Annotated in this window: 52 protein-coding genes and 1 tRNA gene (1 of these 53 running past the window's edge); 37 read left to right on the top strand and 16 right to left on the bottom strand. The window is 68.7% G+C overall.

What is annotated here, in order from left to right; all coding sequences use genetic code 11:
* The 4 genes in view from VHC63_16990 to VHC63_16975 are tightly spaced (at most 19 nt apart) and all read right to left on the bottom strand, a layout consistent with a single transcriptional unit that may run on beyond the window.
* Positions 1–603, bottom strand: partial view of a fumarate reductase/succinate dehydrogenase flavoprotein subunit gene (locus VHC63_16990; protein HVV38307.1) — the beginning only. The gene continues 1,347 nt to the left of window position 1, outside the view; only the first 603 of its 1,950 coding nucleotides appear in the window; it begins with the start codon at positions 601–603; its stop codon lies off the left edge, out of view.
* 2 nt (positions 604–605) lie between these two features.
* The gene (locus VHC63_16985; GenBank protein ID HVV38306.1) at positions 606–1,307 is read right to left on the bottom strand and encodes a succinate dehydrogenase cytochrome b subunit; all 702 of its coding nucleotides are present in this window, start codon (positions 1,305–1,307) and stop codon (positions 606–608) included.
* Entirely contained in the window at positions 1,304–3,439 is a 2,136-nt protein-coding gene (locus tag VHC63_16980; protein ID HVV38305.1) for a glycoside hydrolase family 2 TIM barrel-domain containing protein, read from the bottom strand. Before VHC63_16980 ends, VHC63_16985 begins: the two co-directional genes overlap by 4 nt.
* Positions 3,440–3,458: 19 nt before the next feature.
* Positions 3,459–4,217 (bottom strand): hypothetical protein, encoded by a 759-nt coding sequence (locus tag VHC63_16975; protein HVV38304.1) that lies wholly within the window; start codon positions 4,215–4,217, stop codon positions 3,459–3,461.
* Positions 4,218–4,310: 93 nt separating this feature from the next.
* Here VHC63_16975 and VHC63_16970 point away from each other — a divergent pair, with 93 nt between their 5' ends.
* Genes VHC63_16970 through VHC63_16960 form a run of 3 tightly spaced genes read left to right on the top strand, consistent with a single transcriptional unit; the run spans position 4,311 to position 8,975 of the window.
* The gene (locus VHC63_16970; protein ID HVV38303.1) at positions 4,311–5,705 is read left to right on the top strand and encodes a sigma 54-interacting transcriptional regulator; all 1,395 of its coding nucleotides are present in this window, start codon (positions 4,311–4,313) and stop codon (positions 5,703–5,705) included.
* A gap of 3 nt (positions 5,706–5,708) precedes the next feature.
* On the top strand, positions 5,709–7,730 hold the full coding sequence (locus VHC63_16965) for a VWA domain-containing protein (GenBank protein HVV38302.1): 2,022 nt from the start codon (positions 5,709–5,711) through the stop codon (positions 7,728–7,730).
* On the top strand, positions 7,731–8,975 hold the full coding sequence (locus VHC63_16960; GenBank protein HVV38301.1) for a divalent metal cation transporter: 1,245 nt from the start codon (positions 7,731–7,733) through the stop codon (positions 8,973–8,975).
* Here the strand turns inward: VHC63_16960 and VHC63_16955 are convergent.
* A complete protein-coding gene (locus VHC63_16955; protein ID HVV38300.1) occupies positions 8,972–11,329 on the bottom strand; it encodes a phosphatidylglycerol lysyltransferase domain-containing protein in 2,358 nt (785 codons plus the stop codon). The two genes, VHC63_16960 and VHC63_16955, sit on opposite strands and share 4 nt — an antisense overlap.
* The gene (locus VHC63_16950) at positions 11,326–13,014 is read right to left on the bottom strand and encodes a M14 family metallopeptidase (protein ID HVV38299.1); all 1,689 of its coding nucleotides are present in this window, start codon (positions 13,012–13,014) and stop codon (positions 11,326–11,328) included. Before VHC63_16950 ends, VHC63_16955 begins: the two co-directional genes overlap by 4 nt.
* A gap of 121 nt (positions 13,015–13,135) precedes the next feature.
* Between VHC63_16950 and VHC63_16945 the strand changes: the two genes are divergently transcribed.
* On the top strand, positions 13,136–13,420 hold the full coding sequence (locus VHC63_16945; GenBank protein ID HVV38298.1) for a WhiB family transcriptional regulator: 285 nt from the start codon (positions 13,136–13,138) through the stop codon (positions 13,418–13,420).
* Positions 13,421–13,450: 30 nt separating this feature from the next.
* On the opposite strand, the gene VHC63_16940 is transcribed toward VHC63_16945, so the two are convergent.
* Both VHC63_16940 and VHC63_16935 read right to left on the bottom strand, forming a co-directional pair.
* Positions 13,451–14,227 (bottom strand): hypothetical protein, encoded by a 777-nt coding sequence (locus VHC63_16940; protein HVV38297.1) that lies wholly within the window; start codon positions 14,225–14,227, stop codon positions 13,451–13,453.
* 13 nt (positions 14,228–14,240) lie between these two features.
* Positions 14,241–14,447 carry a hypothetical protein gene (locus VHC63_16935; protein ID HVV38296.1) on the bottom strand — a complete coding sequence of 69 codons (207 nt, stop codon included), beginning with the start codon at positions 14,445–14,447 and terminating at the stop codon, positions 14,241–14,243.
* A gap of 86 nt (positions 14,448–14,533) precedes the next feature.
* On the opposite strand from VHC63_16935, the gene tatA reads away from it, so the two are divergent.
* Positions 14,534–14,743: a twin-arginine translocase TatA/TatE family subunit gene (tatA, locus tag VHC63_16930; GenBank protein ID HVV38295.1), complete on the top strand. Its 210-nt coding sequence runs from the start codon at positions 14,534–14,536 to the stop codon at positions 14,741–14,743.
* A 68-nt stretch (positions 14,744–14,811) separates the two neighbouring features.
* Here the strand turns inward: tatA and VHC63_16925 are convergent, their stop codons facing one another.
* Positions 14,812–15,063: a WhiB family transcriptional regulator gene (locus tag VHC63_16925; protein HVV38294.1), complete on the bottom strand. Its 252-nt coding sequence runs from the start codon at positions 15,061–15,063 to the stop codon at positions 14,812–14,814.
* Positions 15,064–15,150: 87 nt separating this feature from the next.
* On the opposite strand from VHC63_16925, the gene VHC63_16920 reads away from it, so the two are divergent.
* The 19 genes from VHC63_16920 to VHC63_16830 all read left to right on the top strand — a co-directional run bounded on the left by VHC63_16920 (position 15,151) and on the right by VHC63_16830 (position 36,599).
* On the top strand, positions 15,151–16,371 hold the full coding sequence (locus tag VHC63_16920; GenBank protein HVV38293.1) for a trypsin-like peptidase domain-containing protein: 1,221 nt from the start codon (positions 15,151–15,153) through the stop codon (positions 16,369–16,371).
* 13 nt (positions 16,372–16,384) lie between these two features.
* Positions 16,385–16,660: a hypothetical protein gene (locus VHC63_16915; protein ID HVV38292.1), complete on the top strand. Its 276-nt coding sequence runs from the start codon at positions 16,385–16,387 to the stop codon at positions 16,658–16,660.
* A gap of 98 nt (positions 16,661–16,758) precedes the next feature.
* Complete coding sequence (locus VHC63_16910; protein ID HVV38291.1) at positions 16,759–17,457, top strand: response regulator transcription factor; 699 nt, start codon at positions 16,759–16,761, stop codon at positions 17,455–17,457.
* A 71-nt stretch (positions 17,458–17,528) separates the two neighbouring features.
* On the top strand, positions 17,529–17,900 hold the full coding sequence (locus tag VHC63_16905) for a hypothetical protein (protein HVV38290.1): 372 nt from the start codon (positions 17,529–17,531) through the stop codon (positions 17,898–17,900).
* The gene (pstC, locus tag VHC63_16900) at positions 17,901–18,917 is read left to right on the top strand and encodes a phosphate ABC transporter permease subunit PstC (GenBank protein ID HVV38289.1); all 1,017 of its coding nucleotides are present in this window, start codon (positions 17,901–17,903) and stop codon (positions 18,915–18,917) included. It abuts the gene before it with no gap.
* Entirely contained in the window at positions 18,914–20,152 is a 1,239-nt protein-coding gene (gene pstA, locus VHC63_16895) for a phosphate ABC transporter permease PstA (GenBank protein ID HVV38288.1), read from the top strand. Before pstC ends, pstA begins: the two co-directional genes overlap by 4 nt.
* A complete protein-coding gene (locus tag VHC63_16890; protein ID HVV38287.1) occupies positions 20,149–21,795 on the top strand; it encodes a phosphate ABC transporter substrate-binding protein PstS in 1,647 nt (548 codons plus the stop codon). Before pstA ends, VHC63_16890 begins: the two co-directional genes overlap by 4 nt.
* On the top strand, positions 21,792–24,416 hold the full coding sequence (locus VHC63_16885; protein HVV38286.1) for a hypothetical protein: 2,625 nt from the start codon (positions 21,792–21,794) through the stop codon (positions 24,414–24,416). Before VHC63_16890 ends, VHC63_16885 begins: the two co-directional genes overlap by 4 nt.
* Positions 24,417–24,427: 11 nt before the next feature.
* Positions 24,428–25,132, top strand: a complete 705-nt coding sequence (locus tag VHC63_16880) for a hypothetical protein (protein HVV38285.1) — start codon at positions 24,428–24,430, stop codon at positions 25,130–25,132.
* Between the two features lie 2 nt (positions 25,133–25,134).
* The gene (locus VHC63_16875; protein HVV38284.1) at positions 25,135–26,010 is read left to right on the top strand and encodes a hypothetical protein; all 876 of its coding nucleotides are present in this window, start codon (positions 25,135–25,137) and stop codon (positions 26,008–26,010) included.
* Positions 26,010–27,008 (top strand): hypothetical protein, encoded by a 999-nt coding sequence (locus VHC63_16870; GenBank protein HVV38283.1) that lies wholly within the window; start codon positions 26,010–26,012, stop codon positions 27,006–27,008. The genes VHC63_16875 and VHC63_16870 overlap by 1 nt, the downstream gene beginning before the upstream one ends.
* Complete coding sequence (locus VHC63_16865) at positions 27,005–28,375, top strand: hypothetical protein (protein ID HVV38282.1); 1,371 nt, start codon at positions 27,005–27,007, stop codon at positions 28,373–28,375. The genes VHC63_16870 and VHC63_16865 overlap by 4 nt, the downstream gene beginning before the upstream one ends.
* A complete protein-coding gene (locus VHC63_16860; protein ID HVV38281.1) occupies positions 28,372–29,319 on the top strand; it encodes a class E sortase in 948 nt (315 codons plus the stop codon). The genes VHC63_16865 and VHC63_16860 overlap by 4 nt, the downstream gene beginning before the upstream one ends.
* Before the next feature lie 14 nt (positions 29,320–29,333).
* Positions 29,334–30,590, top strand: a complete 1,257-nt coding sequence (locus tag VHC63_16855; GenBank protein ID HVV38280.1) for a phosphate ABC transporter ATP-binding protein — start codon at positions 29,334–29,336, stop codon at positions 30,588–30,590.
* Between the two features lie 188 nt (positions 30,591–30,778).
* The gene (locus VHC63_16850) at positions 30,779–31,978 is read left to right on the top strand and encodes a hypothetical protein (protein ID HVV38279.1); all 1,200 of its coding nucleotides are present in this window, start codon (positions 30,779–30,781) and stop codon (positions 31,976–31,978) included.
* 138 nt (positions 31,979–32,116) lie between these two features.
* Entirely contained in the window at positions 32,117–34,030 is a 1,914-nt protein-coding gene (locus VHC63_16845; protein HVV38278.1) for a fibronectin type III domain-containing protein, read from the top strand.
* Between the two features lie 100 nt (positions 34,031–34,130).
* The gene (locus tag VHC63_16840) at positions 34,131–35,174 is read left to right on the top strand and encodes a DUF916 domain-containing protein (GenBank protein ID HVV38277.1); all 1,044 of its coding nucleotides are present in this window, start codon (positions 34,131–34,133) and stop codon (positions 35,172–35,174) included.
* A complete protein-coding gene (locus VHC63_16835; GenBank protein ID HVV38276.1) occupies positions 35,171–36,139 on the top strand; it encodes a hypothetical protein in 969 nt (322 codons plus the stop codon). The genes VHC63_16840 and VHC63_16835 overlap by 4 nt, the downstream gene beginning before the upstream one ends.
* Before the next feature lie 223 nt (positions 36,140–36,362).
* On the top strand, positions 36,363–36,599 hold the full coding sequence (locus VHC63_16830; GenBank protein ID HVV38275.1) for a hypothetical protein: 237 nt from the start codon (positions 36,363–36,365) through the stop codon (positions 36,597–36,599).
* On the opposite strand, the gene VHC63_16825 is transcribed toward VHC63_16830, so the two are convergent.
* Positions 36,600–37,769 carry a zinc-dependent metalloprotease gene (locus tag VHC63_16825; protein ID HVV38274.1) on the bottom strand — a complete coding sequence of 390 codons (1,170 nt, stop codon included), beginning with the start codon at positions 37,767–37,769 and terminating at the stop codon, positions 36,600–36,602.
* An 18-nt stretch (positions 37,770–37,787) separates the two neighbouring features.
* On the opposite strand from VHC63_16825, the gene VHC63_16820 reads away from it, so the two are divergent.
* Positions 37,788–38,726, top strand: a complete 939-nt coding sequence (locus VHC63_16820) for an NAD-dependent epimerase/dehydratase family protein (protein ID HVV38273.1) — start codon at positions 37,788–37,790, stop codon at positions 38,724–38,726.
* 56 nt (positions 38,727–38,782) lie between these two features.
* On the opposite strand, the gene VHC63_16815 is transcribed toward VHC63_16820, so the two are convergent.
* Positions 38,783–39,988: a trypsin-like peptidase domain-containing protein gene (locus tag VHC63_16815; GenBank protein ID HVV38272.1), complete on the bottom strand. Its 1,206-nt coding sequence runs from the start codon at positions 39,986–39,988 to the stop codon at positions 38,783–38,785.
* A 65-nt stretch (positions 39,989–40,053) separates the two neighbouring features.
* On the opposite strand from VHC63_16815, the gene VHC63_16810 reads away from it, so the two are divergent.
* Together VHC63_16810 and VHC63_16805 are read left to right on the top strand one after the other, a co-directional pair.
* Positions 40,054–40,248 carry a hypothetical protein gene (locus VHC63_16810; GenBank protein ID HVV38271.1) on the top strand — a complete coding sequence of 65 codons (195 nt, stop codon included), beginning with the start codon at positions 40,054–40,056 and terminating at the stop codon, positions 40,246–40,248.
* A complete protein-coding gene (locus VHC63_16805; protein ID HVV38270.1) occupies positions 40,241–41,251 on the top strand; it encodes a rod shape-determining protein in 1,011 nt (336 codons plus the stop codon). The genes VHC63_16810 and VHC63_16805 overlap by 8 nt, the downstream gene beginning before the upstream one ends.
* Before the next feature lie 63 nt (positions 41,252–41,314).
* Here VHC63_16805 and VHC63_16800 read toward each other — a convergent pair whose 3' ends face one another.
* The gene (locus tag VHC63_16800; GenBank protein HVV38269.1) at positions 41,315–41,941 is read right to left on the bottom strand and encodes a HEAT repeat domain-containing protein; all 627 of its coding nucleotides are present in this window, start codon (positions 41,939–41,941) and stop codon (positions 41,315–41,317) included.
* 15 nt (positions 41,942–41,956) lie between these two features.
* On the opposite strand from VHC63_16800, the gene VHC63_16795 reads away from it, so the two are divergent.
* Positions 41,957–42,592: a class E sortase gene (locus VHC63_16795; protein HVV38268.1), complete on the top strand. Its 636-nt coding sequence runs from the start codon at positions 41,957–41,959 to the stop codon at positions 42,590–42,592.
* Positions 42,593–42,595: 3 nt separating this feature from the next.
* Here VHC63_16795 and VHC63_16790 read toward each other — a convergent pair whose 3' ends face one another.
* The gene (locus VHC63_16790) at positions 42,596–43,432 is read right to left on the bottom strand and encodes a hypothetical protein (GenBank protein HVV38267.1); all 837 of its coding nucleotides are present in this window, start codon (positions 43,430–43,432) and stop codon (positions 42,596–42,598) included.
* A gap of 105 nt (positions 43,433–43,537) precedes the next feature.
* Between VHC63_16790 and VHC63_16785 the strand changes: the two genes are divergently transcribed.
* From VHC63_16785 to VHC63_16760, 6 genes are all read left to right on the top strand, one after another.
* Positions 43,538–44,626, top strand: coding sequence for a S16 family serine protease (locus VHC63_16785; protein HVV38266.1), 1,089 nt, complete (start codon positions 43,538–43,540; stop codon positions 44,624–44,626).
* 105 nt (positions 44,627–44,731) lie between these two features.
* Complete coding sequence (locus tag VHC63_16780; GenBank protein ID HVV38265.1) at positions 44,732–47,308, top strand: ATP-binding protein; 2,577 nt, start codon at positions 44,732–44,734, stop codon at positions 47,306–47,308.
* A 62-nt stretch (positions 47,309–47,370) separates the two neighbouring features.
* Positions 47,371–48,477: a hypothetical protein gene (locus VHC63_16775; GenBank protein ID HVV38264.1), complete on the top strand. Its 1,107-nt coding sequence runs from the start codon at positions 47,371–47,373 to the stop codon at positions 48,475–48,477.
* Between the two features lie 31 nt (positions 48,478–48,508).
* A complete protein-coding gene (locus tag VHC63_16770) occupies positions 48,509–50,254 on the top strand; it encodes a DivIVA domain-containing protein (GenBank protein HVV38263.1) in 1,746 nt (581 codons plus the stop codon).
* 108 nt (positions 50,255–50,362) lie between these two features.
* Positions 50,363–53,260: a UPF0182 family protein gene (locus VHC63_16765; protein HVV38262.1), complete on the top strand. Its 2,898-nt coding sequence runs from the start codon at positions 50,363–50,365 to the stop codon at positions 53,258–53,260.
* A gap of 30 nt (positions 53,261–53,290) precedes the next feature.
* Entirely contained in the window at positions 53,291–53,662 is a 372-nt protein-coding gene (locus VHC63_16760) for a hypothetical protein (protein HVV38261.1), read from the top strand.
* On the opposite strand, the gene VHC63_16755 is transcribed toward VHC63_16760, so the two are convergent.
* On the bottom strand, positions 53,645–54,109 hold the full coding sequence (locus tag VHC63_16755) for a hypothetical protein (GenBank protein HVV38260.1): 465 nt from the start codon (positions 54,107–54,109) through the stop codon (positions 53,645–53,647). The genes VHC63_16760 and VHC63_16755 overlap by 18 nt on opposite strands.
* A gap of 67 nt (positions 54,110–54,176) precedes the next feature.
* On the opposite strand from VHC63_16755, the gene VHC63_16750 reads away from it, so the two are divergent.
* A complete protein-coding gene (locus VHC63_16750) occupies positions 54,177–55,745 on the top strand; it encodes an alkaline phosphatase family protein (GenBank protein HVV38259.1) in 1,569 nt (522 codons plus the stop codon).
* Here the strand turns inward: VHC63_16750 and VHC63_16745 are convergent.
* Complete coding sequence (locus VHC63_16745; protein HVV38258.1) at positions 55,680–56,633, bottom strand: hypothetical protein; 954 nt, start codon at positions 56,631–56,633, stop codon at positions 55,680–55,682. The genes VHC63_16750 and VHC63_16745 overlap by 66 nt on opposite strands.
* Positions 56,634–56,697: 64 nt before the next feature.
* On the opposite strand from VHC63_16745, the gene VHC63_16740 reads away from it, so the two are divergent.
* Positions 56,698–56,774, top strand: a tRNA-Met gene (locus VHC63_16740).
* Positions 56,775–56,846: 72 nt separating this feature from the next.
* Here the strand turns inward: VHC63_16740 and VHC63_16735 are convergent.
* Complete coding sequence (locus VHC63_16735; GenBank protein HVV38257.1) at positions 56,847–57,041, bottom strand: hypothetical protein; 195 nt, start codon at positions 57,039–57,041, stop codon at positions 56,847–56,849.
* Positions 57,042–57,115: 74 nt separating this feature from the next.
* Here VHC63_16735 and VHC63_16730 point away from each other — a divergent pair, with 74 nt between their 5' ends.
* Complete coding sequence (locus VHC63_16730) at positions 57,116–57,583, top strand: HNH endonuclease (protein ID HVV38256.1); 468 nt, start codon at positions 57,116–57,118, stop codon at positions 57,581–57,583.
* The last annotated feature ends 88 nt before the right edge of the window (positions 57,584–57,671 follow it).

Below are 57,671 nucleotides of genomic sequence, written 5' to 3'. Positions count from 1 at the left end.
GTGACGCGTGTGCATCTCGACCGTGCCGGCGTGGATCTGGCGCTCGAGCGCCTGGTAGGCGCCGATGAGCAACTGCTGGCCCGTCTGGCCACGGGCGTAGAACGTGCGGCTCACCTGCGCACCGCCGAACGAGCGGGTGTCGAGCAGGCCGCCGTACTCGCGGGCGAAGGGCACGCCTTGAGCGACGCACTGGTCGATGATCTCGACGCTGAGCTGGGCGAGGCGGTACACGTTGCGCTCGCGGGCGCGGAAGTCGCCGCCCTTCACGGTGTCATAGAAGAGGCGGTAGATCGAGTCGCCGTCGTTGCGGTAGTTCTTCGCCGCGTTGATGCCGCCCTGGGCGGCGATGGAGTGCGCCCGCCGCGGGCTGTCCTGGTAGCAGAACGCCTTGACGTTGTAACCCATCTCGCCGAGCGACGCCGCCGCCGCGCCACCGGCGAGGCCGGTGCCCACGATGATGACGGTGTGCTTGCGGCGGTTCGCCGGGTTGACCAGCTTGAGGTCGAACTTACGCGTGTCCCACGCGTCTTCGATCGGGCCGTCGGGGACCTTGTTGTCGGTGATGTCGGAGCCGACGGTCCAGCGACCTTCACTTGTCGTCATGGTCACGGACGGCCTCCGAACATGATCGTCCAGGGCATCGCCAGGAAGCCGAGGCACACGACGACCGCGATCGTCGCGCTCAGGCGGCGCAGCATCGCCTCGCGGGCGCCGCTGCCGCGACCGAAGGTCTGGAACATCGACCACACACCGTGGAACAGATGCAGGCACAACGCACCCATGGCGAAGGTGTAGACGAGCGTCACGATCGGGTGCTGGAAGCCCGACACCGAGTTGGCGTACACGTGGCCTTCCTTGAAGGTGCCGGCGTGGGCCACACCGATGGTCATGTCGAGGATGTGGAAGACGATGAACGCCAGCAGGATGATCCCGCCCCAACGCATCGTGCGCGACGCATAGCTCGCTTGGATGCTGTCCGTGTGGGCGTACGGCATCGGCCGCGCCCGCTTGGACTGCACCGTCGTCATGTACGCCGCCCAGATATGGATGCTCACCGCCGCTAGGAGGACGACGCGCAAACCCCACAGCGCGAAGTGGCCGGGAATGACGGGTGCACCCACGACGCGCAGGAAATGGGCGTACTCGTCGAAGTGCTTCTGCCCGAAGAAGAACTTCAGGTTGCCGATCATGTGGGCGATCACGAAGCCGACGAGGATGATCCCCGAGGTGGCCATCGCGTACTTCTTGCCGATCGACGTTCGCAGGACCAGTGGCTTGGTCGCCGGTGCAATTGTCGTGTCAGTCACGGTTCCATCCTCGCGCCTGTTCCCCCTTGGTTAACAATCTGTGCAACGTACTGATTGGTCACGTCGATTCCGGGACCCGTGGTGGATAAGTCAATGGTGATGGGCCCTATCGCGTCCGGCGATGCGGCCGTGATGGTGCCGACGCGGGCGCACGAGTCGGGTGCGATGTCGCCCACCCACGCCTGGCGGTGGACCGAGCCGTCGGGGAAGTTGACCGTGGCGGTGGTGCGCGCCGAGGCGACGGTGTCGCGGCGATCCGAGATCACGTGCACGTCGAGCACGATCGGCTCGCCGGGCTCGTAGAACGCCGCGGGGCGCTCGGCGACGACGATGACCGGCGCGCACGCGGCGGCCAGCGCGTAGTAGCCGAGCTTGGGCTTGCGTTCGTGGTCGAGCACCGACCACGTGACGGCGGGGTGGGCGTCGGCCCAGAAGAACGCGGCGAAGCCGCCGGTCGGCCGGTATTTCAATCGCCGCAGCGTCTCGACGTGGTGCTTCAGGATCGTGGCCTGGTACCGCTGCGTGGCGGCGCGCCAGTCGTCGTAGTTGGCGTAGTTGGCCGGCGGCACATAGCGCTCGAACGGTTCGAGCTGCAGGCAGTGCGCGTGCGCCAGGCGCGTCCAGTCGAGGTCGGGCCAGCGCTCGGCCTCCATGAAGTCGTCGCTGTCGGGGATGGCCTGGCTCCCGAACTCGCTGACGAATTGCGCCAGACGCGGCACGCGGCGCAGCCAGCCGGGGAACTCGCGTTCGGTGCCGTGATACCAGCCGAAGTAGACGTGCGTGTCGGTGCCCGTGTTGCCTACATGGGGCAAGACCCCGGAGTGCGCGATCACCGGGCGCGTCTTGTCGGCGCGTTCGAGAGCGCGCTTGACGGTGTTGTCGAGGATCGTCTTGTTCCACGTGGGGAGTTGCTGGCCCACGACGTAGCCGCGCACCGACGGCGTGAACGGTTCGTTGTGCCCGCACCACAACGCGATCGAGGGGTGGTGGCCGAGCAGGTCGACCATGGCGCGGGCTTGGCGCGCCGCCTGCTTGCGGACGCCGCGGGCGTAGCCCCACTGCAACGGCATGTCCTGCCACACCAGCAGGCCCGCCCGGTCGGCGGCGTCGTAGAGCTCAGGACGCGCCACGTGCGCGTGGACGCGCACGAGGTCGAGGTTGGTCTGCTTGGCGAGCTCGACGTCGCGCACGACATCGTCGGGCGACGCGTCGGCAAGGCGGCCCTTTGTCGGGCCCAGGTTGACGCCCTTGACGAACAGCCGCTCTCCGTTGACCGTCCAGCGAAAGTCGCGCATCGACACCGAGCGCAGGCCGGTCGTGACCTGGCGGGTGTCGCTGGCGACGAGATCGTGCGTGCCGTCGTCGGCGACGACGAACACCGACACCTCGACCTGCGCCAGGTTGGCGTCGCCCAGTGCGTGGGGCCACCACAGCGTCGGGTCGTCGACGTCGACGCGCCAGGTGATCGAGTTGCTTTCCGCCGCGATGGCGTGCTCCGCCTCGTGGTCGACCGTGCGGCCGCCGTGGGTGACGACGGTACGCACGTTGATCGTGAGCGCCTCGGTCGTGTCGAGGTCGGCCGCCAATTCGAGGCTGGCGCGCTGCGCGTCGGCGCGTGGGCACAAGACCCGCAGGGTCGTGATGCGCACCGGCCCGGTGTGGGCCAACCGCACCGGTTGCCAGATGCCCCCCGGGCTGTCGTCGGGATCGAGGCAGTCCCAGTGCTGGAACACGCCCGTGATGTTGCGCTTCTGGTTCAGGTCGTCGGGGCGCGAGCAGGCGACCTCGAGCGCCAGGGTGTGCTCGTGGCCCGCTCGCAACGCCTCGGTGATCTCGAACGCGTGCGGGACGAAGTAGCCCTCGGTGTCGCCCAGGTAGTTGCCGTCGAGCCAGACGTCGGACGTGTAGAAGATCCCGTCGCACACGAGCCACGAGCGCGCCCCCTCGTCGGTCGCTTCGAAGTTGACGCGGTACAGCAGCGGCCCGTCGGTGTCGGCGAACGCCGGCGTGCTGCGCCACTGCGAGCGCGGCGCGATCGGCTGCCACTGGGTGTCGTCGAAGTCGACCTCGGGGTAGCGGCGGCGTAACTCGTCGTCGGCGATCGCCGCCCGCCAGCCCTCGGTGAGTTCCACGAATCGGCGACGCTAGCGATTACGCGACGGTGAGGTCACCGCTGAACTGCGCCTGCACCGCCAACGCGCCGCTCGCCGCCTTCGTCACGTCGAGGATCCACGTGCCGTTGCCGAGCGTGACGCGGGTGGCGCGCCACGTGTCGCCGCGCTGGGTCGTCACCGTGAAGGTGCCGGTGGCCTCGGCGGCACCGCGGTGTCCCTCGTAGCGGCGCACGGGGCCGACGGTGACCGACGTGCCACCCGTCGGCTTGAACGCCGCGTCGGTGTGGAGCAGGAACGACACCGACGGCACGGGCTCGGCCAGTCCGCCGTTGCCGACCGCCACCGACGAGTTGAACATGCAATCGCCGGCCGTCAGCGCCCGGGCGCCGCCGTCGATTGCGAAGGTGGCGCCGGCGGGTGTCAGCACGACGGGAACCTCGCCCACGTCGAGGCCGCAGGTGCCGGTGACGGGCAGCGGCCGTCCGCCCGACCACACGATCGTCTCCTCGTCACCGTCGATGTCGGCGCCGGTGATGGTGAAACCGCCCCGCCCGGCGTCGGGCACGGTGAGGGTGAACGGCGTCGGGATCGGGTCGGTGAGGGCGTCGGGGGCGCGGAACGCCGTCAGGGTGCCGGTGAACTGCGCGGTGCCGCGATAGGTGTGCGCACCGGCGGCGGTAGTCGTCGATGTGGTGGTTGGCGCCCCCGCATGGCCCGCGGCGGCGTGATTGCACCCGCTGAACAGCACCAACGACGCGGCCGCCAGAACCACCGCTCGTCCGGGCACAAGACGCATTGGTTCGAGCGTAAGCGAGCAAGGAAACAGGGCGGGTGGGAGGGCGTAAGCGAGCAAGGAAACGGGGTGGGTGGGAGGGCGTAGGGTGGGGGAATGAGTCGCCCGACAACCCTTGGTGAACTCCGCGCTTCTGGTTGGGAATCCGTGCCGATCAAGGAAGAGGTACGGCGCAACGCCGTCGCCCGCTTGAAGGCGGGCCAGCCGTTGGTCGAAGGAGTTCTCGGTTACGAAGACACGGTGCTACCGCAGGTCGCCAACGCGATCCTGGCGGGCCACGACATGGTCCTGCTCGGCGAACGCGGCCAGGCCAAGACCCGCATCATCCGCTCGCTGATCGAACTCCTCGACGAGTGGATGCCGATCGTCGCCGGCAGCGAGATCAACGACGATCCGTACAACCCCGTGTCGAAGCACGCCACCGAGTTGGTGGTGCACAAGGGCGACGAGACGCCGATCGAGTGGGTGCACCGCAGCACCCGCTACGGCGAGAAGCTGGCGACGCCCGATACCTCCGTCGCCGACCTCATCGGTGAGGTCGACCCGATCAAGGTGGCGGAAGGCCGCTATCTCTCGGACGAGCTGACCATTCACTACGGCCTCATCCCGCGCACCAACCGCGGCATCTTCGCCATCAACGAGCTGCCCGACCTCGCCGAACGTATCCAGGTCGGCCTGCTCAACGTGCTCGAAGAGCGCGACGTTCAGGTGCGCGGCTACAAGATCCGCCTCCCGCTCGACGTGATGCTCGTGGCCACGGCCAACCCCGACGACTACACCAACCGCGGCCGCATCATCACGCCGCTCAAGGACCGCTTCGGCGCCCAGGTGCGCACGCACTACCCGCTCGAGATCGACACCGAGATCGACGTGGTCAAGCAGGAGGCGGAGATCCCCGACGTCGGGGTGCGCATCGAAGTCCCCGACTTCATGAACGAGATCATCGCCACGCTCACGCACCTGGCCCGCGCCTCCAGTCAGATCAACCAGCGCTCGGGCGTGTCGGTGCGCCTCACCGTGGCCAACGCCGAGACGATCGTGGCCAACGCCTTGCGCCGCGCCCTGATCCTGGGCGAGCCGGTGGCGGTGCCGCGTGTGAGCGACCTCGACGCGCTGGCGTCGTCGACGAGCGGCAAGATCGAGATCGAGTCGCTCGACGACGGTCGCGACGAGCAGGTCGTCGAGAAGCTCATCAAGTCCGCCGTGCTGACGGTGTTCAAGGAGCGCTGCCCGATCGAGCAGTTCCGCGAGGTGCCGGCGTCCTTCGACGGCGGCACGGTTGTCCACGCCGGCGACGACGTGCCGGCCTCGAGCTACGCGGATGTGGTCAAGTCGATCCCCGCGCTGGCCGCCCCGGCCCGCGAGCTGGCCGGGTCGGAGGATCCGCCGGCGATCGCGTCGGCCATCGAGTTCATCCTCGAAGGCCTGCACCTCAGCAAGCGCCTGAACAAGGACGCCGCCGGCGGCCGTATCGCCTACCGGGCGCGCTGAGTCGTGAGCCGGTTCCGGTACAGCCGCTGGGACGGGACCCAGACCGGGTTCGAACTCGGGGCCGACGACATCCTCGACCAGGTCACCGACGACTTGCTGTACCACGGCGACCTCAACGCCGCGCTGCGCCGGCTGCTCCAGTCGGGCATGCGCGACGCCAACGGTGAGCGCATCCAGGGCATCCGCGAGATGCTCGAGAAGCTGCGCCGCCGCCGGCGCGACGAACTCGAGCGCCACGACCTCGGCGGTGTCTACGAGGACATCGCGCAGCGCCTGCGCGACGTGGTCGAGACCGAACGCGAAGGCCTCGAGCAAACGCGCCAGCAAGCAAAACAGTCGGGCGATCAGCGCCGCCAGGAGGTCACCGACCAGGCGATGGCGGAGAAGGGTTTGCAGCTCGACTTGTTGCCGCCCGACCTCGCCGGCCAGGTGCGTGAACTCCAGAACTACGACTTCGAGTCCGAGCAGGCGCGCCAGCAGTTCGAAGAGTTGATGGAGGAGTTGAAGCAGGAGCTCCTCAACACCCAGTTCAACCAGATGATGGGTTCGATGGGCAACGTGTCGCCTGAGCAGATGCAGGCGATGAAGGACATGTTCAACGACCTCAATCGCATGCTCGAACAGCGCGAGTCGGGCGAGCCGATCGATCCGTCCTTCGAAGAGTTCATGGCCAAGCACGGCCAGTTCTTCCCCGACAACCCGCAGACGCTCGACGAGTTGCTCGAGAACATGGCCCAGCAGATGGCGCAGATGCAGGCGATGCTCAACTCGATGACGCCCGAGCAGCGGGCGCAGCTCCAAGGCCTCGCCGAAGCGCTCATGGAAGACATGGACCTGGCGTTCCAGGTGAGCCGCCTGTCGAGCAACCTGCAGCAGGCGTTTCCCGGCGCCGGGTGGGAGCGGCGCTACAACTTCTCGGGCCAGGACCCGCTCGGCTTCGCCCAGGCGGCGTCGCTGCTGAACGAGCTTGGCGACCTCGACTCGCTGGAGAACTTGCTGCGCCAGGCGTCCTCGCCCGGTGCGCTGGCCGACGTCGACCTCGACCGCGCCGCCGAGCTGCTCGGCCCTGACTCCGCTCGCTCGCTCGAGAAGCTCGCGGAGCTGTCCAAGACGCTTGAGCAGGCGGGGCTGATCGAGCAAAAGGAAGGCCGTCTCGAGCTGACGCCCAAGGGCATGCGTCGCATCGGCGGCAACGCGCTGCGCGACCTGTTCTCCAAGCTGGCCAAGGACCGCATGGGCACGCACGAGGTCGACCCGCTCGGCGTGGGTCACGAGCGCAGCTTCCAGACCAAGCCCTACGAGTTCGGCGACAACTTCAACCTCAACATCGAAGCGACCGTCGCCAACGCGGTGCGCCGCAACGGCGCCGGCTCGCCGGTGCGCCTCACCCCCGACGACTTCGAGATCGAGCGCACCGAGACGGTGACGCGCTCGGCGACGGTGCTGATGGTCGACCTGTCGCTGTCGATGCCGATGCGCGACAACTTCCTCGCGGCCAAGAAGGTGGCGATGGCGCTGCATTCGTTGATCTCGTCGCAGTTCCCCAAGGACTACCTCGGCATCGTCGGTTTCTCCGAGGTGGCGCGCGTGCTCAAGCCGCGCGACCTGCCCGAGGTGTCGTGGGACTTCGTGTACGGCACCAACATGCAGCACGGTTTCCTGCTCGCCCGCCAGCTGCTGGCGCGCCAGTCGGGCACCAAGCAAATCATCATGATCACCGACGGCGAACCGACGGCCCACATCCAGGACGACGGCGAGGTCTTCTTCAGCTACCCGCCGGTGCAGGAGACCATCGACGCTACCTTCAAGGAAGTGATCCGCCTCACGCGCGACGGCATCAAGATCAACACGTTCATGCTCGACGCCACGTCGTACTTGAAAGCCTTCATCGAGAAGCTGACGCAGCTCAACCAGGGCCGCGCCTTCTTCACGACGCCGGAAACGCTCGGCGACTACGTGCTCGTCGACTTCATCGAGCACAAGCGCTCACTCAGCGGCGACCGCCGCGCCCATACCGCGCGCTAGTTGCCCCGCCGCCGCAACCATCGCCGGCACGCGCGCCTTCGCGGCGGTTACTTCAGGTCCCTTGGCCCCGGTCTGATCACGGGCGCGGCCGACGACGACCCGTCAGGCATCGGCACCTACTCACAGGTCGGCGCCACGCTGCGCTTCGACCTGTTGTGGACGGCGCTGGTGTCGCTGCCCCTTGCCGCTGCCGTCGTCGAGTTGGCGGCCCGCTTCGGGCTCGTCACCGACCGCGGGCTGGCGTCGATCGTGCGTCGCCGCTATCCGTCAGTTGTCGTCTACCCGGTGCTGCTGCTCGTGGTCGCCGCCAACACGTTCAACGTCGGCGCCGACCTCGGGTCGATGGCCGCCGCGCTGCATCTCGTGGCGCCCGTGCCGCTCGCCGTGGGCGTCGTCGTCTTCGCCGCGGGGATCACGATGCTCGAGATCCGCGTGCCCTACGAGCGCTATTCGAAACTGCTGCGCTGGCTCGTGCTGTCGTTGGTGGCCTACTTCGCCGTGCTGCTGTCGGTGCACGTCCCGTGGGGCGAGGTGGCGCGCGCCACGTTCCGCCCGACGTGGCACAACGATCGCACCCACCTGGCGGCGCTCATCGCCATCTTCGGCACGACAATCTCGCCCTACCTGTTCTTTTGGCAAGCGGCCGAGGAGGTCGAGGAGCACGCCACGGAGGAGATGACGCGCGCCGAACTGCGCCGGATGCGCATCGACGTCGTGGCCGGTATCACCGCCGGCGTCTTCGTCATGTTCGCCATCCTCACCGCGACGGCGGTAACGCTCGGCAAGCACGGCGCGTCGATCGAGACGGCGCAGGAGGCGGCCGCCGCGTTGCGACCCGTTGCCGGGCGATTCGCCAGCCTGCTGTTCACGCTCGGCATCGTCGGGACGGGCCTGCTCGCCATCCCGACGCTCGTGGGTTCGAGCGCCTACGCCATCGCCGAGACGTTCGCGTGGGACGAGGGGTTGTCGCGCACGCTGCGCCAGGCGCCGGGGTTCTACGGCGTCATCGCCGGCGGCATGGTCATCGGCGCCGCCCTGAACTTCGGTCACGTCAACCCGATCCACGCCCTGTTTCTCGCCGCCTTGTTCAACGGGTTGGCGGCGCCGCCAATCCTGCTGCTGATGGCGCTGGCGGCGCGCGCCGACGTGCTCGGCGAGTGGCGCAGCGGGTGGGTGTCCACGACGCTGGTGGTGTTCACCGCCGCGCTGATGGCGTTCCTGCCCGCGTGGTACCTCGTGCGCTAACGCGTCTGGGCTTCGGCAGGCATGAGGAAGCGACCGATGAGCGGCAACTCCCACCACGACTCCGCCCGTGCAATGGCGAAGGCGATCGGCACGATGTTGCCCACGGTGTCGTAGACGGCGAAGCGTGGTTGCCACTCGGGGTCGAACTTCGAGTTGAAGTACCACAGCGACTCGATTTGCATCGAGCCCGACATGTGTCGCACCGCCCAGCGCTCGATGCGCGTCGTCAACCCCGCACCCGTCTCACCCGCAAGCAGCGCCCGCATGGTGGCGAAGTTGAGGCCGAGCTTTTCGTAGCCGCCGTCGCGCAGGTGCAGCAGCGTTTGCACGATCACGAAGTCGAGCAGGCCGTTGGGGTGGTCGCCGTCGTCGCGTCGCATCAGGTCGAGCGAGAACCCGTTGATGCCGGGCGCGGGCACGAACTGGCAGAAGGCCACCGGCGTGCCGTCCTTGTCGGCGCACACCGCCAGCAACAGTCCCTTGTCCTCCGGATTGAAGATGCGTCCGAGGGTCATGGAGAACCCGCGCTCGACGTCGCCGCGGCGGCTCTTCGTCATCACTGCCAGCACCCGCTGCTTGTATTCCTCGTCGACTTCGCTCGGATCGTGGAACGTGACCGAGTAGCCGTAGCGCAGCACGCGGTTGGTCGCCTGGCGCAGCGCCTTGCGGCGCGGACCGTCGAGGCTGAAGCGCGACGCGTCGACGACGGCCTCGTCGCCCACGTACATGTCGTGCATGCCCGCGGCGCGATAGATCGGCAACCAGTCCTCGTCGACGCCGAGGAGGCCGACGCTCCACCCGTGCTCGTCGGCGAAGTGCAAGAAGTCGTCCCACACCGCGGCGCGTTCCCACACCGGGCCGATCGGGTCGGGCGACACGAGGCACACACTCTGGTGCACGGCGTAGGCGACGAGGGACTCGCCGCTGAAGAAGAACTCTTTGTCTTCGCGCAGGGCGAAGTAGTCGAGCGTTCCGGTGCAGTACTGGTCGATGATGCGCCGCGCCCGGACGAGTTCGTCGCGGTTGCTGCGGCGCACGGCGACGGGGCGGATGGCCTGCCACGCGATCCAGAAGAAGAAGCCGACGGAAACGGCGAGGAGCATCGGCGACATGAAGTCGTCGACGCGGTCGGGCAGCTTCACGTTGGTGATACCGACCAGTCGCTCGACCGTCGCCAGGAAGGCGTCGCGCAGCGCCAAGCGCGAGCCGCGGGCGCTGGTGATGATCTCGAGCGCGCCGGCGACCGACACGACGGTGGCGATCAGGCCACCGGCCGCCACGCGCACGCCGTGGCGGATGGCGCGTTCGCGGCTGCGGGCTCCGAAATCGTCGCGGTGCACGTACAGATAGGCGGCGACGAGCCCGGCGGTGACCGCCTCTTCGACGTCGACGCCCTTGACCACGTGGAGGACAAGCGATCCGACGAGGAGCGCCATGGCGACGCGGTGGGCGCGCAACTGGCCGCGGCGCACGCCACGGGCCAGCGCCAGCAGCGCGAGGCCCGACAGGGTGACGAGCGCCGTGGCGGTCTGCGGCACGGCGAGCGGTACGAGGCGCAGCAGCGCGTGCAGTCGCTGCTCGAGCGGCGGCGTGATGGCCGACGCGACGTCGAGCAGTCCGGCGAGGGCGATGAGGGCGGCCCCGCGGCGGCGCACGCGCGCCCGGCGGTCGAGCGCGGCTTCTGTGGGCGGCGGCCACGACTCGCCCGACGGGAAGACGGCGACGCGGGTCGGGCGGTCAGGTGCCGTCGCCCGACGCGCCGCGATGCGGTCGAGGAACGACGCGCCCGGAACGTCGACGCTGCAGTACCAGAGCCGGGCGTGCAGGTCGGCGCCCGCTTCGACCTCGACCCACGACGCGACGCGCGTCGGCACCGTCGTCTGGGGCAGCCCGAGCATGCGTCGCCGTGGCTGCACGACTTCGCCGACGGTCCCGCACGACGCGCTGAACCCGCTGCCGAGGTCTTCGAAGCGGGGAGCGGGGTCGGCGTCGATGACTCCGGCGTAGCCCTCGCCGAACAGTGCCCGGTCTTTCCGCGTCGTGGCGCAGCGCGCGATGCGTACGGTGCGGTTGCCCACGCCCGTCACGACGGCGACGTCGAGCGTTTCAGCGTCGGCGAGGAAGACGACGCGCCGGTTGCCGTCGGAGCCGAAGGCAGACAGGGCATCAGCAAGGCGCGGGTACTCGTCGACCGTCGACTGCTCGTCGCACACCACGAACACACCGGGGCCGTCCCAGGCACCGAGGAGAACCACGAGTTCGTTCACCGCCGCGATGGCGGCGAACGAGGGCTTGGGACCTTGTGCCAGGTTGCCGGTGACGACCAGTCGGCCGCCCAGCGGAAGTTCGATCACGCCAACTCGAGCGTGGCGCGCACGACTCCGGCGCGGGGAGACCACACCTCGACGCCCACCTGTGCACCCGCCGGGGCGCGCACGATCCACTCCGCCTTGGCGCGATCGGTCGTCGGGTCGGAGGCGCCGCCGAAGCCGCCGAGCATCGACGTCTTGCCGACTCGCCCGCTGAGCTGACCCAACTCGATCTTGGGTTCACCGACGACGCGGCCGTCACCGGTGACCGTCAACCGCGCTTCGATCGGTCGCACCGCCTTGCGTTCGATCGCCTTCTGGGTGACGTTCGTCGGCAGCCACCCACTGTTCTCCACGACGACGCGGACGCGCCACGCTCCGTCGCCCACCGATTCCACCTCCGTGGACCGTAGGCGAAGCAGCGGCGAGATCATCAGGTGCCAGATGGCGAAATCGGCGTGCGGTGCCACTTCGTCCGCCAGGAGGTGCGGCGGTGGGTTACGGATGACGAGCTGATCGTTCCAGCCGCCGAGTTCGACCGGCCCGAGGTCCGGGTGATCGTAGGGATACCAGTCGACGTAGCCCTCGCCCGGTGCGACCTCGTCGGCCCACGCCAGCAGCTTCAAGTCGTCCTCGAGCGGGTGTTCGTCCCACCACTCGATGAACTTGTACTCCTCGATGCCCGCGGCGCGCATCGGCGACCAGAACTCGGTCGTCCACGCGTGGATGCCGAGGTGGTCGTAGGCCCAGTCGTCGGCGACGCCCGTGATCGTGTCCTTGGGGTCGTAGCGGAAGTCGTGGAAGACGCTCACCGCCGGATACTTGGTGAGCTCGGTGGCCTTCTTGCCGATGGCCTTGAACACATTGAGGTCGAACGTGGGCAGGCCTTCGTCGCTCTTGGTGCCGTAGGGGCGCAGGTGGACGCCCGACATCGTGTGGTACTGCACGAAGGCGCAGATGTTGGGCCGGTCGACGATCGCCTGGACCACGGCGCGGATCTCGGGCTCGCTGGTGGGATACGGGCCGGCGCCGTGCTGCTCGCCCTCCGGGCGCCATTCGACGGGGTAGTTGCGGTTCATGTCGAGGCCGGCGAGCGCCGGTGCGTACTTGATCGTCACGCCGTCGTAGTTCTGCATCCGACCTTCGTCGAGCAACCGGTAATACGGGCCGGTGCCCTCCTCGGTCGGGTCACGGGGCACGAGGAGGCGCGGGTCGTCGAAGTACGGCTTCCACGGGCCGTTCGGGTCGGGGATGCGCATCGTGAGGATGCGGCCGTCGCCGTCCATGTCTTCGGGCACGAGGCCGTCCTGCTGCTCCGTGCGCGGGTAGGCGCGCGCCGAGGACCGTACGTACCGCGGCCGCTCGCCGAGAGCGAGCTCTACGCCGTCGGGATTCATGCGGGGCACGACGTAGAAGCAGCGCGTGTCGAGGGCGCGGGTCACGGTCGGGTCGATGCCGTACTCGGAGACGAGTTTGTGGATCAGGTTGAGCGCCGCGAGGCCGCCGGTGTGCTCGGTGGCGTGGATGTTCGCGTCGACCCACAGCGCCGGTTTCTCGTCGTGCGGGCCGGTCGCGGTGTTGGTCAGCGTGACGAGTGTGATGGGCCGATCTTCGTGCGAACGGCCGATTTCGGACAGCGCCACGAGGTCGGGATGCTCGGCCGCAAAGGCGTCGAGGAGCTCGGTGAGCTCGCGGTAACGCACGAATCGGTCACGGGGAATGTCGACCACGGGCCCGAAAACTACGCAAAAGCGCACTCGCGCTCTTGCGCGGTCGTGAAAATTCAAGTATCACATGCTTGTAATTCCATCGGTGCAAGTAGTTCACGCGATGCCGGGGAGGGAGCGACCGATGAATCTCGTAAGTGTTTTGGAAGGTGACGACCGGAGTTGGCAGGAGTACGCCAACTGCATGGGCGTCGACCCCGACTTGTTCTTCCCCGAACGCGGCGCGTCGACCCGAGAGGCCAAAGAGGTCTGCAAGGGCTGCGTGGTGCGTGAGGAGTGCCTCGAGTTCGCCCTGGCGAACGGGGAGAAGTTCGGTATCTGGGGCGGCATGAGCGAGCGCGAGCGCCGTCGCGTGCGTCGCTCACGCGCCCTCGCCCGCCGCGCGGCCGCGGCGAACACCGCGTCCTAACGGGTCGCCGCTACTTCCCCCGGGGCTCGGCTACGGGAGTCGGGCCTCGAGCGTGCGATTTTCGCCGAGGTCGAGTTGCGCCCAGCGCGCCGGATCGATCCGTCCCAGAACGTCGGCGCCGATGAGGCCAACGAGTTCTGCCCGCGCAATGTCGGTGCGAGCCGCCACCGCGTCGTAGATCTCGGCCGGGCCGATCACCGTGGGCGCGATCAGATTGCAGCTGACCTGCACATGGTCACCCACGACCAGGGCGAGCGCGCGCACGGATTCGCTGCGCAGTTCGCGGGCGATGAGCTGCGCCGTTTCGATGTCGGGACGCGCCAGCCACAGGTTGTAGGCCACAAGCGGGCCGCGGGCACCGACGGCGGCGGCGCCGGCGGTCGGGTGTGGCTCGGGAGGTCCGGCGTCGGGGTGCAGGGTCCTGAATGCGCCGCGGCGGACCTGAGGCAAGGTGCGCTCGGGCCCGTAGAGAAAGCAGGGCAACCGCAGTTCGCTGCCGGCCCAGGCGGCGAACGCGTTGCGGGCCCCGAGCGCGTCCTCCATGGTCGACGGAGGGGCGACGGGAACGAAGGGTACGACGTCGAGCACGCCGATCCGGGGGTGAACTCCCTGGTGGTCGTGGATGTCTAGGGTGCGCACGGCCGTCGTCGCCAAGGCCCGGGCGGCGTCTTCGACCCGCGGGCCGGCAAGCCAGAACACGCTGCGGTGGTGGTCGGCGTCGGAATGCACGTCGAGGCAGTGATCGCCCGCCGCGGCGGCGAGGGCGGCGATCACATCGGTGCGCCGGCCCTCGCTGACGTTCACCACGCAGGCGAGCACGTCAGTACCGGGGTCGTGATCCCTGCTGGCCGAGGTAGACGACGGCCAGGATGATGCCCACGAGGGGGAAGAACATGCCGATGAGGATGCCGATGCCCCAGCCATTGTCGGCGTTGTTGAACGCCCGCACCGCGGCGTAGATCGGCAGGACGAAGCCGACGGCGAACAGGACGACCAAAAAGAGAAAAACGCCGCCGCCCAGGAACATGCTGTTGAGGCTAACGATGTGGGTGCCGATAGGGAAAAGAACGCAATCCGTCGCGTTGGTTGCATACGGACATGGCTGTAGCCTGAATGTTGCCGCTTGGCGCGCAAAACGAATCGAGTGAACCCATGAACCTGGGAGCCCCAGAACTACTGATCATCCTTGTCGTCGTCCTTCTCCTGTTCGGATCGGCGCGGCTGCCGAAGCTCGCGCGTTCGATTGGACAGGCGCAGAAGGAGTTCAAGGAAGGCGTCAAAGAAGGCGCCAAGGACGACTCCGAGACCGAAAACAAGGCCTGACAACACGAACTCGCTCTGTCCTGCACCGCCAGGCGGTGCAGGACAGAGCGAGTTCGGAGAGCGTGCTGTTAGTTGGCGGCGCGCAAAGCCGCCGCATCGAGGCGGCGCTGGCGCATGATGCGACGGCGCTCGCGCTCGGAGGCGCCGCCCCATACGCCATGATCGATCTTGTTCTCGATGGCGTATTCGAGACACGGCGCCTTGACGGGACAGTCGGCGCACAGTTTGCGGGCGATCTCGACCCCGACACCATCACTCGGGAAAAACACGGCAGGATGCACCTCACGGCACTTGCCGATGCTCATCCACTCAGTGTCCATTGCGCGACCTCCTCGTCGGGTAACCGCTTAGACGTCGCCATTCTCGTCCTGGTTCCCATGTTTTCTACGTATCGCCCGGAGCTTTAGATGGCTGAAGATCCCACCGAAGTCCTGGCCGTCGATCCACAAGATTCGACGCTCGAGCCCCTCCCCACTGCTGGTCCGGGCGAATCGGACAAAGTGGCCCCGCCGCGCGTCGCCATGTCGTTGCTGCTGGTCGTGGCGCTTATCGGCGGCTTGCTCGGCGGCGGCATCGTCGCGCTGGCGACGCGCTCGAGCCGCAACGGCACGTCGCTGACATTCGCGCCCGGCACAAATCTGAAGTTGCGCAACGGGGCCCTCGACGTCCAGGGCGTGCTGGCCAAGACCGAGCCCGCGGTCGTGTCGATCGAGACCGACGGTTTCGTGCAGCAGAACGGCTTCTTCGGCCCGACGGTGCAACGGGTGACGGGCGCCGGCACCGGGATGGTGCTGACCTCGGACGGCGAGATCCTCACGAACAACCACGTCATCGAGGGTGCACAGAAGATCACGGTGACCTTCGCCGGCCAGCAGCAGCCGCGCCCGGCCGACCTCGTGGGCGCCGACCCCGTCAACGACGTCGCCATCATCAAGGTGCGCAACGCCAGCGGCCTCAAGACCGTCACGCTGGGCAACTCGTCGCAGCTCGAGGTGGGCGACGACGTGATCGCCATCGGCAACGCCCTCGCCCTCGTCGGCGGCAACACGGTGACCAAGGGCATCGTCTCGGCGCTCAACCGCTCGATCGACGATCCGCAGGAGAACCTGAGCCACCTGATCCAGACCGACGCCGCCATCAACGCCGGCAACTCGGGCGGCCCGCTCCTCAACGCCAAGGGTGAGGTCGTGGGCATGAACACCGTCGTCATCCGCGGCGACGGCTCCGGCGCCACGGTCGAGTCGATCGGCTTCGCCATCGCCATCGACTCGATCAAGCCGCTGATCGACCAGCTGCGCTCGGGCAAGTCGGGTGCAGCCCAGGGTTCGCCCTTCATCGGCGTGGCCACCGTCTCGCTGACGCCGGACCTGAAAGCGCAACTCGGCGTGCCGGTCGACAACGGCGCCGTGGTGCAGGACGTCACCGCCGGCTCGCCCAGCGAGAACGCCGGCATCCGGGTGGGCGACGTGATCACGAAGTTCGACGGCAAGGACGTGGCGAGCTCCAGCGACCTCGTCGCCGCCGTGCGCGCCAGCAAGGCTGGCGCCAAGGTGTCGTTCACCTACTACCGGGGCGGCGACAAGCGCACGGGCACGTTGACCGTCGGTAGCCGCAGCGTGAGCCAGTAGAATCTTCCGCCTTATGTCGCTCGCCGAAGAAACCGCCCCGCAACCTCCCCGCGGCCATGTCCGGGTCGTGTATCTCGGCCCCGTCATGCCGCACTGGGAGATCCAATCCGACTTCGGTGACCGCGCCCTGATCGAGGAGTTCCGCCAGCGCGCCATGGCCCGGCTCGTGCTGCTCCCGCCGCACGACCCGCAGTTCCGTCGTAACCGCGAGCGCGTCGTGCGCGATGCCGAGCGCGAGAACCTCACCCTCGAGTGGGACCTCGGCTACCCCGAGGAAGAGGCGGAGTAGTCCTTCCTCCCAACGTCGGGTGACGCGAAGGTAAACAGTCGGCGTCAGCGGCCATGTGCAGGCCAGGTTTGTGAACGTTCGCCCGTAGCATTGTGAACGTGGCCGGAACCACACAACCCACGATCCTCATCGTCGAAGACGAGGACAGCTTCGTCGACGCTCTCGTCGTCGGCCTCAAGCGCGAGGGGTTCCTGGTGCACGCCGCGCGCGACGGGATCGCGGCGCTCGAGACCTTCGAGTTGGTCAAGCCCGACCTCGTGCTGCTCGACGTGATGCTGCCGCGCATGTCGGGTCTCGACGTGTGCCGCGAGCTGCGATCGCGCTCGCGGGTGCCGATCATCATGGTCACGGCCAAGGGCAGCGAGATCGACACCGTCGTGGGCCTCGAGGTCGGCGCCGACGATTACGTCACCAAGCCGTTCCGGTTGCGCGAGCTGGTGGCGCGCATGCGCGCCGCGCTGCGCCGCATGCCGCAGGAAGAGCCGGTGCCCGAGACCGCGTTTGCCGTCGGTGAGCTGCGGTTGGACGCAGCCCGCCACGAAGTCACGCTGCGGGGCGAGTCGCTATCGCTGCCGCTCAAGGAGTTCGAGTTGCTCGAGCTGTTGATGTCGAACGTTGGGCGCGTGCTCACCCGCGAGGTCATCATCGACCGCGTGTGGGGCCCGTACTACGTGGGCGACACGAAGACGCTCGACGTGCACATCAAGCGCCTGCGCGCCAAGGTCGAAGACGACCCGGCGAAGCCGTCGCGGATCACCACGATCCGCGGTCTCGGCTACAAGCTCGAAGCCGTTTAGTTCGCGTTCGTTCACCTTCCCGACACTTCGGGTTGGGAGGGAGGACAGTCGGTTTCGATTGACTGAACTCCGTGCTGAATCGGGGCGCTTCCTCTCCCGCGGGCGACGACCCGCAGGCGCCGCGGAAGTGGCGACTCGATCGTGCGACCGGTGAGTGGACGCTGGCCACGGCGGAAGCCGAGGCGACCGTCGAGATCCTCCCACCGCCGCCTCCGCCGGTGCAGGTCGTGGTCTCCACGACGAATGCGAACGGACCCGGCGTCGGGTACTACTCCCCGCCGCTGTTCAGCCTCGACGCGCCAGTCGCCGCGGCCGCCCCGCCTCTCGCCCGGCGTCCGGCGCGCCCGCAGTGGGACCCGCGCCAGCTGCTGCATCCCGACGTGCTGCTGCCCCTCGTCGGCGCAGTGATCGTGTTGATCCTCTTCGTGGCGTGGGCCACGTAGATGACGGCGACGACGATCCCCGTACCCGTCGAGCCGCCGGCAACCGAGGCGCGCAACCTCGATGCGCGTCCCGATCGCGGCGACAAGATCTTCCGCCGCGGTGTCACCGGCTCGGGCGTGTGGGTGCTCGCCCTCATGGTCGCCGTCGGTGTATTCCTCACCGCGCAGGCGACCAAGGCACTGGCCAAGACCGGCTTCTCGTTCATCACGACGTCTGAATGGCAGCCGGACCGCCAGCACTTCGGCATCGCGTCGGTCCTGACCTTCACCGTTCTGATCGCCGTCGTCGCGGTGGCCGTCGCCATTCCGTTGTCACTCGGCACGGCGCTGTTCATCACCGAGATCGTCCCGGCAAAACTGCGGTCGATCTTCGTCGCCGCGGTGGACCTCATGGCGGCGGTGCCGAGCATCGTCTACGGGCTCTGGGGGCTGAAGTTCCTCGAAGGCAAGATCGTGCCGATCGCCCGCTGGCTGTCGGCGTGGCTCGGCTGGATTCCGATCTTCCACGTGTCGGGCGCGGAGCCCCACAGCCCGCTCGCCACCGCGAGCGTCTACACGGCGTCGACCTTCATCGCCGGTGTCGTCGTGGCGATGATGGTCATCCCGATCCAGTGCTCGGTCATGCGCGAAGTGTTCTCGCAGGTGCCCGCGGGCGAGCGCGAAGGCGCGCTGGCGCTGGGCTCGACGCGGTGGGGGATGATCCGCATCGTCTCGCTGCCCTTCGGGCAGGGCGGCATCATCGGCGGCACCATGCTCGGCCTCGGCCGGGCGCTGGGCGAGACGATCGCAGTGCTGCTGATCATCTCGCCTCGCTTTGACATCACGTTCCACCTGCTCGAAGCGGGATCGAACTCGGTGTCGAGCCTCATCGCCAGCCGCTACGGCGACGCGTCGGGCTTCGGTCTCTCCGCGCTGTTCGCCGCTGGCCTCGCCCTGTTCCTCATGACCTTGGGGGTCAACTTCGTGGCGTCGATCTTCATCGCCCGCTCGCGCTCCGGGGCGGAATCGGAAGCATGACGACGGTTCTGCCCGGCGCCACGCAACTCGGCGGCGTCCCTTCCGACCTCTCGACGATGCCGCCCGTCGGGCGCACGTTCAACCCCGTCACCGAGGGCGATCAACACCTGGCGTCGGCGCGCCGGCGCATCCGCGGCACGTCGCGCGAAGGCGTGCTCAACGTGCTCGGCGCGGCTGCGAGTTCGATCTGCGCGTCGCTGCTGATCTTCGGCCGCGTGGCCCCGCTCGAGGGCGCGCTCGGCTTTGTCCTGGTGACCTACGTGCTCTTCGTCGCTGTGTACGCGCTGCTGCTGTCGTTCACCGAGAGCCGCCCGGCGGTGGTCGATCGCGTGATGGCGGTGTTGCTGATGACCGCCGCGCTCGTGGCGATGATCGCGCTCGCGTCGGTGATCCTGTTCATCGTGTGGGAGGGACGCCACGTCTTCTTCCGGCGGAACTTCTACACGCAGGACATGAGCACGACGCGGCCAACCGACCCACTGACCAAGGGCGGCATCGCCCACGCCATGCTCGGCAGCCTCATCATCATGGTGATCGCCCTCGTGGTCACCGTGCCGCTCGGCGTGAGCTGCGCCGTGTTCCTGACCCAGACGCGCAGTCGGCTGTCGTCGCCGGTGCGCACCATCGTCGACGCCATGACGGCGCTGCCGTCGATCATCGCCGGCCTGTTCATCTTCGCCACGCTGATTCTGGTGTTCGGGCTCGAACGCTGCGGCTTGGCCGCCGCCGTCGCCGTCAGCATCATGATGCTGCCGATCGTCATCCGGTCCTCGGACGTCGTGTTGCGCCTCGTGCCCGGCAACCTGCGTGAGGCGTCCGCCGCCCTGGGTGCACCGACGTGGCGCACGGTGTGGCACGTCGTGTTGCCCACGGCGCGTTCGGGCCTGACGACGTCGGTGATCCTCGGCGTCGCGCGCGGCGTCGGCGAGACGGCGCCGATCCTGCTCACCTCGGGCGTGACCGCGGTCATGAACAAGAACCCGGTGAAGGGCCCGATGATGTCGCTGCCGTTGCAGGCCTTCGAGTTCGTGCGCTCGCCGCAGTCGGCCTTCATCGAGCGCGGTTACGCCACCGCTTCGGTGCTGATGATCCTCGTGCTGGTGCTCTTCGTCACCGCCCGCATCCTCGGCGGGAAACCGGCGGGCCAGATCAGTGACCGGCAGCGACGGGCGCTGGCGCGCAAGTCGCTGCGCGACCTCCAACGCTTCGAAACAAAGGCGAGTGCTGCATCGTGAACTGGAATCGTCTCCGCCCCTTGGCGGCGCTCGCGGTGGTGGCGCTCGCGTCGGTTCCGGGACAGGCGCGGGCCGACAGCTACGTGCGCATCTCGGGCGAGGGCTCGTCGTGGGCGGCCAACGCCATCGACGACATGCGGGTGAACGTGAAGCAGTTCGGCATCACCGTCGACTACAACCCGAGCGGTTCGTCGTCGGGCCGCAAGAACTGGCTCAACGGCACCGTCGACTTCGCCGCGTCCGACATCCCCTTCCAGTTTCATCCGGAGGACGGATCGGCGCCCGAGAATCCGGCGCCGGGGAGCTACGCGTACATACCGGTGACTGCCGGTGGTACGTCGTTCATGTACAACCTGCACATCAACGGGCAGCGGGTGACGAACCTGCGCCTGTCGGGGACCAACGTCGCCAAAATCTTCACGGAAAAGATCACGAAGTGGAACGACCCCGCGATCCAGGCTGACAACCCGGGGCTCACGATGCCCGATCGGCCGATCGTGCCGGTGGTGCGCTCCGACGGTTCGGGCTCAAGCGCCCAATTCTCGAACTGGATGATCCACACGCACAACGACGTGTGGATGGACTTCTGTCAGCGCTCCGGGCGCGCCCCGGCGTGCGGCTTCACCTCCTACTACCCGACCGTCACCGGGATGATCGCCCAGAACGGCGACCTGGGCGTGGCGTCCTACGTGTCGCAGAACTTCGCCGACGGCGCCATCGGCTACGTCAACTACTCCTACGCCATCAACCAGGGCTTCCCGGTGGCGAAGGTGCTGAACGGCGCCGGCTATTACACCGAGCCGACGCCCGAGAACGTGGCGGTGTCGCTGCTCAAGGCGCGCATCAACCAGGACGCCAACTCGGCCGACTACCTGACGCAGATCCTCGACGACGTCTACACCGACACCGACCCACGCAACTACCAGCTCTCGTCGTACTCGTACTTCATCCTGCCTACGACCGTGCACGGGCAGTTCAACGCCGACAAGGGCAAGACGCTCGGCAAGTTCATGTACTACGCGATGTGCGAAGCGCAGCAGCGCTCGGCGTCGCTCGGCTACTCGCCGCTGCCGATCAACCTCGCCCAAGAAGGCCTCGACCAGATCAAGAAGATCCCCGGTGTCGTGGTCGAGGACGTCGACATCACCAAGTGCAAGAACCCGACGTTCTCGCCCGACGGCACCAACCTGCTGGCCGATCACGCCCCCCAGCCGCAGGCGTGCGACCAGCAGGGGGCCAACCAGTGCCCCGACGGCACCGGCGGCGCGAAGAAGGTGAAGACGGCCGTCAAGCCGACCGCCAGCGGCGGGCAAGGCCAGCGCGGCCCTACCGGCACCACCGCGAGCAAGGGGGGCGCAACGAAAGCGGCGACGTCGAGCGGGAGCAGCGGCGGGACCACACCGGTGACGGCGGCGGATGGTTCGACGGTGCTCGCGGCTGACAACACGGCGTCGGGGTCGCTTGGCGGCAGTGCGAACGCCGCCGATCCGGTGGCGTCGCCCGTCGTGCTGACGGCGCCCGCGGGTTGGAGCGCGGCGCAGTCGCTGATCGTGCTCATCGGCTTGTTCATCTGCGCCCTCGTCATCGCGCCGCCGCTGTTGTGGAGCCGCCTGGTGGGCGATCGGCGGAAGACCCTGTCGTGACCCGCGATCAGTTTCGCCGCTACGTGCGCGGCGTCGCCGCCGTCGCGCTCGTCGCCGGCATCTCCGCCGCGCCGGCGCACGCGTCGAGCGTGACCGGCAGCGCCGGCATCGACACGTCGCTGCCCGACACGGCGTCGGCGGTGACGGTGAACGGCCGCGGCGCGTTCTCGAACCTCAAGGTCACCATCAATCAGACGAAGGACCTCGTCAACCAAGCGGTATCGCTCAAGTGGACGGGCGGCGCCGGCACCAAGCAGCAGCCGGGCATCTTCGCGGCGAACTACCTCCAGGTCTTCGAGTGCTGGGGAGACGACGACGGCACGAACCCCGCCAACCCCGGTCCACCGCCCGAGCAGTGTGCCCAGGGCGCGAAGGAAGCCGTTTACGGCACGCAGGGTCCGAACTTTCCACCCGCCAGCTACGCGGCGCAGCGCATCATCTCGCGCGACGGCTGGGACAACTTCGACCCGGCGGACGGAGTCGTCGAGCCGACGACGGGCGCGCTGTGGAAGCCGTTTCGCGCCGTCGACGGGACCACCGTTGGTGTCGGTTACAACCCCGACTTCGATCCCGCGGTCGAGGGCGGCTCATTCTGGGTCAACCCGTTCTTCAACTCCGTGACAACGAATGAGATCGCGGGCGCGCGCACGTTGAGCAACGGCACGGGCGGCGAGCTGTTCGAAGTCCACACCGGCATCGAGGACACGGGTCTTGGTTGCGGACAGCAGCGTCAGGTATTGCCCGACGGCTCCAAGAAGGTGCCGCAGTGCTGGATGGTGATCGTCCCGCGTGGGACGCCTGCCGACGAGAACGTCGGGACTCCATACGAAGACAACCCCGACTTCTGGGGCGTGATGACGTCGCCGCTTTCCCCAAGTGCGTGGAAGAACCGAATCGCGGTTCCGCTCGAGTTCAACCCGATTGACACTGCGTGTCAGCTCGGTGGTGACTCGACCCAGATCGGCGGGAGTGAACTCGCACTCCCGGCGGTCTCGAATTGGGAACCGAAGCTGTGTTCCGTTCCCGGCCTGCCGCCGTTCAGCTACTCACGGCTTTCGGACGAGCCGGCGCGCCGGCAACTCGTGGCCGCCGAGGAGGGAGCGCCGGGGATGGTCGTGGTGTCGCGTCCAATCGACGGCGATCTGCTCGACCCCGACGACCCCGTCGTGTACGCGCCGCTGACGCTGAGTGGCCTCGTCGTCGGTTTCAACATCGAACGCAACCCGTCGATCAACGCCGACAAGGACGCACAGGAACTGAACGGCCTGCGCTTCGCCAAGATGAATCTGACGCCGCGCCTCGTCGCGAAACTGCTCACCCAGTCCTATTTGTGGTCGGTGAAGATCAAGCAAAGCCCGCCGTACGACTGGCTCAAAGGCCAGCCCGATCACCTCGGCGTGGACCCTGACTTCCTCCAGTACAACCCGGAGTTCAAAGAAGACTTCGTCATCAACCGGCGCAACTTCTCCGGCTTCATCATGCCGGCGGCGAACTCCGACGCGGCGCGGCAGCTGTGGGACTACGTGTTGGCCGATCCCGAGGCGCGCGCCTGGCTCGACGGCAAGCCCGACCCGTGGGGCATGAAGGTCAACCCGGTGTACGCCACCAAGGTCGACGCCAACAGCACCGGCGTCGCCTTCGGCGATCCGTTGCCCGACAACTTCCCGAAGGCCGACCCGTACTGTTACCAGTCGCCGCCGGTCGGCACCAAGCACGTCGTGCCGAGCGCGCTGTGCGGGACCGACTGGTTGCCCTACACCGAAACGTTTCGCGACGCGGCTAAGGAAACCCGCGCCGCCGACGACGGCGCCAAGCTCGAGGACAACCCTTTTGCCGACCAGCCGGCCGACGTGTGGAAACGCCAGCCGCCGCAGGCAATCGCCCGCACGATGATCGCCATCACCGACGCGGCGTCGGCGGCCAATTTTGGCCTTCAGACGGCGAGCCTGAGCCGCGCTGGTGACGACGGCGATAACCGCGCGTTCATCTCGCCGACCACCGACGCGCTGGCGGCGGCGGTCGGGGGCATGACACCCAAGACCGAGCAATCAGTGCTCGAGCCCGACCCGTTGGCCAAGGTGTCGGGGGCGTACCCGCTGGCGGTGCTCACGTACGCGGCGATCAAGCCGCTCGACCTCACGACCGAACAGCGATCCGCCTACTCGCAGTTCGTCAACTACGCCGCGACCGACGGCCAGGTGTCCGGCTTCGACCTCGGCAACCTGCCGCCCGGTTATGCCCCGCTGCCGGCGATGCTCAAGACGCAGTCCGTCAACGCCGCCAAAACGATCGTGACACTCACCGCCGCCACCGCGGCCGACGTCGTCAACGGTGATCTCAACTCTGACGGCGGCAGCGGTTCGGAGTCGTCGTCGTCGTTCGGCGGGGACTTCAGCGCAGCGTCGTCGGTGTTCGGCTCGGGGACCGACGCGGCGACGATCACGACCCCGCAGCTCGCCAGCGGCCCGGCCGCGACCAAAGCCAAGCGCGTCCTCACCCCGGCGGTCGCGGTGCCCTTCACCCGCTTTGCGCTGCCGGCGCTCGGTTTGATTGCGTTGCTCGGGCTCTTGGGCGCGACCGAGATCACCAAGCGGCCCCGTAGCGCGGGGGACGTGTCGTGAAGCGCGTTCTGGTGGCAATCGCGGTTGGTGTGGTCGCGCTCGCGACGCTGGCCGGGCCGGCAGTGGCGGCGGTCGGCGAGCGTGCCGGTCGCGCCGTCGTCGTCGGGACGGACTTCGTCACGCCGCTCAAGGGCGGCAGCAGCAAGACCGAGTTCTCCTTGGCGGTGCCCCGCGGCGCGGCGTGCCAAGGCGACAGCGCGGATGGCCAGTACCGGGTGCAGAGCTTCCTCGTGCCTGCCAAGGTCGACGTCGGCACGTTGCTGTTCCAGGACCTCAAACCGCAGGCCGACGACAGCTTCGTGCTGTACGACCCCGCGACGTTGCCCTACTGGAACACCTTCACAGACAAGGCAGGCGCCAAGGGGGGGCCGGGGCGCATCATCGACATTCCGGTGCTGAGCTTCGCCGTGTTCGGCGAGCAGCCGGGACTGCTCAAGCCCGGCCGCTACCACGTCGGGATCGCCTGCACCAGGTTCGCGAAGACGACGCGCTACTGGTCGAGCGACATCCTCATCACGGCGGATCCGCACGACCAGCCGGCCCACATCGCCTGGCGCGTCGTGGACCCGCCGAAGAAGCCGGGTCGGGCCCTCAGCTCGTATCTGGCCTACATCGTCTTCGGCGTCATCGCCGTGCTCATCCTCGTCGTCATCGTCAAGCCCGACAAGAAGGTCGACGCCGACGCCACCGACCGCGACGCCAAGGTGACGGTGTGAGGGTGATCCTCCTCCTCGCCTTCGCCGCCTCGGGCTCGCTGCTGTTGTTGCCGTCCTCGCGCGCAGCCGCGGCCACGGGTGGCACGGCCGAGATCGTCACGGAAGGCAACGGCACGCCGGGCAGCCGCGCCACGCTCGACGCCGGCAACGCCGGCACCAACTTCTCGCTCAAGCTGCCCGACGGCGCGGCGTGCAGCGGCGACAGCCAGAGTGGGGAATACCGCGTGCAGTCCTTCATGGTGCCCGCGAGCGTCGACCCCGCCACGCTCACCTTCGACGGCGGCGGCCCGATCCCGAACGGACTCGGCGCCGCGCTGCGCCAGCCGCTGTTCCAGACCAATACGGCCCCCTTCGTCAACGGCGCCACCAACGTCGCCGCGCACCCTGGCGGCCCGGGCGTCATCATCGACATCCCGGCGTTCAATCTCGCTGTGCTGCCGCCCGCGCAGGTGCCCGCCGGCGACTACCTCGTCGGCATTGCCTGCACCAAGGGCGAGGCCGGGCCCAAGCAGCTCGACCGGTACTGGTCGGCCACGCTCCACCTGGGTGCCGCCGCGACCGCGGGCGCACCATTGTCGTGGACGGCCGCAGGCAGCGCCGGCGCCGCGAAAAGCAGCGCTGGCACGGCGACGACCGTTTCCCGTCACGGCGCCACCGCGAAAGCGTCCGCCGCCAGTGCGGCTGCCGCGGCGAAGCGTCGCGATGCCCGCGCGGCCGCCGAGGCCGCGAAGCCCGGTGGGCAACCGTCGTTCAACCCGCCCTTCATCGGCGCACCCTCGCGCCTTGCTCTCGGTATCGGCGCGGCGCTGCTCGGCCTCCTCGGCGTGCGCCTGGCCTTTCTCTTCCGTTCGCAACGACTCACGAAAGACACCATTTGATGCGTCTCCCTGCCCCCCGCTCCCGCCGCGTCGCCCTGCCCGCGGCGCGCTTCGCCACCGGCGCGTTCGCCGCTGCGTTCGTCGTGGCGCTGCTCGGCCTCGGGTCGGCGGCGCAAGCGGCCACCGACGGCGGAGGCTCCACGGTCGTGTCTCCAAACAGCCCCTCGGACCCGAACGCCGGCCAGCCGCTCGGCTCCGGCGGTAGCGCGACGCAATTCACGCTCAAGTTGCCTTCCGGCGCGGCGTGCTCGGGTGATACCGCCACTGGCGGTTACCACGTCCAGAGCTACATGGTCCCTTCGACGGTCGGCCCGGCGACGGTGACTTATGACGCGCAGGGTCCGTCGCCGCAGGCATTTGGCTCGGGTGGTTCGTTCCGCATGCCGTTATGGATCGCCACGCAGCAGTCGCCCTACGTCAACGCCGCGACCAACCTCAACGACGGTTTCATCATCAACATCCCGAGCTTCGACTTCACGCCTTACTCGCCCGGTGACATTCCAGCCGGCACGTACAACGTCGGCATCGCCTGCACGGACAGTCACAACGTGCTCGACAAGTTCTGGAACACGCAGATGACGTTCACGACCAGCGCGGCCGATAGCCCGGCGCAGGTGACCTGGACGGCCCAGGCAACCGGGGGCGGCGGCGGCACGACGACGACGTCGACCACGGTCGCCGGTGGTGGTGGCGGCGGGGGTACGACCACGACGTCGACCACGGTCGCGGGCGGTGGTGGCGGCACGACAACCACGACGGTCGCCGGGGGCGGGACGACGTCGACGACGCGGCCTATGACCACCACGACGCTCGCGCCATCGGGCGGCGCCACCGTCACGACGAGTCCCGCCGGCAGCAGCGTCGGCGACCGGACCCTCAGCCGCACCGGCCACAACATCACCGGGCTCCTGGCCCTCGGCGTACTGGCGCTCATTTGCGGCCGCATCGCCTTCTTGCTTGCTCGACCTACCTCGATGAAGGGAAGCCATTTCCAGTGACGAACCTCCTCCACAAGCGACGCCTGCGCGTCGGCGTCGTCGTCGGCGCCGTCGGCGCGCTCGTCGGTCTGTTCGGCGCCTTCAGCCTCGCGGCCACCAGCGGCGGCTCCGCTCAGGTCACGAACCCGAGCAACGGTCAGCCCTTGGCGGCAGGTGGAAGCCAGACCGACTTCACGCTCAAGTTGCCCTCGGGCGCGGCGTGCTCGGGCGACACGGCCACGGGTGGTTACCACGTGCAGAGCTACATGGTCCCCTCGACGGTGGACCCCTCGACGGTGACTTACGACGCCCAGGGGCCATCGCCGCAGCACTACAACTCGGGCGGCGAGTTCCGCATGCCGCTGTGGATCGCCGGGGCGCAGCAGTCGTACGTCAACGCCGCCACCAATGTGACGGATGGCGTGATTATCAACATCCCGAGTTTCGACTTCGCCGTTTACTCGCCCGGAGACATTCCCGCGGGCACCTACAACGTCGGTATCTCCTGCACCAACAACCAGAACGTGCTCGACAAGTTCTGGAACACGCAGATGACCTTCGTTGCTGACGCCGCCGACAGCCCGGCGCAGGTGACGTGGACGGCGTCGACGCCGGCCACGACGACCACGACCGTGGCGCCGACGACGACGACCAGTGCGCCGACGACGACGAGTACCACCGTGGCCCCGACGACGACGACGAGCACCACCGTGGCCCCGACGACGACGACCGTCGCCCCCACGACGACGACCACGCACCCGACGACGACTACGACCGTCGCCCCCACGACGACGACATCGACGACGGTGGCACCGACGACCACCACGACCGTCGCGCCGACGACGACCACCACGGTCGCGGGCGGCACGACGACCACCACGACCGTCGCGCCGACGACCACCACCACGGTCGCCGGCGGTACGACCACGACCACGGTCGCCAGCGGCACCACGACCACCGTCGCCGGCGGCACGACCTCGACCACGAGCAGCCCGACGAGCACCGAGACGCTGAGCGTGTCGTCGGGCACGCCGGGCGGGCAGGTCGCCGTCACCGCGACGGGCTTCAAGCCGAACTCGACGGCGCAGATCGTCTTCCACTCGGACCCGGTAACGCTGGCCACCGTCACCGCGAGCGGCACCGGTGTGGTCCAGGCGACCGTCACCATTCCTTCCACCGCTCCGTCCGGTAGCCACACCATCGAGGTCGCGGGTGTGGCGCCCGACGGTTCGGCTCGCAGCGTGAGCGCGTCCTTTACGGTCACGCTCGCCCGCACCGGTTCGGACTGGACCTTCGTCGAAGTGCTCGGGCTTCTCCTGCTCGTGTCCGGCGCCGCCGGCGTGTACTTCGGTCGCCCGGCGCCGCTCAAGCACGGCATTCGCCGGTGACCTCGACCTCGCCGTCGTTGCCGCTCCGGCTGCGGCGGCTGGGTCTGCGGCGTCGCGGCGCTGAGGCCACGCACATGTCGACGGCGCGCCCCGACGTCGTGCCGCTCACCGGCGCGGCCGCGGTTGTCCGCGCCGCGCTCGTCATCGTCAGCGTGCTGACCTTCAGCCTCGTGCTCGAGTTGGTGTTCGTGAGCCCGCTCCAGGCGCGCGCCGCCCAACAGCGCAAGTTCGACCAGCTGCGCCACGACCTCGCCGCCGGCACCGCGCCGCTCGCCGCTGGGGATCTCAAGGGGAAGGTCGGTGCGCCGGTGAGCTTCCTCCAGATCCCGGCGATTGGTTTGCGGCAGGTGGTCGTGGAGGGCACGAGCGCCGGACAGCTGTTCCAGGGCCCGGGCCACCGGCGCGACACTGCGTTGCCCGGTCAGGCCGGCATCAGCGTGGTGATGGGCCGCCGCGCCGCGTTCGGTGGACCGTTCGCCCGCATCCCGAGCTTGAAGAAGGGTGACCCGGTGAAAGTGACGACCGGTGCCGGCGTGTTCGAATACCGCGTCATCGACGTGCGTCGCTCGGGCGATCCGGCGCCGTCGGCGCTCAAGGGCACGCAGGGCCGCCTCGCCCTCGTCACCGCGGACGGCCCGGAGTTCGCCCCCAACGGGATCGTGATCGCCGACGCCGACCTCGTCGTGCCGGGGCTGGGCGGCAAGGGTCCGCTTCTGAGCGCCAAGACATTGCCCGACGCCGACAAGCTCATGGCGGTCGATCTCTCCTCGTTGTGGCGTCTCGTGTTGTGGCTGCAGGCGTTGATCGGAGCCGTGCTGCTGGCGCTGGTGGCGTGGGTGCGTTGGCATCGCGCCAAGACCTGGATCGTGTTTCTTCCGATGCTGCTGCTGGTGGGTTTGATGACCGCCGGCGAGTTGGCGCGTGTCCTGCCGAATCTGCTGTGAACCCCGGAGACCCCATGTCCGAAACCGCAACTCCCGTCACCACATCAGACGAACGGATCCTGCACACCTTCGCCCCCGGCGCCGTCGTGCAACTCGTCAAGGGCGACTCGTCGTCACCGGAAGCCGACGTCGTGCAGCTGGCACCGGCGACCCTGCGCGTGACCGACCGCCGCGTCTCCGCGCTCGTGGGCGACAAGGACTGGTCGTGGGGTTTCGACTTCCTCGAGTCGGTGCAGCACAGCGTCAACGGCGCGTGGACGATCCTGCCGGTACCGGGTGTCCCGGATCACGGTGTGGAGCCGCGTCCCGAAGACGTCGTCGCCTTCCGCTGGGCCCTCGAACGCGCCTTCGCCGCCGCCCGCCCGGAACCCGAGCCTGAGCCCGCGCCCGCGCCCGTGCCCGAGCCCGCGCCAATGCCGGCGCCGGTCGTCGAGGTTGTTGCCGAACCCGAACCGACCGCGGTCGAGGTTGCGGCAGCGCCGCCAGCGCCAAGCGAACTGGCGACCCTCGAGGCGCGCTCGATCACCGCCTGGTTCGGTGATCACCGCGTGCTGGATCGTGTCTCCCTCGTGATGCCGGCGGGGCAGGTGACGGCGCTCATCGGCCCGTCAGGCTGTGGCAAGTCGACATTCCTGCGCATCCTCAACCGCATGCACGAGATGGTCCCGTCGGCGTCGCTGGCGGGCGAGGTCCTCCTCGACGGCGAGGACATCTACGACGCCTCGCGCAAGCTGACGGATGCCCGCCGTCACATCGGCATGGTGTTCCAGAAGCCCAATCCGTTCCCGGCGATGTCGATCTACGACAACGTCGTCGCCGGGTTCCGGCTTACGGGCACCAAGATTTCGGCCTCGGAAAAGGACGACGTGGTGGAAACGTGCCTGACCAAGGCCGGCCTGTGGACCGAGGTGCGCGATCGCCTGCGCCAGCCGGGCGGCGGCCTTTCCGGCGGCCAGCAGCAGCGCCTGTGCATCGCGCGGTCACTCGCCATCAAGCCCCGGGTGCTGCTCATGGACGAACCGTGCTCGGCCCTCGACCCGACGTCGACGCGGCGCATCGAGCAGACCATCGTGGAGCTCAAGTCGGAGGTCACGATCGTGATCGTCACGCACAACATGCAGCAGGCCAATCGCGTCTCGGACCAGTGCGCGTTCTTCCTCGCCGAGGCCGGACAACCGGGCGTCATCGTCGAGTTCGGCGACACCGAGGCGATGTTCCACAACCCCATCGACGAGCGCACGAACGCCTACGTGAACGGGCGCTTCGGCTAGGTGCGAAGGCGTCGTTGAGTTGGTCCTAAGTGTTCACCTGCGGGCCACCTCGTCGCCAAAGAGGGCTGACAGAGTCCAGAACGCGGGCGCGGGAGGGATCTCTTCGTGGCCGTCTGTACGTGCTCACGACCCAAGGGGATCACTCACCACTCATGTTCACCTCTACCTTCAAGCGCAAGGCTGCGAAGGTGGCTGCACTCGCCATCACGGGTGCACTCGCCGTGCCTTTGCTCTCTTCCAGCACCGCTCAAGCGGACCCGCGCCAGCACACCGACCAACTGGTCGGCGTGGGTTCCGACACGATTGAAGCCGTCTTCAACGCCTTCGGCGGTGAAAGCAACGGCACCTACTACACCCCGGTGCACACCACCGGCACGACCAACTTGTTGCAGTTCTCGTCGTGGAACGCGCTGGCGCCCGCCGAGCACTCCAACCTCACCTGCATCAGCCCGCGTGCTCTGTTCAACGCCTTCCAGCGTCCGCGTGGTTCGACGAACGGTCGCGCCGCGCTCAGCCGCGCCCTTGACGGCGCGGCGTTCCACGAGACCGGTGGTGACGCTGCGTGTGACAACAAGGCGACTTCGGGCATCGTCGACTTCGCTCGCTCCTCGAGCGGCAGCGTCGTGACGGGCACCGACCGCCTTAGCTACATCGCCGTTGGCGGCGACGCCATCAGCTACGCGTACGCGGCCACTCCCGGCACGACCGTCCTCACCGACTTCACCGACGCTGAACTGAAGACCATCTTCACCGACAGCGGCAACGGCACGACGGTGCGCGGCACCCTTGTCATCCCGTGCGACATCCAGCACGGTTCGGGGACGCAGGGTGACTGGCCGGGTCTCATCGGTAGCCCCGTCGACAAGAACACGATCGCTGCCTCTGCGGCGTTGTGCGACTCGCTGAGTCCGGGCATCGACGGCACGGGCGCCATCGAGGAGAACCACATCAACCAACTCGAGGCCAAGGCTACGGCGTGGTTGAACGCCAACCCCGGCGGCCACGCCGAGTTCATCATCGGCCACGGCGTGTCGTCGTTCATCGCCCAGTCCAACCTCAAGGCACCGTCGAATCTCGGTACCAGCGGCTTGAGCGGTGAAGGCGCGATCGACTTCGGGTCGGGCGTGACTGCGCCGGTAACGGGCACCGCGCCCAACCTGGTCGCCAACGCGACGTTCTACGGCTCGCACTACGGCCGCCACGTCTACATGGTGTGGCCGAAGAGCGTCGTCGAAGGCCTCGGCAACGCGCCGATCAAGTCCATGGTCGTCGGTAGCTCGTCCCGGTTCTGCCAGGAGACGGCCACGATCCAGGCCTTCGGCTTCCTCGATCTCGGAGCCGGCTGCGGCGCCATCGAGAAGCACAGCGACTACTTCGCCAACGCGTAGGCATCGCTGACGTACTTGGGTCGCTCATGAAGCGAGCGGATAGGTCGCCTGGCTCGGCTCGCCTATCCGCTCGACTTCGGGCTCCCTTCGAAGACTGCTCACAAACAAGCTGATTCTCCTAAGAGAGGAATTCCATCGTTGCATACTCGCCTTAAGCGCGCCCTCGCGGCAGCCACGGGTCTTGCCCTGGCCGCCGGTGTGGCGCCCTTCCTGAACGTGTCGCCCGCTTTCGCGGACGGCACGCTCAGCGGTGCTGCGACCATCAAAACCTCTGGTGGTGCTGCCAACCTCCAGAGCGGTGATGGCTCGACGACCTTCACGCTGCGTCCGACTGCCGGCGCCGTGTGTCCGGGTGACGGCACTGCCGGTTATCGCGTCCAGACCTACATGGTCCCGAACTCGGTCGACACGACCAAGCTGGAGTTCGACTCCGGCGGTCCGCTCGTGCCGCCGACCTACGCTGGTCAGAGCGTCGGCTCGACGTTCATCCAGCCGCTGTACACCACGACGGGTTCGCCCATCCTGAACCAGGCGCCCAACGCTGGTGACGGTGCGATCCTGCCCCTGCCCGATGCCAACTTCGAGGTGTTCTCGCCCGGCGACATCCCCGCCGGCGTCTACAAGCTCGGCATCGCCTGCACCCTCGGGTCGGCGAGCGCCACGCAGCTGAAGAACTTCTACGAAGTGAAGATGACGGTGTCGTCGCCCGGCGGCGGCAACGCCAACATCCACTGGGAGAACGGCACCGCCCCGGATCCGTCGACGATCACGTCGGTGACCCCGGGTACGACGACCGCCACCAGCGGCCAGGCGTCGGTTGCCTTCACGAACCCCGCCGCCAACCCGGCGCTGACCGACTGCGTCATCGAAGTCGGCACGACGCCCGGCGGTTCCGAGTTCAACTCCGGCGTCAGCGGTTCGTGCACCTCGCCGCGCACCGTCACCGGTCTGGCCTACGGCACGCAGTACTACTTCCGCCTGCACACGGTGAACTCGGTGGGCATCAGCGCTGACTCGAACGAACTCAGCGGCACGCCCGTTCGCGCGGCGGTCGCCAATCTGTCGGCCACGCCGTCACCGAACACCGTCACCCTCAACTGGGACGACGCCACCCTGCTCGGCACCGACAGCTACAACGTCGACTATTGCACGCTGCCGGCCACCAGCCCTTGCCTGCCGGCTTCGGCGGGTCACGTGGCGACCGACACGCGCAGCACGTCCGACGACACCGTCGGCTCGCTCGTGGCCGGTCAGCTCTACACCTTCACGGTGACCTACGGCGCCGCCGGCACCTCGCTGGCGTCGTCGGTGCAGAGCACCCCGCTGTCGAATGCCATCCTGCTCCAGGACATCACCGTTGGTCGTCCGAACGGCACGCTCGTGCTGACGCAGGTGTGCGGCAAGTGGGATGCCATGCCGGCCGAGACGGCGCAGTACGGCTTCCCGGGCGGCCTCGACGCCTCGGCGGCCAGCGCCACCGGTTCGCAGCCCACGGGTGAGAACGCCACGTCGTATGGCCAGTACCCGTACCCGCAGAACCCCGACGGCACGCCGAACGCGACGTACCCGACGCACTGCGGCATCGCCCTCGGCAACGCCAAGCTCGTCGCCGGTCCGGGTGCTGCGGGCACCAACGGCGTCGGTCAGTTCTTCGCCGCCGAAGGTCGCCTCAACCAGGTGACCGTCGTCGACACTCGTGACACCGACCCGGGCTGGACCGTCAACTTCGCCATGAGCGACCTGACGAACCAGAGCGACGCCACCACGATCAGCGGCAACGAACTCGGTTGGACCGCCCAGAAGACCGACACTCCGGCCTTCCAGGACGGCTACGGCCAGACCTACGACCAGGTGGTCAACTACGTGACCCAGACGGAGGTCCCGAACACCCAGGGCAGCGCAGGTGCGGGCACGGCGCAGGCCGTGATCCAGGCGCCGGATGCAACCCCGGGTCTCGGTATCGCCACCCTGGACGCGCGGATCAAGCTCCTCATCCCGATCCACGCCCACAACGGCAACTACGCCGGCACGCTGACCATCAACGCCCTGTAGTTCCAGTAGTTCGCAAGCAACGCTCGCGAGCGGTAGGGGACGGCTTCGGTCGTCTCCTACCGCTTGCGGTTTTTCACGGTAGAGAAGGAAGACTGCACGCATGAAGAAGTGGCGACGACTCGGGCTGGCCCTGGCCGCCGCTCTCGCGCTCGGCGCGACCGCTCCGCCGGCCCACGCCGCGAAGCCCGCGAAGTCGACGACGACAACGACCGCTCCCGGTACCCGCGATCCGATCGACGAGCCGATCGGCTCGGATACCGTCGTCAACGCGTGGGCCGTCGCACCGGTGGGGCCGTCGGTCGACCCCACCCAGCCGAGCGAGCGCCCGTTCCTCACGTATTCGGTGACGCCGGGACAAGTCATCCACGACGAGGTCGTCCTCTACAACTATTCGAACGTGCCGCTCGACTTCCGGCTGTATCCCACAGACGCGTTCAACAACGAGCAGGGTGCCTTCGACGCGCTGCCGGCGAATCAGAAGGCCAAAGACGTCGGTACGTGGGTCAAGGTCGACCAGGAGAACCTGGCGCTGCCGGCCAAGACGCAGGCGGTGGTGCCGATCACCGTGGCGGTGCCGCGCCAGGCGGCCCCCGGTGACCACGCGGGTGCAATCCTGGCCTCGAGCATCGCGCAGGGCACCGGCCCCGACGGCCAGGTCGTCAACGTCGACCGTCGCACCGGTACGCGCATGTACATCCGCGTCGCCGGCAAGCTGACGCCGCAGCTGACGATCACCAAAGTCACCAACACGTACAAGCCGTCGCTCAACCCGTTCTCCGGCAAGTCGGTCGTGTCCTACCGCGTCGAGAACCAGGGCAACGTGCGGCTGGCGGGCAAGCACCGCGTGTCGGCCAGCGGGCTGTTCGGGCTCGGCAAGAAGAACACGAAGCAGGCCGACGTGCCCGAGTTGCTCCCTGGTCAAGGCGTCACGCTGCACGCCACGTTCTCCGGCATGCCGGCGACCTTTCTCGACTTCGCCACCGCCAAGGTCGATCCCGACGACGTGCTGGCGCACCATCTCGGCGTGACGTCGCGGAGCGCGGCGACCCTCGCCGTTCCCTGGAGCGTGATCGCGCTCGCGACCATCGTCGCGTTGAGCCTCTACGCCCGACGGTCGTACCGAAGGCGCACCGCCGGGGAATGAGCCGAAGGCAGGCGGGGGCCGCTTCACTCGGCGCCGCCCTTATCGGGTTGGTGCTGTTCGCAACCGCTCCGGCGCGCGCCGCGACGCCGTCGGTCAGCGTCGCGCCCGCGGCCGCCGCGCCGGGACAGAAGGTGATCGTCAGCCTCAAGGGTTGGCCGAAGCAGCAGTCGGTTGTCATCACGATCTGCGGCAACGACGCCCACCGCGGCAGCGTCGACTGTGCCGTCACCCGCAGCCTCGGCTACGGCATCAGTCAGTTCCAACAGAGCGCGTCGGTGCCTTTCGAGGTCGCGGCACCGCCGGCGCCGTGTCCGTGCGTAATCGAAGTGACGAACTCGACGCAGTCGCTCGTCGCGTTCGCGTCGATCGAAGTTATCGGTCATCCCGTGGCGCCGATCGTGAACGCGGCGGACGAACCGCCGCTGTCGGTCGAGCTTTCGGTGCGTCGCGCCGGTGCCGGATTCGGCGCCTGGGTGCGGTCACAACTCGGCGGGGCGACGACGTACGCGCTGACGGTGCGGGTACACAACTTGGTGCCCGAAGCGCTGAGTGACATCAAGCTCACGGCGCGCGCCGGTCGCCGCGGCAACGACCAGGCGCGGTACGTGCGCATCAACGGACCGAGCACGCTCGCCGCCGGAGCAACGTGGACGCACACGCAGCGCGTGCGCGTGCCCGCGCCCGTCATCGGCAAGCTGCACTGGACCGTGGCGGCGAGCGGCGCGGGCCCCATCACGAGCGTCAGCGCGACGACCAGCAATCACGCGCTCCTCTTCGTGGTGCTCCTCATCGCCTTGCTGGCGGACGCGTCGTGGTTCGCGCAACGGGTGATCCGCAAGCGCTACCGCCGGCGCGACGAGTCCGAGTCCGAGCCGGAGGTCGTGCAGGCGCCACTGAGTTACGCCGAGTCGATCCTGGCTCAGCCGATTGCGCCCGCAGAGCCAGGCCCAGAGGCGACGCCGTAGTGACTACGAAAGCGGCCCTCCCGAATCGGGAGGGCCGCTTTCGTAGTTACTTCTTCTTGTTCTTCTTGCGCTTCTTCTTGTCCTTCTTCTTGTCCTTCTTCTTCGACAAGGTCAGTCCCCCTTCCTTGATCGAGTCAACGACCCGTTGACGACTGCGTCAATGATCTGTTGACGAGGGCACGTCAACGTACCATTGACGTCGCGTATCGGCAACAATGGCGTGGTGAAGGCCAGCGACGCGAAGCGTGTGTCCACTGTGGTGAAGGCGATGCGCGAGTTGCCGCGCGAGTCCGATGCGTTGTTGCAGCTGGCGCTGATTCGACGGGCGCGCGAGGCGATCGAGCGACTCGAAGCGGCCCACGTTGCTTCGGCGCGCTCCGGTGGCGCGACGTGGACGGAGATCGGCGAGGTTTACGGCCTCACCAAGCAGGGCGCGCAGCAGCGCTTCCGCGCTCGGTAGTCAATCTTCGAATTCGAGGCGGGCGAGCCACAGGCCGGGCGCGTCGATCTCGGCCGGAGTCGGCAGGCCGTTCTTCTTCGTCCACAGTTGCGCGAGCGCGTCGGGATCGGCGCGCTCGATAACGCCCTCGACGAATTTCTCGCCGCGGCTGTGCGTCTCGGGGCCGAGCGACAACCCGAGCATGCGCTCGGCGAATTTCTGGTCCTCGTCCTTGCCCATTCGGCGGCGCCGCAGCGCTTCGGACAGCACCGCCGGCTGGCCCGTGATGCGCGGGCCGACGACGTCCATCACGTGATCGACGACACCCAGGATGGCGGCGATCGCGGCGGTCAACTGCGAAAGCGTGGCGCGCTGCGCGTCGGTCTGGATGGCGCCGAGGAGGACTTCGGGATTGCCGAGGATGCGTTCGAGCGATGCTGCGTCGGTCGGATCGATCTCGCCGAGGTGGTCCTCGATGCCCGACGAGTCGACGTTGAACCCGCCGACGTATTCGGCGACGAGTTGGTTGACGCGTGCCCGCACCGGCTCGGCCGAAAGGATCACGTGGTAGGCCAACTCTTCGACGAGGACCCACAGACGCAGGTCGTCGATCGGCAGGTTCCATTCCTCGGCGAAGGCGTCGATGTTGGCGGGCAGGATCTGCACGCGGGCGCCGGCGGGGCGCGGGAGCGGCAGGTCGTACGGGCCGAGGCCGCGCTGGGCCAGTTGGCCGACCATCACCCCGGCCTGCATGCCGATGAGCACTGGGCTCATCATCTTGCCGAGGCCACCGAGGAAGCCGGCCATCTCGTCGAGCTCGTCAGACGCGTCCGGCGCCTGGGCGTTGCTGACCGATTCGGCCAGCCGTTCGAGGATCGGCTTGTAGGCGTCGAGGGCGGTGGCCGCCCACTCGGCGCGCGTGGCGATCTGCACGGCGGCGGCGGCCGCTTCGATAACGAGACCGGTCGCCTCACCGACGTGCAACGCCGCGATGGTGAACAACTCCTCGTAGCGCATGCGCTGCACCGGATCGACGTTGGGCTCGCTCTTGCCACCCGTCGCCACCCACAAACTCGTCTGGCGAGCAATGTCGTAATTGAGGCTTCCCGCCTGTTGGAACATGCCGGCGAGGTCCTTGAACAGGGGGATGCCGTCGAACGGGTTCCCCCCGACTGGACCGTCGTCTGTCATAAGCGCCATCGTAGAGGGATGGCGACGACGGCAGTTCTCGGGGCACATACGTCAGTAGGCGCCGCGATCGCACGGCGCCTGCGCAACACCGGGCACGCGGTGATCGACGCCAACGCGTCGGGATCGGCCATCGAACTGAAGGCCACGCTCGCCGGCGCCAGTGCGGTGGTGCACGCCGCCGACCCGTCGGCCACCGAGGAGGTGCTCGACGCCGCGGCCGGCATCGGCGCCGACCACGTGGTGCTGCTGTCGACCGCGGCGGTCTACGGCGCCTGGGCCGACAACCCCGTCCCGCTGACCGAGGACGCGATCATGCGACCCAACCCCGGCATCGACGAGGTGTTCGCCCGGGCCGAGATCGAGCGGCGGGCTCACGAGTGGGCGGCCGACCATCCGGCGTGCCGCGTCACCATCCTGCGGCCCTGCACCGTCGTCGTGCCCGGTGGACCCGACTGGCCCGCGGCTGAGTTCGACGGTGTCTCGGGGCTCGGCTCGGGTGACGGGACGCGTCCGGTGCAGTTCCTCCACGTCGAGGATCTCGCGGCGGCGGTGGCCGTCGTGCTCGACAACGGCATCACCGGCGTGCGCAACGTCGCCCCAGCCGGTTGGATCACCGAGGACGAGGCGCGGGCGCTGTCGGGCGGGCGCGTGGTGGCGCTGCCCGAGCAGGTGCGCAACGTCGCCCGTCGGCTTCGCCTCGGCAAGACGATCGACCGCGGCACCGCCGCGCTGACGCAACACCCGTGGGTGGTGGCGAGCGACGCGTTGCGCAGCGAAGGCTGGACGCCGGTGTACGACAACCGCGAGGCACTCGTCGCCACCCGCCGGCCCACCTGGTACCAGCGGCTGTCGCCCACGAAGCGTCAGGAACTGTCGATGGTGGCCATCGGCGGCGCGGCGGCGACGGGTCTGGCGGCGGCGGGCATCGCCATCGCCCGGCGCATGCGCAAGCCCTAGCCAATCGGTATGCGGAATGTGCCCCATCGGGGCACATTCCGCATACCGATTGCGGCTTAGTCGCGGGGCTGGAGCACCACGGTGAAGGTGTGGGCGTGCAAGCCGCGCCACACCGTCACCTTCACGCTGTCGCCGGCTTTGCGGCCGCGCACCGACACGACGACGTCGGCCATCGACTGCACCGGCTTGCCGTTGACGGTCATGATCACGTCCTGGCTCTTGATGCCGGCGCGGGCAGCGGGACTCCCGCTCACGACTTCGCGCACGAGGGCGCCACCGTCGACGCCGAGCGTCTTGGCCATTGCCGGGTCGAGGTCTTCGCCGCGCACGCCGAGCCAGATGTGTACGACCTTGCCGGTCGTCACGATCTGTTCGGCGACGTCGCGCGCGATGTCGATCGGCGTGGCGAACCCGAGACCCTGTGCGGTGATGGCGTCGCCGCCGCCGACGGCGATGCCCGTCGTGATGCCGATAACGTTGCCGGCGGCGTCGACGAGCGCGCCGCCCGACGAGCCGGGCGAGATCGGCGCGTCGGTCTGGATCATGTCGACGAGCAGCGGGCCGTCGGGCGTGTCGAAGGGGCGATCGAGCGCGCTCACGACGCCCACGGTCACCGAAGGTCCGCCCTCGAGACCGAGGGGCGAACCGATGGCGATCGCCTGCTCGCCGACCTGCACGTTGCGCACGCTGCCGAGCGTGGCGGCCGGCATCTCGGCGTTGACCTTCAGCACGGCGATGTCGGTGTCCTCGTCGCTGCCGACGATGCGGGCGTCGAGGGCGCGACCGTCGGCGGCGATCACCTTCACGTTCGACGCGCCGTCGACCACGTGATGATTCGTGAGGATGTGGCCGTCGTCGCGGAACACGACGCCCGAGCCGCTGACCTTGCCGCTGTCGGTGTCGCCGGTGACCTGCACGATGGAGGGCCGCAGCTTTTGCGCCACCGCGACGGCGGGGTCGGTGCTGTCCGAAAGGCGGGCGCTCACGTTCTGGCCGACGGCGACGTGTTCGACGCTGCGTACCGGCAGTTCACGCGTCGAGAACCCGCCGACGGCCGCGATCAACCCGGCGGTGAGCAGCGCGCCTATGGCGCCGGCCAGCCCGGCGACAGCCCACGCGTTGGGTGACTTCGGGCGGGTGGCGGGGGCGGCGGTCCGGGCCGCCAGCGACGCCCCGATCTCGGACGGATGACGCCAGAGGCGGTCGTCGGGGTCGACCCAGCCGCGCTCGGACTCGTCGCCGGGCGAGTCGAGCGGATCCACGGCGTCGAGGTTACCGGCGGCATACTCACCGTAGGCATCGCCCCGCCTACGCTGGAAACCGACTCATGGGCAACCTTCTCTTCCTCGGACTCGCCGTCGTCTTCACTGCTATCGGCTGCACGATCATCTGGTTGCGGCAGCGCAAACCGAGCAGCGTCGACACGAGCGTCGACGCGTTCCGTCGCGAGCTGAACGCGCTCGCGCCTGACCGCGCACGCGAGCACGACGCCGACCGCTTCCGGGACGGCGACGCTGGCTAGAGACCTCGCCATCGATCTCGGTACGGCCAACACCCTCGTATACGCGAAGGGTGTCGGCATCGTGCTGAACGAACCGAGCGTGATCGCCCTCAACAGCCGCACCCAGGAGGTGCTGGCGATGGGACGCGAGGCCTGGCAGATGATCGGGCGCACGCCCGGCTACATCGTCGCGGTCCGGCCGCTGCGCCAAGGCGCCATCACCGACTTCGACATCACCCAGCGCATGATCCGCCTCCTGTTGCAGCGCGCCGGCGTGTCGCGGTTCAACCGGCCGCGGGTGTTGATCTGCGTGCCGTCGGCCATCACCGAAGTCGAAAAGCGCGCCGTCGAGGAAGCGGCGCGCCGCGCCGGCGCCGCCGCCGCGTTCCTGATCGAACAACCGATGGCAGCGGCGATCGGCGCCGGCCTCCCGATCCACGAGCCGCTGGGCAACATGGTCGTCGACGTCGGCGGTGGTACGTCGGAGACCGCCGTCATCTCGCTCGGCGGCGTGGTGGCGTTGAACGCGGTGCGCGTGGGCAGCTTCGACATCGACGCGTCGATCCAGTCCTATGTGCGCCGTGAGTTCGGCATCGCCATCGGGGAGCGCACGGCCGAAGAGATCAAGATGTCGGTGGGCAACGCCTTCCCCGAAGTCGAAGGGCTACCGCCCGGCGTCGAGGTGAGCGGGCGTGACCTCATGTCCGGTCTGCCCAAGACCGTGATCCTCACGCCCGAAGTCGTGCGCGAGGCGATCGAAGAGAACGTAAAGGCCATGACCGAGTCGGTGCTGCAGTGCCTGGCGCAGGCGCCGCCCGAGTTGGCCCAAGACCTCATCGAGCAGGGCATTCACCTCGTCGGCGGCGGCGGCATGCTGCACGGCCTCGACAAGCGCATCGCAGTGGAAGCCCAGATTCCGGTGCACCTCGTCGACGCCCCGCTCGAGTGCGTCGTGCTCGGCGCCGGGAAGTGCCTTGAATCCTTCGAGTCCTTGCGAGTGATGTTCATGGGCGCCGACCGCTAGGTCGAGCCCGACTGCCGTGTGCGGAGTTGCTCCGGCTTTGCCTGGAGCAACTCCGCACACGGGTTAGCGGCGGAGGTCTTCGGCGGCCTGGCGGACCTGCCAGTCGCGGTCGGTGAGGGCGCGGTCGATGGCAGCTTCGACGGCGTCGCCCTCGAAGGGCGCGAGGGCGAGCACGGCGCGGCGGCGCACGGCCGGCTTGTCGCTGCAGGCGATGAGGATGGCGTCGAGGCCGCGGGCGTCGCCGATGGCGCCGAGGGCGGCGACAGCGGCCTCGCGGCACAGCGGCTCTTCGTGACTCGTCGTCATGGTGCGCAGGGCGGCGATGGTGTCGTCGAGGCGCGGGTTGTCCGCCTCCCATTCTCCCAGGGCCCACGCCGCGGCCTCGGCTACCAGCGACTCGTCGTCGCCGAGCAACTCCAGCAGCGCGTCGGCGACCTCCGCCCCGGCGGTGGTCCGCGCCGCCAGCGTCGCGGCGCGCCGGCGCACGTCGGGGTGCGCGTCGCTGAGCGCCCGCAGCAGCAACGCGCCGTCGAGGGCGCCGAGCCGGTCCAGCGCGGCGTACGCCGTGGCCCGCACCGCCGGGTCGGCGTCGTCGAGCAACGCCCGCGCCGCGTCGGCGTCGCCGGTGTGGCCGGCCAGGGCGGCGGCGCGCCGGCGGGGCGCCGAAGCAGGAGTTTCGCCGCTGGACATAGAACACTGTTGTCTGTGGGAAGCACGAAGCGCCTGATCATCGTGCTCGTCGCCGGGATGGCGCTGTCGCTGTTCGGCGCCGCCGTCATCCAGCGGCAGGAGAAGTTCGCCGACAGCCCGCTGCTCGCGTCGGCGGTCCCGACCACGACGAGCACCACCGAGCCCCCGACGACGACCACCGCACCCGTCGCGGTGACGCGCCCGTCGCGGCCGGTTTCGGCACCGGCCAACGCGTACGCCGCTGAGCCGATTGTCCGGATCGGCACGATCGAGATTCCCAAGATCGGCCTCGTGCACCCGATCTTCCACGGCATCTCGCTGCGCAACATCGACCAAGGCCCGAGCCACTGGCCGGGTACGGCCATGCCGGGCGAAGTCGGCAACACGGTGTTCGCCGGCCACCGCGTCACGCACACGCACCCGTTCCTGCGCATCAACGAACTCGTGCCGGGCGACCTGGTCATCTTCCACATCAACGGCGTGAAGTCGACGTACAGCGTGACGGGCTCTGAAGTCGTGTTCCCGAACAACCTGTCGATCGTCGACCAGACCGACACGGCGACAGGGACCCTGTTCGCCTGCCACCCGCCGCACTCGGCGAAGCAGCGCTACGTGGTGCACCTCGCCCTCGTCGACTCCGTCGCCGAGTAACCCCTAGCCGAGCGCGTGCTGGATGACGATCGTCGCGGCGAAGATCAGCGCGATCACCGCCGCGCTGAGCGCGATGCCGAGCATCGCCGAGAGCGACACCAGCGCCACCAGTGATCGCGACTTGTGCGCGCCCATCGGTGCGCGCGGCGCGCGCGGGCGTCGCGGTACCGGCGCCCGCGTCGGTGTGATGACGGGTTGGGGTTCGGGCTCGAAGTCCCACTGCGGAGCATCGGGCGCGTAAGCCGCGGTGTCGTCGGCGAAGGCCTCGCCCGCGACCATGGCGTCGAAGTCGTCGTAGTCGTCGAAGTCGGTTTCCCACGCCGGCGCCTCCGCCACCGGCTCGGGCGCCGGTGCCGGCGGTTCGTAGACCGGAGGCGGCTCGTACACCCTCGCCACCGGTTCGGGCTCCGGTACGGGCGCGGGCTCGACGATGGCTCCGAACTCCGGCTGGAACATCGTGACCGGTTCGGGTGTCTCGAACGCGCTCGACGGCGGCGCCGGTACGGGCTCGTTGGGCGGCAGGGGCACGGGATCGGGCTCGGGGACCGGCACCGGCTCGGGCGGGGGGACGGGCACCGGATCGGGTTGCGGAATCGGCACCGGATCGGGCTGCGGCGCCGGTGCTGGCGGCGTCTGGTCCTCAGTCGTCTGGGCGGGTGGTGCCTCGACGGCGGCCGCAGTTTCGACGACCTCGAAGGCGTCCACCGCGTCGGCGACTTCGCTCCCGGCCGGCACCGGATAGGGGTCTGGCGGCGCGTCGTGCCAGTCGTCGAGCAGGTCGGCCTCGCGCAGCCACGACACCTGGAGGTCGTCGAAGAGATCGTCGTGTTCGTTACTCACAGCTCGTTCCCGATTCCATCCGCGCGCGGCGACGTGGCAGTCTTTGGGCGACCCATGGCCACCTCTACGAGCACAAGCGCACCGCGCGACACGCCCGGGAGGGTAGTGCCAGGACCGCTCAGCTGGTCGCCGCCCGAGCGCCCGAAGAAGAGCTGGTGGACCCTCGCCGGCCTGCCGATCATCGCGCTCGGACTCGTCCTGCTCGTCGTGAGCACCATCGAGTTGCCCTACGTCGAGCTCGCCCCCGGCGGCGCGTCGCCGATCAACCCGCTGCTCAAGGTGCCGGCGCAGTACGAGCACAAGCCCAAGGCGAGCTTCCTGCTGATGACGGTGTCGCTCCAGTCCGTGGTGCGTCCCTTCGACCTCGTGCGCGACTACTTCGACCCCGACATCGAGGTGATCTCGCGCAAGGAGATCTACGGGACGTCGAGCAAGCAGCAGTACAACCAGCAGGCCACCCAGGACATGGACGATTCGAAGGAGAACGCCGTCGTCCTGGCGCTGCGCACGCTCAACTACCCCGTGCCCGAACACGGTGCCGGGGCGCTTATCGGGGCGCTGTCGTCGGGCCAGGTGCCGGCGACGGGCCAGCTGGCGGCCGGCGACGTCATCACCGCCGTCGACAGCACGCCCACCGCGCTGGCCTCCGACGCCATCAGCGCGTTGCAGCGTCACAAGTCGGGCGACAACGTCACCCTTACCGTCACCAAGGCGGACAAGTCGGTCACCCATCCGGTGATCCGCCTCGGCAGCCGCACCGAGACCTCGTGTTCGATCGCGGTGGTGTCGGGAGCGGTGCCGTGCCTCGGCGTGTCGCTCGCCACCAAGGACCACAAGTTCGACCTGCCGTTCCCGGTGTCGATCGACACGAGCGGCGTCGGCGGTCCGTCGGCGGGCCTGGCCTTCACCCTGGCGCTGATCGACGAGTTGACGCCCGGCGAACTGACCGGCGGGCGCAACGTCGCGGTCACGGGCACGATCGACCTCGACGGCACCGTCGGCGACGTGGGCGGCGTCGTGCAGAAAACCGCGGCGGCGCGCCATTCCGGCGCGACGCTGTTCCTCGTGCCTCCCGGAGAATTCGCCACCGCCAAGGCCCACGCCGGCAAGCACCTCAAGGTCGTGCAAGTGACAACGTTGTCCGACGCCCTGGCGGCGCTGCGGGCGAACGGAGGCGAGGCGCTGCCGAAGTAACTAGTTAATTCGGACTATGCCGGATTGGCCCTCGTGGGTCATGGCGGGGAACGGGGCAATCAACCCAAACTGTTCCGCCGGGGCAGGTTCGGCGGCCAAACACCCATGTCGACGAGCGCACAATTCACCTTTGCGGCCGAGTTCGTGGCCTTCTTGGCCGCAGCGGCCGGCCTGGCGATGGCGCTATTGCGTGGCGAAGTCGTAGTCCGCCCGAACTGGGTGCGGGCCCCCCTCGGTGTCGGGTTCAGCCTGCTGGCGGCCGCCGCGTTCCTGCGCGGCTCGCTCGTCGTGCACGGGGCCTCCGGCGAGATCTCGGTGCTGCGCGGCCTCGGCATCGTGGTCGTCACCGTCGGATCGTTCTGGTGGGAGGAGCGAGGCGTCACCCGCCGCCTGCTCTGGGTCGCCGCCGCCGCCATCGCCCTCGCCATCTACGGCCATTCGCTCGACAACAAGGCGCCGGGCGACGGCGCGCTGATCGTCGGCTCGGTCCTCGTGCTGGCGGCCGTGATCATGGCGAGCCGCCGCTCGCTGGCTGCCCGGGTGGCGGCGTCGGCCGCCGGCGTGTTGCTGATCATGGTGTTGGTCCTGTCGCTGGCGCTGTCGTCGGTGCTGTCGTCGACCGTCGAACACGAAGCGATCGTGCGCCTTGACGCCCAAGCCAAGACCGAAGTCGACCTGCTCAACACCCAGCACGACTTCGCCCTGCGCGGGGCGCGCCTCGTCGGGCAGTCACTCGCCACCAGCCGCGGCAGTCTGCTGTTCGAGCTCGCCGCCAACCCGGTGCGTAGCAGCCGGCTCGACCAGGACCTCGCTGAGCTGTCCCAGAAGTTCCTCTCCAACATCCCGATCGCCTACTACTCGACGTCGGGCGTCGTGCTCGGGGCGACGGGCCTCGACCCGGCGTCGCTCGTGCCCATCGCCGGCTCCCAGGCCGTCAACGAAGCCGTCACCCGCAGCGTCGAGGTCGACACGATCGCAGTGGTCAACCACGAGGCGATCGCGCTGGGCGTCAAGCCGGTCGCGGCCGAGACACCGACCGGGGGCCAGACAGTGCTCGGCACGGTCGTGGCCGCCTTCCCACTCGACGACGGCTATCTCAACGGCCGCTCCATCTACGACCCGCGGCTGCACCTCGCGCTCGTCACCCGCACCGAGCGCCTGGCGTCGACGCCGGAGTTTCCGACGGGCACCCGCTCGCGCGCCCTGAGTCGCGAGGTGCTGGCGACCGGCCTGCCGAAGTCGGCCACCTTCGACGGGCTGTTCTTCGCCGACCGGCCCGTCACCGACACCGGCGGCACGCCGCTCATGGTGCTGGTGGCCTCGACGCCCACGACGATCGTCGACAACACCCGCGACTCGCTGTTCAAGACGCTGTTCGTGATCGCGCTGGGCGGCACGCTCCTGTCGCTGCTGCTCGCCGCCTTCGTCGGTGAACGCATCGGGGCACGCGTGCGTCGCCTCACCGTGGCCGCCGCCGCCATTCAGGGCGGCGACCTGTCGGCGCGCGCCGGGCTCGACACCACCGACGAAGTTGGCGTGCTCGGCTCGACTTTCGACGCCATGGCCGGCTCCCTCCAGCAGCAAACCGACGCGCTGCGCCACGCCGCCGAAGAAGAAGCGCGGCTGCGCAACCGGCTCGAGGCCATCGTCGCCGGCATGGGCGAGGCGCTCGTCGCCGTCGACGCGCGTGGACGCGTCACGGACTTCAACGCCGCGGCGGAGGAGCTCATGGGCGTCAACGCCGCCACGGCGCGAGGCCGGCCGGCGACTGACGTGGTGCGCCTCGTCAGCGACGAGGGCCAAGATCTCTCGCCGCGTCTGCGCCAGCCGATGGCGCGCCGGTGGACGGCGGTGGCGACCCTCACGCCTCGCGAGGGCAAAGCCGTGCCCGTCATCGTGTCGGGCGGCGCGCTGCGCGGCCGCTCGGCCGACCTCGTCGGCGGGGTGTTCGTGCTGCGCGACCTGACGCGTGAACGCGAGGTCGACCGCATGAAGACCGAGTTCCTGTCCCATGTCGGACACGAGCTGCGCACGCCGCTGGCGGGCGTGATCGGCTTCAGTCAGCTGCTTACGCGGCGCAACATGACGCCCGAGCAACAGAAGACGCTCCAGACCGAGATCCTCGACTCGGCCAAGCGGCTCGAGCGCATCGTCGAGATGCTCGAGTTCTTCGCTTCGACCGCCGCGGGCCGCGTCATGCTGCGCCCTGAGGACCTCGACCCGAAGGAACTCGTCAACGACGTCGTGGCCCGTTGGACCCACACCGTCGACGGCAAGCATCAGATCGTGCGCAAGGTCGGCCGCGGGATTCCCAAAATCCGCGCCGACCGCACCTGGCTCACGCGGGTCCTCGACGAACTCGTCGACAACGCCGTCAAGTTCTCGCCTGACGGTGGTCGCATCGTCGTGAGCGTTGCGAATGATCCGGGCCACAAACGGGTGGTCTTCTCGGTGGCCGACCGCGGCATCGGGATGTCGGCGGAGGAGCGGGCCAACGCCTTCGTGGACTTCGCGCAGGCGGATGGCTCCGATACGCGCAGTTTCGGCGGCCTTGGTCTCGGTTTGGCGTTGGTCAAGCGGGTCGCCGAGGCCCACGGCGGCTCGGTCACGGTCGAGCCCCAAGAAAAAGGTGGCTCGTTGTTCTCAGTATTCGTGCCCGCCCTGCCGATAAAGAGGAAGTGACCGCAACAACTCAGCTTCTTCCTTTGGCTCTCAGTCGAGGCCCACTTCGGCGCGCCCTCGTGGTGGGAGTCGGGGCCCTCATCGCCGTCGGAGCCGTGGGTGCTGGCCTCGCCGTCGCCGGCGGGACCCCGGCGCCAAAAGTCTTCCCGGGCACTGCCCGAATCATTCCCGGTGACGCCGCGGTCACGGTCCACCGGGGAACGCCGGTCGCAGCAGCGGACGCGCTGCTGCGGGCCGGCGACACCGTCTCGGTCAACCAGGGCGTCGCCGCGCTGCGCACGGCGGTCGGCACGCTGTACGCGTCGGCCGGCTCGGTCATCGCCATCACGAGCCACCTGCCCCGCATCACCCGCGGTGACGTGCTCGTGCAGGGCAACGACATCAGCGTCGCCATGCGCGCCGCCACCGCCGAGGTCAACGGCCTCGCCCGTGTCCGCCAAGGCCTAACCCTCGAGGTCGACATCTACCGCGGCGCCGCCGTCGTGCACTCGGCGACGGACATGGTCGGCGTCACCCGCCTGCGCCGGGCGATCGTGGCCGGCAACGGTTCGTCGCTCATCACGCTGGCCCCGCTCGTCATCAATCCGGCCGACGCGTGGGACCGCAAGTTCCTTGGCACCGCCATCGAACTCGACGCCGCGCTGAGCGCGCGCAGCCGCGGCCTCACGATGCAGATCGCCAACGACAGCGCCGACGTCGTCACCAAGGTCATCGACGTCACCGGGTTCAAGGACCTCACGCTGCTGCAGAATCAACCCGTCGGCGAGATCGTCGTCGCCGCCGAGTTGGCCCGCGCCGCCCACCTCGGTGACGCGGGGGTCGACGCCGCGCTGAAGCTGCGCTCCGAAGGCGCGTCGTGGGGACTGATCGCGCTCGAGCAGGGCGTGCACGCGTTGCCGCCCGTATTCGCTGGCATCGACAGCGTCGTCGTGCCCGTCGCCAACACCGTCGACAAGGCCGTGACGGCGCTGCCGCCGCTCGACACGACCCCGAACATCCCGGCGACGCCCACGGTGAAGGTGCCGACGACGACGCCCAAGGTCCAGGTAACCCAGCCCTCGACCGTCGTCACCACCCCGCCCGTTACCGAGCCGGCGCCGCCGACCAATCCCGTCAATACGCTCGTCGACGGCCTCGACAACCTCGTCGGTGGTCTCCTCGGTCACTGACCGGCGCCGCCACCGTCGTTAACGTGGACGGATGGCCGAACAACGGCCCGCTGATCGTGCACCACTGACCTCCGAAGGCATCGCGCGGGTCGGATTCCGTACGGCTCTGCGCGGCTTCGACGTCAACCAAGTTCGCGAGTTTCTCCGCGGTGTGGCCGACCACGTCCGCGCCCTGCAGGCCCACAACGAAGACCTGCAGCGCCGGCTGCGCGACGCCGAGACACGCGCCGAGAACCCCGTCATCGGCGAAGCACAACTCATGTCGGCGCTGGGCGAGGAGACGGCGCGCATCCTGCAGAGCGCGCACGAAGCCGCCGCCGAGATCCGCGGGCGCGCCGAGGAGCACGTGGAGCGCGTGGTGCAGCAGGCGCGCGACGAGTCGTCGAAGTTGACGACCGAAGCCGCCGGCGTGCTGGAGGTTCGGCGCGCCGCCGCGGAGGCCGAAGCGGCCGAGATCCTGCGCGTCGCGCGCGAGGAAGCCGAGCGCGTGACGAGCGAAGCGACCACGGCCGCGGCGGCGATGCGCGAGGAAGCCGAACGCATCTCGGCTGAGACGATCGAAGCGGCCAAGGCCGAGCGCAACGACGTGCTGTCCGACGTACGGCGCCGGCGCCGCGTCGCCAACACCCAGATCGAACAGTTGCGCGCCGGGCGCGAGCGGCTGTTGCAGGCCTACGAAGTCGTGCGCACCACCCTCGAGCAGGCGACCTCCGAGTTAGGCGTCGCCGACGACGAGGCCCGGCGCGCCGCCGAGGAAGTCGGCCGGCGGCTCAACGCCGCCCTCGACCCGAACCGCGCCGACTCACTGGCGTCGGTCCCGTTGCTCGACCTGCCGCCCGAGCCACCCGTCGTGGAGGCCGCGCCGCCGAGCCGCCCCCACCGCAAGAAGGGCAAAGGCGCCCGTCCCCCGGTCACGCCCCCTGCCCCTCCCGGAACTGGTCCTGTCGAGGACCGGAATCCGGTGCTGGACAGGACCAGTTCGGAGGAAGTCGAGCCGGAGCCGGAGCCGGAGCCCGTGGTTGCGGTCGAGCCCGAACCCCAGCCCGAGCCGGAGCCTGTGGTCGCCGTCGAGGCGGAACCGGAGCCGGTGCCCGAAGCCGAGCCGGAGCCGGACGTCGCGGCGGAGCGGGTGGCGGCGCGGCGCGAAGCGATCGGGCCGCTCGAAGAGCAGCTGACGCGTCGCATCAAGCGGGCGCTCCAGGACGAGCAGAACCTGGTGCTGGACCGGTTGCGTTCGGCACGCGGCACGCCCGACGCCGAGACCGTCCTCGGGGCCGAAACCCAGCACCTCGCCGCCTACGCCGTGATCGTCGAGCCGATGCTGGCCGAAGCCGCTCGCGCCGGGGCGGCGTTGAGCGGCAGCAAGCTCGACGTGCCGACGCTGGCGATCACGACGGTCGCCAACGACCTGGCGATGGAGCTGATCCTCCCGCTGCGCCGCCGGCTCGACGAGCGCCTGCACGAAGCCGCGGCCGTCGGCGACGACCAGTTCGCCGCGACCGACCGCGTGAGCTCCGCCTACCGCGAAGCCAAGTCGCAGCGCTCGATGCGGCTGTCGGAGGACTGGCTGGCCGCCGCGTGGGCCGTCGGTGTCCACCATGCGACGCCACCGGGGGTCACCGGCGTGTGGGCCAGCGATCCCGAGCATCCGTGCTGCACCGACTGCGACGACAACGGCCTGGCCGGTCCCGTCACCATCGGCACCGCCTACCCCACGGGGCACCTGCACCCGCCCGCCCACCCGGGCTGCCGGTGCGTGATCGTCCCAAGCGCCTAGCGCGGCCTCTTCGGTTCGCTCCGCCCGAGGGCTCCGCTCACGGCCCGGGCGGGGACCCCACCCCCGCCCGCCCGCTTGATCGGCGGAGTGCCGTCTAGCGTCTGCGTTGTGACCAACGTGACGGATTTGCCGCGGCGCGGGCCGCGGGCGGGGCGGCGCATCGCGCTGCTCCCGATCATCGCCGGGCTGTTCCTCTTGTGGTTCCTGCTCCGTGGCGGGTCGAACACGTTCACCGACTACCTGTTCTTCTCCGAGGTCGGCTTCACGCGCGTGTTCCGCGGCATCGTGGGGACGCAGTTCCTGCTCGTATTGGGCTTCGGCCTCGTGTTCTTCGCGCTGTTGTGGGGCAACCTCGTGCTCACCGAACGGCTGGCACCCGGCTTCCGGCCGCTCGGCCCCGGCGACGAGATCGTCGCCCGCTATCGCGACACCGTCGGCGACAACGCCGGGCGCCTGCGCCTCGTCGTGGCGATCCTGTTCTCGCTCATCGCCGGCGCCAGCGCCTCGGGCGAGTGGCAGCACTGGCTGCTGTTCCGCCACGCCCAGTCCTTCGGCGTCAAGGATCCGCTGAAGGGTTGGCTGTTCGGCCGCGACGTCGGCTTCTACGTGTTCCGGCTTCCGTTCCTCCAGTTCCTCGTCGGCTGGCTGTTCACCGCCGTGCTCATCACCGCGGTGCTCAGCGCGGTGGCGCACTACCTCAACGGCGGCATCCGGCTCGCGCCCGCCGCCCTCGACCGGGTGACGCCCCAGGTGCGCGCCCATCTGTCGGTGCTGTTCGCCGCGCTCGCCCTCGTCAAGGCGTTCGGTTATCTCGTGCAGCGCTGGTCGATCCTGTACTCCGGCAAGGGCATCGTGCAGGGCGCCACCTACACCGACCTCAAGGCGCGTCTGCCAGCGATCAACCTGCTGCTGTTCGCGTCGCTCGTGGCCGCCGCGCTGTTCTTCGTCAACATCCGCCGCCGCGGCTGGACGTATCCGGCGGTGGCGGTCAGCTTGTGGCTGGTGTTGTCGGTTGTCGTGGGCGGCATCATCCCTGCGGCGGTGCAGAGCCTGAGCGTCAACCCGCAGGAGAACTCGAAGGAACGGCCCTACATCAAGCGCAACATCGTGGCGACGCGCGCCGCGCTCGGCCTGACCAACGTGTCGATCTCGCAGTACCAGTACAACGACAACCTCACCTCCGACGACCTGGCAGCCAACCAGGACACGGTGCGCAACATCCGGCTGTGGGACCCGAACTTCACCAACGACACCTTCGAAAGCCTCCAGTCGCAGAAGAGCTACTACCAGTTCAACGACGTCGACGCCGACCGCTACGACATCGACGGCCAGAAGACCCAGGTGATGGCCTCGGCGCGCGAACTCAACTCGGCGGGTCTGCCCGAAGGCGGCCGGTCGTGGGTCAACCGTCACCTCCAGTACACCCACGGGTACGGCGCGGTGGTGGCGCCGGCGAACGCGGCCACGAGCGAAGGCAACCCCGTCTTCACGCTCAAGGACGTGCCGCCCGTCGGCGAACCCAAGATCACCCAGCCCCGCGTGTACTTCGGCGAGAACCTGTCGAGCTACGCGGTGGTCAACACCAAGCAGCCCGAACTCGACGCGCCGGGCGCGGCCTCGCACTACGAGGGCGGTGGCGGCGTCGCCCTGTCGAGCTTTGCCCGCAAGCTGGCCTTCGCCATCCGCTTCGGCGAGAAGAACCTGTTGATCTCCGGACAGATCACGCCCAAGTCGCGGGCCATCTACTACCGCGACATCACCCAGCGGGTGAAGAAGGTGGCGCCGTTCCTGCGCTACGACAGCGACCCGTATCCCGTGATCCTCGACGGCAAGATCATCTGGATCCTCGACGCCTACACCACGAGCAGCCACTACCCGTACGCGCAGACGGCCGACACCAGCCGCGTGCCGAACAACAGCGGGCTCGTATCGAACTTCAACTACGTGCGCAACTCGGTAAAGGTCACGGTCGACGCCTTCACCGGCAAGATGACCTTCTACCGGTTCGACACCAAGGACCCCGTGGCGCTGGCCTACAGCAAGATCTTCCCCAAGCTGTTCACCGACGCGTCGCAGATGCCCGACGCCCTGCGCGCCCACCTGCGCTATCCCGAGGACCTGTTCCGAATCCAGACCTCGATGTTCGGCCGCTACCACCTCACCAAGCCCGACGACTGGTTCTCGGCGTCGGATGCCTGGAACGTGGCGCCCGATCCCGGTACCGGTGACCTCGGTGCGTCGCCGACCAACACGTCGGTGCCGACGCCGGGCGTGACGCGCCAAGCCGTCGTGCGCATGGAGCCGTACTACGTGCTGACCCGGCTGCCCACCGATCAGAGCGCCGAGTTCCAGATCCTCCAGCCCTTCGTGCCGCGCTCGTCGAACGACTCGCGCAAGAACCTCACGGCGTTCATGGTGGCCAAGAGCGACCCCGACAGTTACGGCAAGCTCGAGGCCTACGTCATGCCGGCGGATCAGAACGTGGCGGGCCCTGTCGTGATCGCGTCCGAGATGCAGTCGGATCCCGCCGTCGCCCAGGCCGAGACGTTCCTCGGCCAGTCGGGATCGCGCATCAAGCGCGGCAACATCGTGATGCTGCCGTTGGGCACCTCGATCATCGCCGTGCGCCCGATGTACGTGCAGGCCGAGGGCGACACCGCCTTCCCGCAGCTGCGCAAGGTGATCGTGTGGCACGCCGGCGATGTCGCCATCGGCGACACGTTGCAGGACGCGCTGACCCAGCTGTTCGGCAGCGCGCCACCGACGCAGGAGGAAGGCGCGGGTAACAGCCAGGGTGGTGGCCAGACGCAGCAGCCCTCGCAGACGGTTGCGGACTTGCTGGCCAAAGCGCAGGCAGCCTTCGACGCGGCGGACAAGTCGCTGCGTGAGGGTGATCTCGCCGGCTACCAGCAGCACGTGTCGGAGGCGCGCGACGACCTCAACAAGGCGCAGCAACAGCAGTCGGCCGACCAGGCCGCTTCGTCGAGCAAATCGACTTCGGCATAGAACCCCGCCCATTCGGGCACTACTGCGGCGATGATCGCTGCATTGGTGCTTGTGCTGTGCCTGGGCGCGGCCGTGGGATTCGTGGGGCGCCTCGTCGTCCCCGGACGCCACGGCCTGTTGCGCGTGCTGTTCCGCGACACGCGGCTGGCGCCACGCCTGGTCGCGGCTGACGACGAGGTGTGGTGGGAGATCGGCGCCGGCGCGCTCGGCGCCGTCGGCGGCTACCTCGCGGGCCGGCTCTACGACGGCTACGCGCTGCTCGGCCCGTCCACGATGCGCTGGTATCTCGCCGTCGTCGGCGCGGCGGTGATGGTCGGCATCGCGATCGCGTCGGGTGTTATCGAGCGCAAGCGCTGGACGCGCCGCCTCGGTCTGCGAGGCGGTTTAGACCGCGGGCGGTAGGGCGCGCAGCGAGGGCGTCGTGCGCGCACTGGCGGCGAGGGTCGCCGCTAACGCGTCGAGGCTGTCGGCGATGCCGGCGACCTGTGACGCGAGATTGTCGGCCAGGACGTAGCCGTCGCTGTTGGCCAGCTCGCCCATGAGCTCGGCGGCCTCGGCGGCGACGGCCGTCGCTTCGACATCGGCGCCCACGACGTGGAGTTTGGCCGCGACCATCAACGGCAGCGACTCGGTGGCGCGGCGCTCGACGTCTTCAAGGCGCGACTCCAACGTGTTGACGCGTTGTTCGAGTTCGTGGGCGTGAATCGCCAGCGTCTTGATGGCGCGTTCGATGCGATCGGCTTCGGCCGACAGCGCTTCGCTGGCGGCGGTGGCCAACGCGGCGCGCTGCGCCTGGGCCAGCGCAGACGCGATCGGGTGGTTGTCACGCGAGCGACGACGAAACTGCATGGCGCTCCAGCGTAAAGACGCGGCCGCGCGCGCCGGTGGACCCCGATCGCATCTAGCTTCGCTGGCCATGCGACGAATGCGGACGCTGCGGGCGCTCACTACCGTCGGCGTGATCGCGGCGGTGCTGGCGACGGCACCGGCGCGCGGCGCCGCCGGTCAGAGCGACGACATCCACAAGATCGAACACGTCGTCGTGATCATGCAGGAGAACCGCTCGTTCGACAGTTACTTCGGCACGTTCCCGGGGGCCGACGGCATCCCGGCGGGCGCGTGCGTGCCCGACCCGCGCGCCGGCGTGTGCCGTCCCCCGGTACACGATTCCGACGACCTCAACGCCGGCGGGCCCCACGGCGCCGGCAGCGCCGTGGCCGACATCGCCGGCGGCAAGATGGACGGCTTCTTGCGCCAGGTCGAAGGCGTCTCGCATGCGTGCGTGGCCAACACCAATCCGGACTGCGGTGCGGGCACCGACGTCATGGGGTGGCACGACGCCCGTGAGATCCCGCTGTACTGGAGCTACGCCCGCAACTACACGCTCCAGGACCACATGTTCGAACCCAATCGCGGCTGGAGCCTGCCGTCGCACTTGTTCATGGTGTCGGGCTGGTCGGCCAAGTGCGACCAGCCGCGCATGCCGGCTACGTGCAAGAGCAACCTGCAGAACCCCGACACCGATGCCGGCCTGAACTCGGGGCTGCTGACGGTGCACGACGCCGACGACGACGAGGGGTCCACCGTCACGCCCGACTACGGCTGGACCGACCTCACCTATCTGCTGCACCAGGCGAAGGTGAGCTGGCGTTACTACGTCACCGAAGGCACCGAGCCCGACTGCGAGGACGGCGACATCACGTGCCCGCCGAAGCCACAGAACGTGAAGACGCCCGAGATCTGGAACCCGCTGCCCGACTTCGTGACCGTGCACGACAACCACCAACTCGGCAACATCCAAGCGACGACGCACTTCGTGCGCGCCGCGCGCGCCGGCACGCTGCCGGCGGTGAGCTGGGTCGTGCCCAACGACGAGTTCAGCGAGCACCCGCCGGCGTTGCTCAGCTACGGCCAGGCCTTCGTCAACGAACTCGTGCAAGCGGTTGCCCACGGGCCGGACTGGAAAAGCACCGCCATCTTCCTAGCGTGGGACGACTGGGGCGGGTTCTACGACCACGTCGTGCCGCCGGTCGTCGACGCCAACGGTTATGGCCTGCGCGTGCCCGGCATCGTGATCAGTCCCTACGCCCGCCGCCACTACATCGACCACCAGACCCTGTCGTTCGACGCCTACCTCAAATTCATCGAGGACGACTTCCTCACCAGCGCCCGCATCGATCCCGCCACCGACGGCCGTCCCGACCCGCGCCCCGACGTGCGCGAGGACAACCCGTTGCTCGGCGACCTGCGCAACGACTTCGACTTCACGCAGAAACCCGCGCCTCCACCGGCGGCGCTCACACCCGTGCGGCCGCGGCAGATCGCGGCGCGCGCCGCGGCGCGCCAGGCGCTCGGGGTGACGGCGGCGGCGCGTGCGGCGGCGTCTTCGACCCGTCCGTGGTGGGAGATCGCCGTCGGTCTAGTCGCGTTGGCGGGCGCGCTCGTGCTCGTGGGGCGCCGCGTCGTCAAACGCGCACGGCGCTGAGCTTGCCGCCGGGCGCGCCGACCATGAGCTCGACGAGCCGGCGCGTGACATTCGGCTCGAGGCCTTCGGTGTGGCCCTTGTCCAGGCGCACGACGTCGGCGACGACGCGGCCGTCGTGCGCGTCGGGATACACGAACACGTTCGCCGTGCCGCCACGCGGCTCGCGTCCCCAACTCTGCTTGTAGCGACCCTCGAAGCGGCCGTCGTGCGCCTGGCCCGGTTCGGTGTCGACGACGTCGGGCTCGCGCACCCGGGGCGCGGCCCCGAAGCGTTCGGCCACGGCGACGTGTCGGGCAGCGCCTCGATCTCGTGCTCGCCCACGGCGAAGACGAACGAGAACTCGGCGTCGTGCAGCGTCGGTTGCGACGCGCCCGACTCGCGCCGGCGCGCCGCCATGAACTTGGCCATCGCCTCACGCTCCTCTTCCGTGCGCGGCGGGCCGAAATCCTCCACGAAGCGGGCCGTGCCGATGCGCCCGCCCGACAGCGACAGCCAGCCGTCGACGCGGTCGGCCCACCAGGGGTCACGCAGCAGACGATTGCTCGTCATGCCGCCCTGCGAATGCCCGGCGAGCCAGAACGCCCGCAGCCGATCGCCGAAGCGGTCGACGACCATTTCGACGACGGCCCGTAGATGCTCGTCGTCGGCCTCGGCGTTCCAGTGGCTCATCGGCTGCTTCGTCTGCGCCGAGGGCGTCGCCACGACGAGCCCGAATTCGTCGGCGTAGTCGTGCGCCGGGAAGTACAGCCGCTGCCACATGCCCACGGATCCACCGCCGTGCAGGTTCAGCACGAAGGTCAGGTCGTCGCGGCGGTCAGCAGCGGCGGGCGCATCGACGAAGAATTTGCGCCCGCTCGCGGCATCCACCCAGGTCTCGTTGGTCCCCATGCCGCGCATCGTTGCAGATCCGATTTGGCGCTGTCGGTGGCCCCGCTACAATGACCGACTCCGCCGCGGGGTGGAGCAGTCTGGTAGCTCGTCGGGCTCATAACCCGAAGGTCGCAGGTTCAAATCCTGCCCCCGCCACCAACGAAACAGCAGTTCAGAAGGGGTTTCCGGTCGCCGGGAACCCCTTCACTGCTTCTCGGAGGAGGCACGTTGTCACCACCTTGTCACCAAGAAGTGCGGAAACGAATTGGCGGGCAGGTCATTGACCTCGAACGCGTGCGTATCGAGCGGCTCGCGACGGAGATCGTCAGGCAGCTCGACGAGAGCGGCGGAAGCATCCTCCGGCTTGTCGATGATGTGGGAGATGTTGACCGTTGGCGTCGTGCGGCGCGGCGCGCGGGACGCCACCTCGGGATACCGATCCGCACGGGTGTGTCGTTCGATCGCACGAGGGTCTGGGCATCGGAGGCGCCGTAGGCAACATGAAGCCACGCCGGAAGAACACGATCGCGCAAGCGAAGAACCGGATGCGCAGGACGGTCGAGGAGATCCTCGATCCGGGGCCGCTCAGCATCGACGGGTTGTGGGATCACTTCGGAGCCGAGTGCGCGTATTGCGGAAAGCAGCTCAGCCGTGCCGATCGCGAGGGCCACGTCGATCACGCAGAATCTGGCGGCGGCAACCACCTCGGGAATCTGGTCTTGGCGTGTGGCGCCTGCAACGGCGATGAGAAGCGGGAGCGGGGGTGGCGGGAGTTCTTGGCAGGCAAGGCGAGTGAGTCCTCGGTGTTCGCAAGTCGTGAGCGCCGCATCCTGGACTGGTTCGAGGCGAATCCGCGGACGCCCGTGAACGACGATGCCGACGTCCAACGCCTTCTGGCCGAACTCGCTGAGCTGATAGATGAGTTCGCGGCGAAGTGTTCCGAACTCAAGGCCGCGGTCGCCAGCTGATCCAAGGTCCGTGGATCCGCGCCAGCGCCAGCAGTTCTGCGGGACCGCTACGGCGTCGCTCGGTCTGGGTACAAGCTCGATCCCAGAC

The organism is Acidimicrobiales bacterium, from assembly GCA_035546775.1.
GTDB lineage: Bacteria > Actinomycetota > Acidimicrobiia > Acidimicrobiales > JACCXE01 > JACCXE01.
Note: the sequence above shows the minus strand (reverse complement) of the source record. Positions and strands in the feature narration are given on the sequence as shown.

What these genes read in the sequence shown, in the direction of transcription:
- VHC63_16810 (HVV38271.1), top strand. Translation starts at nt 40,054, where the DNA reads ATGGGCAACCTTCTCTTCCTCGGACTCGCCGTCGTCTTCACTGCTATC.
- VHC63_16750 (HVV38259.1), top strand. Translation starts at nt 54,177, where the DNA reads ATGCGACGAATGCGGACGCTGCGGGCGCTCACTACCGTCGGCGTGATC.
- VHC63_16925 (HVV38294.1), bottom strand. Translation starts at nt 15,063, where the DNA reads ATGGACACTGAGTGGATGAGCATCGGCAAGTGCCGTGAGGTGCATCCT.
- pstC (HVV38289.1), top strand. Translation starts at nt 17,901, where the DNA reads ATGACGGCGACGACGATCCCCGTACCCGTCGAGCCGCCGGCAACCGAG.
- VHC63_16770 (HVV38263.1), top strand. Translation starts at nt 48,509, where the DNA reads ATGGCCGAACAACGGCCCGCTGATCGTGCACCACTGACCTCCGAAGGC.
- VHC63_16800 (HVV38269.1), bottom strand. Translation starts at nt 41,941, where the DNA reads ATGTCCAGCGGCGAAACTCCTGCTTCGGCGCCCCGCCGGCGCGCCGCC.
- VHC63_16935 (HVV38296.1), bottom strand. Translation starts at nt 14,447, where the DNA reads ATGTTCCTGGGCGGCGGCGTTTTTCTCTTTTTGGTCGTCCTGTTCGCC.
- VHC63_16855 (HVV38280.1), top strand. Translation starts at nt 29,334, where the DNA reads ATGTCCGAAACCGCAACTCCCGTCACCACATCAGACGAACGGATCCTG.
- VHC63_16835 (HVV38276.1), top strand. Translation starts at nt 35,171, where the DNA reads ATGAGCCGAAGGCAGGCGGGGGCCGCTTCACTCGGCGCCGCCCTTATC.
- VHC63_16780 (HVV38265.1), top strand. Translation starts at nt 44,732, where the DNA reads ATGTCGACGAGCGCACAATTCACCTTTGCGGCCGAGTTCGTGGCCTTC.
- VHC63_16755 (HVV38260.1), bottom strand. Translation starts at nt 54,109, where the DNA reads ATGCAGTTTCGTCGTCGCTCGCGTGACAACCACCCGATCGCGTCTGCG.
- VHC63_16730 (HVV38256.1), top strand. Translation starts at nt 57,116, where the DNA reads ATGAAGCCACGCCGGAAGAACACGATCGCGCAAGCGAAGAACCGGATG.
- tatA (HVV38295.1), top strand. Translation starts at nt 14,534, where the DNA reads ATGTTGCCGCTTGGCGCGCAAAACGAATCGAGTGAACCCATGAACCTG.
- VHC63_16870 (HVV38283.1), top strand. Translation starts at nt 26,010, where the DNA reads ATGCGTCTCCCTGCCCCCCGCTCCCGCCGCGTCGCCCTGCCCGCGGCG.
- VHC63_16840 (HVV38277.1), top strand. Translation starts at nt 34,131, where the DNA reads ATGAAGAAGTGGCGACGACTCGGGCTGGCCCTGGCCGCCGCTCTCGCG.
- VHC63_16945 (HVV38298.1), top strand. Translation starts at nt 13,136, where the DNA reads ATGAATCTCGTAAGTGTTTTGGAAGGTGACGACCGGAGTTGGCAGGAG.
- VHC63_16820 (HVV38273.1), top strand. Translation starts at nt 37,788, where the DNA reads ATGGCGACGACGGCAGTTCTCGGGGCACATACGTCAGTAGGCGCCGCG.
- VHC63_16920 (HVV38293.1), top strand. Translation starts at nt 15,151, where the DNA reads ATGGCTGAAGATCCCACCGAAGTCCTGGCCGTCGATCCACAAGATTCG.
- VHC63_16915 (HVV38292.1), top strand. Translation starts at nt 16,385, where the DNA reads ATGTCGCTCGCCGAAGAAACCGCCCCGCAACCTCCCCGCGGCCATGTC.
- VHC63_16970 (HVV38303.1), top strand. Translation starts at nt 4,311, where the DNA reads ATGAGTCGCCCGACAACCCTTGGTGAACTCCGCGCTTCTGGTTGGGAA.
- VHC63_16975 (HVV38304.1), bottom strand. Translation starts at nt 4,217, where the DNA reads ATGCGTCTTGTGCCCGGACGAGCGGTGGTTCTGGCGGCCGCGTCGTTG.
- VHC63_16760 (HVV38261.1), top strand. Translation starts at nt 53,291, where the DNA reads ATGATCGCTGCATTGGTGCTTGTGCTGTGCCTGGGCGCGGCCGTGGGA.
- VHC63_16745 (HVV38258.1), bottom strand. Translation starts at nt 56,633, where the DNA reads ATGGGGACCAACGAGACCTGGGTGGATGCCGCGAGCGGGCGCAAATTC.
- VHC63_16825 (HVV38274.1), bottom strand. Translation starts at nt 37,769, where the DNA reads ATGACAGACGACGGTCCAGTCGGGGGGAACCCGTTCGACGGCATCCCC.
- pstA (HVV38288.1), top strand. Translation starts at nt 18,914, where the DNA reads ATGACGACGGTTCTGCCCGGCGCCACGCAACTCGGCGGCGTCCCTTCC.